The organism is Rathayibacter sp. AY1C7 (assembly GCF_002931865.1).
Taxonomy (GTDB): Bacteria; Actinomycetota; Actinomycetes; order Actinomycetales; family Microbacteriaceae; genus Rathayibacter.
In genome coordinates this window covers 54,380-110,364 of the sequence record NZ_PSWB01000002.1, presented here as the reverse complement: position 1 = coordinate 110,364, position 55,985 = coordinate 54,380, and the positions used below count along the sequence as shown (strand labels likewise).

The following is a 55,985-nucleotide window of genomic DNA, read 5'->3' as shown; positions in this document are numbered from 1 at the left end:
GCGCCTGGCCGTCTCGGTCGTGCTGTGGGGCGCGACGACGGTCGCCGTGTCGTCCGTCCTGATCCTGCACATCACCAAGGCCTCGCTCGACCACGTGCTCTTCGACGTGATCTCGGCCTTCGCGACCTCCGGGCTCTCGACGGGGCTCACCGCGGAGCTGCCGCCGTCCGGGGTCTACATCCTCGCGCTGACGATGTTCATGGGCCGCGTTGGTACCGTGACTCTCGCCGCCGCGCTCGCCGCGAGCCAGCGGAGGCAGTTGTTCAGACGACCGGAAGAGAGGCCCATCGTTGGTTGACCGCATCAGGTACGACGCCCCGGTGCTGGTGATCGGCCTCGGGCGCTTCGGAGCCGCCACGGCCGGCCAGCTCGACCGCCTAGACCGCGAGGTCCTCGCCATCGACGCCGACGCCGGTCTCGTGCAGAAGTGGTCGGAGCGGGTCACCCACGCGGTGCAGGCCGACGCCCGCTCGCTCGACGCCCTCGCGCAGATCGGCGCGCAGGACTTCCAGGTCGCCGTCGTCGCGGTCGGCTCCTCCATCGAGGCGTCCGTGCTGATCACTGCGAACCTCGTCGACCTCAAGATCCCTCAGATCTGGGCGAAGGCGATCTCGCGCTCGCACGGCAAGATCCTCGAGCGGATCGGCGCGAACCACGTGATCTACCCCGAGGCGGAGGCGGGCGAGCGCGTCGCGCACCTGGTCTCGGGCCGCATGCTCGACTTCATCGAGTTCGACGACGACTTCGTGCTCGCGAAGATGTACCCGCCCAAGCCGATCCGGGGGCTGACGCTCACGGAGTCGGGCGTGCGCCGCAAGCACCGCGTGACCGTCGTCGGCGTCAAGAGCCCGGGCAAGCCCTTCACCTACGCGACCGAGCAGACCGTCGTCTCGAACCACGACCTCATCGTGGTCAGCGGCACCCCCAGCGACATCGAGCGCTTCGCGGCCCTCGGCTCCTGACCCGCGCCCCCTCCCTCCTCCTCCTCTGCGGGATGCCGCTCCGGTACGCCCGCTCCGGGTGTCGCGTACCCGAGCGGCATCTCGCGGAGAGAAGGGCGGAGTCAGGAGGCGGCGAGCTCGCGGGCGCGGGCCAGCGCGGCGTCGGTCGCCCGCGTGAAGAGGGCGGCGAGGTCGGCCTCCTGCAGGACCGCGACGGCCCGCTCGGTGGTGCCCTTCGGGCTCGTGACCCGCCGGCGCAGCTCCGCCGGCTCCTCGCCGGAGTCCGCGAGCAGCTCGGCCGCGCCGCGGAACGTGCCGACCACCATCGTCGACGCCTGCTCCGGAGTGAAGCCCTTCGCGACAGCGGCCGCGACGAGCTCCTCGATCAGCAGGAACACGTAGGCGGGACCCGAGCCGGAGATCGTCGAGAGCGCGTCGAGCTGCGACTCCGGCACCTCGACCACCTCGCCGACCGTCTCGAACAGGCGGCGCACGAGCGCCAGGTCCTCGTCGCCGGACCGCGTGCCCGCGCTGAGGCCGGTGACGGCGCGGCCCACGACCGCGGGAGTGTTCGGCATCGAGCGGAGCACGGCGACGGACGCGGGCAGGTGCCGCTCGAACGTGGCCGCGGTCACACCGGCGGCGACGGAGACGACGACCGCGCCCGGGGCGAGCGCGTCGGCGATCTCGTCGAGCAGGTCCGGCACCATGTGCGGCTTGACGGCCACGAGCACGATCGCCGCGCCCTCGACCGCACGCCGGTTGGCCTCCGAGTCGTCAGCGGTGGCGAAGGCGGTGACCACCGGGTGGCCGTCCCACGCGGCGGCCTTCGCGGAGTCGCGGTTGGTCACCCGCACGCCCCCCTCGACGCGCACGCCGGGAGCCAGCAGGCCCTGGAGGATCGCGCCCCCCATCGAGCCGAGGCCGAGGACGGCGATGGACGGGAGCAGGACGGGCGCATCGGTCACGCCGCTCATCCTACGAAGAGCCCGCGGCAAGGGGGTCCGGGTGCGGTCCGGCGCCTCGTAGGATGGCCCGACCATCCAGCGGCGAGCCCGAGGAGACCACGTGAGCGCATCCGGAGGCGGCACCGCGATCATCGCGGCGCTCGCGGCCAACCTCGGCATCGCCCTGACGAAGTTCGTCGCCTGGTTCTTCTCCGGATCCGCCTCCATGCTCGCCGAGGGCGTGCACTCGCTCGCCGACTCCGGCAATCAGCTGCTCCTGCTGCTCGGCGGCCGCAAGTCGCGGAAGGCCGCCGACGAGGAGCACCCGTTCGGCTACGGACGGGAGCGCTACGTCTACGCCTTCGTGGTGTCGATCATCCTGTTCTCCGTCGGCGGCGTCTTCTCGCTCTACGAGGGCATCGAGAAGATCGCCGAGCCGCACGAGCTCGAGAATTCCTGGCTGCCGATCCTGGTCCTCGTGATCTCGATCTGCCTCGAGGGCTACTCGCTGCGCACCGGAGTGAAGGAGTCGAACCGGGTCCGCGGCTCGCAGTCCTGGTTGCAGTTCATCCGCCGGGCGAAGGCGCCGGAGCTGCCGGTCGTGCTCCTCGAGGACGTCGCCGCGCTCACCGGTCTGACGTTCGCGCTGCTCGGAGTCGGGCTGACCGTGATCACCGGCGACTCGGTCTACGACGCGATCGGAACGATCATGATCGGCACCCTGCTGATCGTGGTGGCGATCGTGCTGGGCGTCGAGACGAAGAGCCTGCTGGTCGGAGAGGGGGCGACTCCCGCCGACGCCGCCTCGATCCGCGCCGCGCTCGAGGCCGGGCGCGACGTCGAGCGCGTCATCCACATGCGCACGCTCTACCTCGGACCGGACGAGATCCTCGTGGCCGCGAAGCTCGCCTTCCCGGCCGCCGAGACCCTCGAGCACGTGGCCGCCGGGATCGACGCCGCCGAGAAGCGGATCCGCGAGGCCGTTCCCGCCGCCACCACGATCTACCTCGAGCCCGACGTCGACCGCGGACGCGCGGGACCGCCGGCGGCCCGTCCGGCCGTGACGGAGGCGGAAGGGACGGCCGCCGCGGCCGCTCCGGCCGCCGCCGCTCCGCCCGCCGCCTCCCCGCCGGCCGCGCCGCACGGGAGCGCCTGAGATGCGCCGGGCCCTGGCGATCGTCAACGAGCGCGGTGCCGGGCTCGGCGCGCTCGAGCCGATGCTGACCGAGCGGGGGTTCGCCGTCGACGCCGTCGCAGGGACGGACCTCGACGCGATCGACATCCTCGCCCCCGACCTCGTCGTCACGCTCGGCTCCAGCGCCGGCGTCTACGAGACCTCGCGGCACCCCTTCATCAGCCCCGAGATCGCGCTCCTGCAGGACCGGATGCACCACCGCCGTCCCACGCTCGGCGTCTGCTTCGGAGCGCAGCTGATCGCGACCGCCCTGGGCGAGTCCGTCCATCCCGGATCGGCCCGCGAGGTCGGCTTCCGCCCGGTCGTGCTCACGGAGGAGGGCGCCGGCTCCCCGCTCCGGCACCTCGCCGGCGTCGACGTGATGCAGTGGCACGGCGACACCTTCGCGCTGCCGAGCGGAGCGGCGCTGCTGGCGTCGTCGACGACCGGCGAGGTGCAGGCGTTCGCCGTGGAGGACTGGCTCCTCGGCGTGCAGTTCCACCCCGAGCTGACCGGCACGATGGCCGCGCAGTGGCTCGAGGGCGACGGGGAGTGGGCAGGAGCGGCGGGCTACGACGCCGCCGCGCTCGCCGACGACGTCGCGGCGGAGCGCTTCGAGCGGATGCACGCGGCGACGCGGCTCGCGCTGACGGAGTGGCTGGGCGCTCCGAGCTGAGGGGTTCGGCGGCGCTCGGCGTCAGCGGCGGTCGGCGTCAGCGGCGGTCGGCGAAGAAGTCGAGCAGGAGCCGCGAGCACTCCGCGGCGCGGACCCCGGGGTACACCTCGACCACGTGGTTGTGCCGGCGGTCGCGGAGGAGGTCGTGCACGGATCCGGAGGCGCCCGCCTTCTCGTCCCACGCACCGAAGACGACGCGGTCGATCCGCGCCGCCAGGATCGCTCCGGCGCAGAGCACGCACGGCTCGAGCGTGACCACCAGCGTGCAGCCCTCGAGATGCCAGTCGCCGCGGGCCTCGGCCGCCACGCGGATCGCGACCACCTCGGCGTGCGCCGTCGGATCCCGCCGCAGCTCGCGCTCGTTGCGCCCGAGCCCGAGCACCGCACCCTCCGAGTCGAGGACCACCGCGCCCACGGGGACGTCGCCCCAGCCCGCGGCCCGCCGCGCCTCGTCGAGCGCCAGGCCCATCCACTCCTCGGAGCGGCGGGGGACGCGGAGATCGCTGTCGCGCATCGCTCCCCCTCCTGCGGCGGCCCGCTGCGGCCGGTGGGGCGCCGCTCCGGCCAGTAGATTGAGCTTATGCGCGTCCACGTAGCCGACCACCCGCTGATCACCCACAAGCTCACCGTGCTGCGTGACAAGCGCACCCCCTCCCCCACCTTCCGGCAGCTCGCCGAGGAGCTGATGACGCTCCTCGCCTACGAGGCCACCCGCGGCGTCCGCACCCGCACCGTCACCATCGAGACCCCCGTGACGCAGACCACCGGCCTCGCGCTCAGCGACCCGCAGCCGCTGGTCGTCCCGATCCTCCGGGCCGGCCTCGGGATGCTCGAGGGCATGGTCAAGCTCATCCCGACCGCCGAGGTCGGCTTCCTGGGCATGGCGCGCAACGAGGAGACGCTCGAGCCGACCACGTACGCGGAGCGCCTGCCCGACGACCTGTCGAACCGCCAGTGCTTCGTCCTCGACCCGATGCTCGCGACCGGCGGCTCGCTCGTCGCGGCCATCCAGTTCCTCTTCGACCGGGGAGCGGTCGACGTCACCGCCGTCTGCCTGCTCGCCGCCCCCGAGGGCCTGGCCGCCGTCGAGAAGGCCTTCGGCGACCGCGACGTGACCATCGTCCTCGGCTCCCTCGACGAGAAGCTCAACGAGCTCGGCTACATCGTCCCCGGCCTCGGCGACGCGGGCGACCGCCTCTACGGCCTCGCGGGCTGAGCCCGCCGGCCCCCGGACGAGCGGGCCTTCCGTCGCGCCCCGGAACAGGGAGCCCCGCTGAGCCGTGCCGGTCGGCCGGCGCAGCGAGGGTCTCGACACCCCACCGCGACCGTCCGGCACCGCTCGTCCTGTTGATCGAGCAGCCCGCGCAGCGGGCGCAGCGGGATCCCCCGTCACGGCGCGCGCCTCCTCCCGAGCACCGGAACCACCCCCGACGCGCCGTCCATCCCCACGGAAGTGTTGACGCCGTGCACCGGCCTCCGCTTTACTGACGGACATGACTGACACCCTGCACGCCCTGACCTCCCTCGAGGCCGTCGGGAATGCCGGCATGATGATGGCCGGTGGCCCCGTCATGTGCTGTCGAATGTGTGCATGAGGAACTGACCTCGCCGGATCCCCGCACCGCCTCCGCCCGCTGATCGTCACGATCGGCTGAGCGTCCGAGGCGCGGACGATCCCCTGGATGCCCCGCATCCGTCTCTGCCGCCACCGCGCACCGCGGGACGGCTCGATCGCGCACACCCGGATCCGCTCCCTCGGACACTCGTCCCGGATCCGACCAGCCAAGGACTCGTCATGACCCTCCTCCACACCCGCACCATCACCGCCGCCACCTCCACCGAGGCGCCCCGCCTCCAGCCGGTCGCCGACGCCGCGCCCGCAGCACCCCGCCTCCGCGCCGTCCCCCAGGGCACCGAGGCACGCGGCTTCGCCCTCTACGTCGGCATCGACGAGGCCAAGGCCCGCGCCGCCGGAGTCGACCTCGGCCGCCTGGTCGAGGAGCTCAAGCGCGTCACGGCGCAGCTCGCCCCCGACGCCGAGACCTACGCCTCCGTCGCCCTCGCCCCGCAGGGCGCCGGCGGCCGCGACGTGGACGTGGTCCGCCTCGCGCTGCAGGACCCGGCCGCGGTCGCCAAGCGCCGCTCCGACGCCGAGCCCGACCCCGACCGTGCACCCGGCGGCGTCGTCATCGACATCTCCCGCAAGCGCGTCATCCTCGACGAGGAGACCACCCCCCTCACCTACAAGGAGTTCGAGCTCCTCCAGTACCTCGTGCTCCGCGAGGGCCGCACCATCGAGCGCGCCGAGCTCATCGCCTCACTCTGGGGCGCCGCGGACGACGACGCGCCGAACGAGCGCACCATCGACGTCCACGTCCGCCGCCTCCGCGCCAAGCTCGGCCGCTACGAGGAGATCGTGCGCACCGTCCGCGGAGTCGGCTACCGCTTCGACCGCCACGCCGACGTCGCCATCCGCTACGCGTCGACGCCGTCGCCGGATCTGTTCTGAATTGTAAGGAGAGCGCTTGCGCTCTCCTTACCGCGGTCGGCCTCACCGGTGGTCGCGATTCGGAGAGCGGGTCGCGACCGGCTAGCGGGAAACGCTGACACGCGTTTCCCGCGTTCGCCTGGAGGGCGGGACGTCCTCTCGACCTCGACGGATGTGCGCGACCGCTCCTCAGACGTGGAGGGCTGCTCGACGGCCCGCTGCGTGGTCGAAGGCGGGTCGGGTCGGGGCGCGCCCGCGGGGCTGGATGATCGGGCCCGGGCCGCGTCGGCGGGGGACGAGGGCAGGGGGTGCTCGTCGTGTCCGTCAACGGTCAGGGATGGGCTGCGGTTCGGTGCGGACGTCGGAGGCAGCAGACGGGGCGTCCTGGGTCAGGAGAGAGTCGTGCGGAGCGCGGACGGGCGCGGCGACGGGCGGGGCGGGGCGGCTCAGGGAGGATTCAGGAAAGAGAGGGTTGCGTCGTTACCGGGTCGTTATATAGTTCAAGTGCGTCGACCGTTTGCTGTGGCGGGAAGCGCGAGAAGTGATTGCAGGACACTCTTGGTGCAAGGGAATGAAGGCCGGCCGCTCGCCTCAGCGGCCGGCCTTCTGTCGTTCCCCCGGCCCCGTTCCTCCGACTCCCCTCCTCTCAGCACCCCGGCGTAGGCTGTACGGCGTCTGGATGTGAGGGAACCCTTTCCTGAGCGCCGAGAAGGAGGACCAGTGGGGTCGAGAGAGGCCGTCGCCGCCTGGGAGTCGCTGTTCCGCGCCCAGGTCCAGGTGATGCGCACCCTGAGCACCGAGTTCCCCTCGCGGGAGATCTCGATGAACGAGTACGACGTGCTCTTCAACCTCACCCGGCAGCCCGGTCGGCGCGCGCGGCTGCGCGACCTGAACCGGCACGTCCTCCTGACGCAGCCCAGCGTCAGCAGGCTGATCGACCGGCTCGCCGCCCGCGGCTGCGTCGAGAAGAGCGAGGATCCGGCGGACGCCCGCGGCACGATCATCGCGATCACCGACGAGGGCTATGCGCTCTTCCGCCGCGTCGCGCTCACCCACATGAGGACCATCTCGGAGCAGGTCGGCGGCGTCCTCGACGAAAACGAGCTGAAGCAGCTGACCGCGCTCTGCGACAAGCTCCGCGACGGCATCGCCTCCGCCTGATCCGTCCCCGCTAGCACGGGCCGCAGCGACCGGCCAGGTCTTCGCCGCGGCGCGGGACTCGCGGATCATGGGGGTCACCATGAGTGACACCTCCCCCACCCTCGTCTGGCTCCGCGACGATCTGCGCCTGGCCGACAACCCCGCCCTGCGCGCCGCGATCGACCGTGGCGGCCCCGTCGCGGTCTGCTACGTGCTCGACGAGGAGTCGGCGGGCATCCGTCCGCTCGGGGGCGCCTCCCGCTGGTGGCTGCACGGCAGCCTCGTAGCCCTCGCCGCCGACCTGCGCGAGCACGGCGCCCCGCTGATCCTGCGCCGCGGGCCGGCCGAGGCCGTCGTCCTCCAGCTCGCCGAGGAGATCGGCGCCGGAGCCGTGCACTGGAACCGCCGCTACGGGAGGGCCGAGCGCACCGTCGACGCGGCGGTGAAGGAATCGCTCCGGAACGGCGGCCTCGAGGCCGAGAGCCACCAGGGCTCGCTGATGTTCGAGCCGTGGACCGTGCAGACCGGCGCCGGCGGCCCCTACTCCGTCTACACGCCCTTCGCCCGCGCCTGCCGCGCCAAGCCGACGCCGCGCGCGCCGCTCCCCCGCCCCCGCTCGCTCGACGGCGTCACGGGAGAGATCGCCTCCGACTCCCTCGATGACTGGGAGCTGCTGCCCACGCGTCCCGACTGGGCGGGAGGGCTGCGCGAGCGCTGGGTCCCCGGCGAGAAGGCGGCGGCCGACCGGCTGCGCGCGTTCCTCGCGGAGCAGCTCGACGACTACGCCGACGGCCGCGACCGGCCGGCGGAGGACGCCACCTCGAACCTCTCCCCGCACCTGAGGTGGGGCGAGATCAGCCCCTTCCAGGTGTGGCACGCCCTGGAGGAGGCGCACGCGAAGGGCCTGCACCGCGGCGACGGCAGCGACCGGTTCCTCTCCGAGGTGCTCTGGCGCGAGTTCTGCTACCACCTGCTGTTCCACTGGCCGGATCTGGCGACCGCGAACTTCGACACCCGGTTCGACTCCTTCCCGTGGGGACGCCCCGGCCAGGAGGCGATCGACGCCTGGCACCAGGGGCGCACCGGCTACCCCCTGGTGGACGCCGGCATGCGCGAGCTCTGGAGCACCGGCTACATGCACAACCGGGTCCGGATGGTGACCGCGTCGTTCCTGATCAAGAACCTGCTGGTCGACTGGCGGGTGGGCGAGGAGTGGTTCTGGGACACCCTGGTCGACGCGGACCCGGCGAGCAACGCCGCGAACTGGCAGTGGGTCGCGGGCTCGGGAGCCGATGCGTCGCCGTTCTTCCGGGTCTTCAACCCGGTCACGCAGTCGAGGAAGTTCGACCCGGCCGGCGAGTACATCCGCCACAACGTGCCGGAGCTGGGCGGAGTCGAGGGCGCCGCCGTGCACGAGCCGTGGACGCTCGAGGACACGCTGACCGGAGGCGCGGACGGCTACCCGGCGCCCCTCGTCGACCTCAAGGAGACGCGGGCGCACGCGCTGGACGCCTTCGCGCAGATCAAGAGCGCCCCGCGCGACATCTCGCCGCGGGGCGACGACTGAGCGTCGCCGGCTAGACGCGTCCCGCCGGTCCGGTGGAGCGGCCGGACCCGGCGAGCGGGTCCTCCTCCCCGCCCTGATCGCGCAGATCGCGGGCCGGGATGCCGACGAGCACCGCCCCGTCGGGCGCGTCCTTCACCACGACGGCGTTCGCGCCCACGCTGACGTCGGATCCGAGCACGAGCGGGCCCAGGACGACCGCGCCGGCGCCGATGACCACCCGGTCGCCGAGCGTGGGGTGCCGACGCTCGCGCCGGGCCGACCTCCCGCCCAGCGTGACGGAGTGGTAGAGCATGCAGTCGTCGCCGATCCGCGCGGTCTCGCCGATGACGACGCCCATGCCGTGGTCGATGAACAGGCGCCGGCCGATGGTCGCACCGGGGTGGATCTCCACTCCGGTCGCCGCGCGCGCCGCCTGGCTGAGCAGCCGGGCGGGCAGGCGGAGGCCCCGCCGCCACCAGGCGTGCGCGACGCGGTGCACCCAGACCGCGTGCACTCCCGGGTAGGAGAGGACGACCTCCACCGCGCTCCGGGCGGCGGGGTCGCGCTCCCGGGCGGTGCGGACGTCCTCGCGGAGCAGGGCGAGGAGCCCGGGACGCTCCGGTCCGGACGGGACGCGGCGCTCCGGCCGACCGTCGCGTCCGGAGCGGGGCGTCCCGCCTCGTCTCGAGGGGCTCAGCTGCGGAGGTCCTCGTACAGGACGGTCGAGATGTACCGCTCGCCGAAGTCGCAGACGATGGCGACGATGGTCTTCCCCGCGTTCTCGGGGCGCTTCGCGACCTCGAGCGCGGCCCACATGATCGAGCCGGAGGAGATGCCGCCGAGGATCCCCTCCTGCGCGGCCATCTCGCGGGCCACCTGCACGGAGTCGTCGAGCGTCACGTCGATGATCTCGTCGTAGACCTCGCGGTCGAGGATCGCGGGGACGAAGTTGGCGCCGATGCCCTGGATCTTGTGCGGCCCGGCGGTGCCCTGGGTGAGGAGCGGGGAGTCGATCGGCTCCACTCCGATGATCTGCACGCCGGGCTTGCGCTCCTTGAGCACCTGGCCGACTCCGGTGATGGTGCCGCCGGTGCCGATGCCGGCCACGAAGACGTCGACCGCGCCGTCGGTGTCCTCCCAGACCTCCTCCGCGGTGGTGCGGCGGTGCACCTCGGGGTTGGCGGCGTTCTCGAACTGGCGGGCGAGGATCGCGCCGGGGGTCTCGTCGACGATCGCGCGGGCGCGCTCGACCGCTCCGCGCATGCCCTCGCTGCCGGGGGTGAGCACGATCTCGGCTCCGTAGGCGCGGAGGAGGACCCGGCGCTCGACGGACATCGTCTCGGGCATCGTGAGGACGACCTTGTAGCCGCGGGCGGCGCCCACCATCGCGAGCGCGATGCCGGTGTTGCCGCTCGTGCCCTCGACGATCGTCCCGCCGGGGTGCAGCTCGCCGGAGGCCTCGGCCGCATCGATGATGGCGACGCCGATGCGGTCCTTCACGCTGTTCGCAGGATTGTAGAACTCGAGCTTGGCGAGGACCGTCGCCTGGTCGGCGCCCTCCAGCCGGTTGATGCGGACGAGAGGGGTCCTGCCGACGAGCTGGGTCACGTCGTCGTGGATGCGTGCCATGGTGTGCGCTTTCTGCCGGGGCCGGCCGCCCGGGGCCCCGGAGCGGTGGGTGGAACGGGTGCTGCAGCGCCCCTCGGAGCGGCGCTCCCCCCCCACGATACGGATGCATCGACCCGAGGTCAGCACTCCGGACGCGCCCGCTCCTGCGCATCACCCGCCAGCTCCTCATCTCCACCGGGAGGAGGACGCCCCGCGGGCGCACCCGTCACGTACCATGAACCCGGGGGATCGCGCGACTGCTCGCGAGGCTTCTCGCCACCCTCCCTCACATCTCCGCGGCCCCGCGCCGCGTCGAAAGGACGACCGCTCCATGGCACTTCCCACTGCATCCCGCCGCTCCGTCCGGCCGCTCGGGATGTCGCTGCGGGCGGTCATGGGGTTCATCGGGATGAGCGCCGTGGCGGGCGTCCTGATCACCGTCGGCGTCACGCCGGCTCTCGCGCTGACGGGCCTGGCGACGAGCAACACGATCGGCATGTTCCAGAACCTGCCGGGCTACCTCGACGTGGGCCAGCTGATGCAGCGCACCAACGTCTACGCGAGCGACGGGACGACCCTCCTCGCCTCCGTCTACGACCAGAACCGCGTGGAGGTCGGCTGGGACGACGTCGCGCAGTCCGCGAAGGACGCCGCCGTCGCCGGCGAGGACCCGCGCTTCTACGAGCACGGCGGCATCGACCTCCAGGGCACGCTCCGGGCCATCGCCGTCACGCTGACGGGCGACGACCTGCAGGGCGGGTCGTCGATCACGCAGCAGTACGTCAAGAACGTCCTGGTGCAGAAGGCGGAGTCGATCACCGACGAGGCCGCGCGCGACAAGGCCTACCAGGAGGCGACGGACCCGACCCCCGAGCGCAAGCTCAAGGAGATGCGCCTCGCGATCGGCCTCGAGAAGGAGGCGTCGAAGGACGACATCCTGCTCGGCTACCTCAACATCGCCCTCTTCGGGGGCACCGTCTACGGCATCGAGGCCGCGGCGAACTACTACTACGGCATCCCCGCGAGCCAGCTCTCGACCTCGCAGGCGGCCGCGCTGCTGGCGATCGTGAACAACCCGGCGAAGTTCCGCTTCGACAACCCGGGCGACGAGGCGAACGGCGCCGCCAACGGCTACGCCGCCACCAAGGAGCGCCGCGACTACATCCTCTCGGAGGAGCTCAAGCACGGCCGGATCGACCAGGCCGCGCACGACGCCGCCGTCGCCGAGCCGATCACCCCGAACATCACGGAGCCCTCGACCGGCTGCACCACCGCCGGCAACGCCGCGTACTTCTGCGACTACGTGCTGAACGTCCTCCGCAACGACTCCGTCTTCGGGGCGACCGACGACGAGCGCTACCAGCGCATCCGCCAGGGCGGCTTCGACGTCGTGACGACCCTCGACCTCGACATCCAGCAGGTCTCGCAGGCGGCGCTCAACGCCTACATCCCCTCCGTCGACCCGCGCTTCCAGGTCGGCGCGACGGCCGCCTCCGTCGAGGCGAAGACGGGCCGCGTGCTCTCCATGGTGCAGAACACGCAGTACAGCCAGGACGAGCAGTTCCTCGCCGCGAACCCCGGCTACAGCGCGATCAACCTCAACGTCGACCTCAGCATGGGCGGCGGCTCCGGCGTGCAGACCGGATCGACCTACAAGGTGTTCACGCTGGCGCAGTGGCTGAAGGCGGGGCACACCGTCAACGAGTCGTTCGCCTCCCCCACCTCCGGCTTCAGCTCCTACCCCCAGAAGTGCAACGTCGAGGGCGACGGCGGCTACTACGGCAAGTTCTCGCCTCGCAACGACGACCCGTCGGAGGACGCGAGCTCGATGAGCGCGCTCGGCGCGACCACGAACTCGATCAACACCGGCTTCATGGGAATGGCGCAGCAGCTCGACCTCTGCGACATCCGCACCACCGCCGAGTCGTTCGGGATGCACCGCGCCGACGGCCGCGAGCTCGCCAACGGGCCGGCCTCGGTCCTCGGGACGAACGAGATCGCGCCCCTGACGGTGGCCAACGCCTACGCCGGGATCGCGAACGACGGCACGACCTGCTCGGCGATCGTCATCGATCGGATCACCGACAGCGAGGGCAACGCCGTCGCCGCCCCGGCATCGGCGTGCACGCCCTCCGTGTCGCCCGAGGTCGCCCGAGGGATGCAGTACGCGATGCAGCGGGTGATGACCTCCGGAACGGCCTACGCCTCGAACCCCTTCGACGGGATCGAGCACATCGGCAAGACGGGCACCACCGACGAGGCCGCCGACGTATGGACGGCGGGCGCCAGCAAGGCCGCCTCCCTGGCGGTCTGGGTCGGCAGCATCAACGGCTTCGCCGACAACACCAAGCAGAACCTGCGCTTCATCAGCCTGACGGGCGAGAAGGGCACCATCCGCGCCTCCAACGCCCGGCACGCCATCTGGAAGCCGATCATGACGGCGCTCGACGAGAAGTACGGCGGCGACGACTTCACGGCACCGCCGGCCTCGATGCTCGCGTACTCGCCGCGATCGGCGGCGAACTCCGAGGTCCCCGACGTCACGGGCGAGACGGTCGAGAGCGCCACGGCGATCCTCACCGCCGCCGGTTTCGTCGTCGGGATGCACGAGTCGGTCGACTCCGCGACGATCCCTGAGGGCTCCGTCGTGTCGACGACGCCGAGCGCGGAGGAGACGGCGGTCGCCGGCGGGGTGATCCCCCTCCAGGTGAGCACGGGCAAGGCTCCGGCCAATCCGAACGACATCTCGGACCTGAACGGCGACCTGATCGAGTAGAGACGTCGCCCGTCCCGCGAGGGGGCCGATCCCTCCGGGGGTCGGCCCCCTCTGCTGTCGTGGCGCCGAGCCTGCGCGGGCGCCGTCGCGCCGACTCCGGGCGGACGGGCGTCCGGCGCGGCCGTGGCGCGCCTCGTCGGGGATGTCGCAGGCCTCGCCTAGGGTGCTGGTGCAGCGAGAGGATCCATCCTGAAGCGACCGAACGTCCCCGTCTTCCAGCCCCGTCGAACCGTCCACGGGGCTCTCGGCGCGCTGTTCGGATTCGTGATCGTCAGCGTCCTGGCGGGTCTGCTCGCCTCGCTCGTGGTCGCCCCCGCCGCCGCGCTCACCGGCGCGGCGACCTCCGGCACCATCTCGGCGTTCCAGTCCCTCCCGAGCTACCTCGAAGTCGGGCGCCTGATGCAGAAGAGCGACGTCTACGCGGGCGACCCGGACGATCCGACACTGCTGGCCTCCTTCTACGACCAGAACCGGATCGAGGTGCCGGCCGACCGGATCGCCGACTCCGTGAAGGACGCGCTCGTCGCGAGCGAGGACCCACGCTTCTACGACCACGGCGGGATCGACCTGCAGGGCACCCTCCGCGCCATCGCCAGCACCTACCTCCTCGACGGCGACACCCAGGGCGGCTCGTCGATCACGCAGCAGTACGTGAAGAACGTGCTGGTGCAGAAGGCCGAATCGATCCCGGACGAGGCGGACCGCGACCGCGCGTACGCGGAGGCGACGGCGACCACGGCCGAGCGCAAGCTCAAGGAGATGCGGCTCGCGATCGGGCTCGAGAAGGTGTCCTCGAAGGACGACATCCTCCTCGGCTACCTCAACATCGCGCTGTTCGGAGGCACCGTCTACGGCATCGAGGCCGCGGCGGAGTACTACTACGGCATCCCGGCGGCCGACCTCTCCCTCGCGCAGTCCGCCTCGCTCCTGGCCATCGTGAACAACCCCGAGAAGTTCCGCTTCGACCGTCCGGACGACACGGCCAACGGCGAAGCGAACGGCTACGCGCAGACCCGGGAGCGGCGCGACTACATCCTCGACCGGATGCTCGAGACGGGGAGCATCGACCAGGCCGCGCACGACGCCGCGGCCGCCGAGGCGATCACCCCCGACATCACCCCGCCGTCCACCGGCTGCCAGACGGCCGGCAGCGCGGCCTACTTCTGCGACTACGTGACCCACGTCCTCCGAGACGACCCGGCGCTCGGAGCGACCGACGACGAGCGCTACGCGGCGATCAAGCAGGGCGGGATCAAGGTCTACACGACGATCGATCTCGATCTGCAGAGGACCGCGCAGGAGCTGATGGACGAGCAGGTCCCCTCCTCCGATCCGCGCTTCGACGTCGGGGCGACGGCGGTCGCCGTCCAGAACGGCACCGGGCGCATCCTCACGATGGTGCAGAACAAGCGCTACAGCCAGGACCCGGACGTGATCGCGAGCGGGCCGGAGTTCTCGGCGATCAACCTCAACGTCGACGCGTCCGCGGGCGGCGGCAACGGCTTTCAGACCGGCTCCGCCTACAAGGTGTTCACGCTCGCCGAGTGGCTCGACCGCGGGCACACCCTGCTCGAGCAGTTCGACTCGAAGCAGAAGAACTGGACCGGCTTCGCCGACAGCTGCGAGGGCACCTGGGACTACGACTCCTACAACCCCAAGAACGCCGGCGACGGCGGCTACACCGACACCCAGACGGCGCTGTACTCGACGATCTACTCGCTGAACACGGGCTTCACCGGGATGTCGCACCTGCTCGACCAGTGCGAGATCCGCAAGCAGGCCGAGGCCTTCGGAGTGCACCGCGCGGACGGGACCGCGCTCGTGCAGTCGCCGGGAGCGGTCCTCGGCACCAACGAGATCGCACCGCTCACCATGGCGACCGCCTACTCCGGCATCGCCGCGAACGGCACGACCTGCACCCCCGTCGCGATCACGGCGATCGTCGGAGCGGACAGCCGCGAGATCGAGCCGGTGGAGACGACCTGCAGCCGGGCGGTGTCGTCGAGGGTCGCCTCGGCGATGCAGTACACGATGCTCAAGGTGACCGCCGAGGGCACGGGTGTCGAGGACGATCCGAAGAACGGCATCCAGCACATCACCAAGACGGGCACCACCGACAACTCCGCCGACACCTGGGCCATCGGCGCCTCGACCGAGACCTCCCTCGCGGTCTGGGTCGGCAGCATCTCGGCACGCGCGGACGGCTCGAGGGTGAACCTCGACTCGATCGACTTCGACAGCGGCTGGGCGCCCTCGGCCCGCCACCGGATCTGGAAGCCGTTGATGACGGCGATCGACTCCCGCTACGGCGGCTCCGACTTCCCGCAGGCCGACCAGTCGCTCATCGCGGCGCCGCAGGTCACCGTGCCGGACCTGTCGGGCCGGACCAGCGACTCCGCCGCGCAGGCGCTGATCGCCGCAGGGCTCACACCCGGAGCGACGTCGCAGGTCGACTCCACGCAGCCGATGAACACCGTGGCCGGCACCGGTCCGGCCGCGGGCACCCGCGTGGACAAGGGCTCGGTGGTGGGCGTGCAGCTGAGCACGGGGAAGGCGCCGCCCGCTCCCGCTCCGGGCGGCTGACACCGCAGGTCAGGGACGTCGCCGGTCGGCGAGGATCTGCGACGGGAACGGGTCAGGGGGAACGGGTCAGGGAAGCCGGCTCAGGGCTCGACGGCTCCGGCGGGGAGCAGCCCGAACTCGACGAGCTCGTCGTCGGTCAGCAGTCGGCTGCGGATCATGAAGCGCTTGCCCTCGGGTGCTTCGACGCTGAATCCGCTGCCCCGCCCGTCGACGAGGTCGACGGTGAGGTGGGTGTGCTTCCAGTACTCGAACTGGGAGCGGGACATCCAGAAGTCGATCGGGTCCAAGCCGTCGAGCCGGAGCGATTCGACGAGCACGTCCGAGGCGCCGGTGCGGAACATCCCGGTGGGGAAGCACATCGGGGAGCTGCCGTCGCAGCATCCGCCCGACTGGTGGAACATGAGCGGCCCGTGCAGCGCCGTCATCCGGCGGAGCATGCCGGCCGCCTCCGCAGTGACGTCGACCCTCGTGGAGGTCATGAGTGGTGCTCCTTCGCTCGTGGTGGGAATGTCTGTGTGCGCCCGACCGCTGACGGCGGACGCTCCTGCGGGCGGCGTCTCGATACGCCGCTGCGCGGACTACTCGATCAACATGAGGGGGCGCCCCCTCGTCCGATGCCTCGCCCGAAGGGCCGAGCACCGTCCTTCCGCGCGCCGCCAGGTGCCTCTCCCGCAGGGCCGAGCACCGTCCTCCCACGCGCCGCCAGGTGCCTCTCCCGCAGGGCCGAGCACCGTCCTTCCACGCGTCGCCAGGTGCCTCGCCCGAAAGGGCCGAGCACCGTTCTCCCGCGCGTCGTCAGGTGCCTCGCCCGCAGGGCCGAGCACCGTCCTTCCGCGCGCCGTCAGGTGCCTCGCCCGAAGGGCCGAGCACCGAACGGCGGATCCGCGTGCCAGCGGATCCGTCTCGGTGCGAACGCTCCCCGCTCCTCCCCACCCGGCCACGTCGGCGAGCCGACCGCGGCACGGGCGACGAGGAACGAGGAGCCCGTGCGAACCAGCTCAGAAGAAGCCCATCGGTCCTTCCGCGTAGGAGACGAGGAGGTTCTTCGTCTGCTGGTAGTGGTCGAGCATCACCTTGTGGTTCTCGCGTCCGATGCCCGACTGCTTGTAGCCGCCGAACGCCGCGTGCGCGGGGTACTGGTGGTAGGTGTTCGACCAGACGCGGCCGGCTTCGATGGCCCGGCCGGCGCGGTAGAGCTGGGCGCCGTTGCGGCTCCACACTCCGGCGCCGAGGCCGTAGAGGGTGTCGTTGGCGATGCCGATCGCGTCGTCGAAGTCGTCGAAGGAGGTGAGGGCGAGGACGGGTCCGAAGATCTCCTCCTGGAAGATGCGCATCGAGTTGCGGCCCTCGAACACGGTCGGGTTGACGTAGTAGCCGCCGCTGAGCTCGCCGCCGAGGTCGGCGCGGTCGCCGCCGATGAGCAGCTTCGCTCCCTCCTGCTTGCCGATGTCCATGTAGGAGAGGATCTTCTCGAGCTGGTCGTTCGAGGCCTGGGCGCCGATCATCGTGGCGGTGTCGAGCGGGTTGCCCTGTTTGATCCGCTTGACCCGCTCGAGGCCGTCTCCGACGAAGTCGTCGTAGATCGAGCGCTGCACGAGCGCCCGCGACGGGCAGGTGCAGACCTCGCCCTGGTTGAGGGCGAAGAACGAGAAGCCCTCGAGCGCCTTGTCGTAGAAGGAGTCGCGTTCCGCGGCGACGTCGGCGAAGAACACGTTGGGGCTCTTGCCGCCCAGCTCCAGCGTCACCGGGATGAGGTTCTCGCTGGCGTACTGCATGATCAGGCGGCCGGTGGTCGTCTCGCCGGTGAAGGCGATCTTGCGGATGCGCGGGTGGGAGGCGAGCGGTGCGCCCGCTTCGAACCCGAATCCGTTGACGACGTTGAGCACGCCGGCGGGGATGAGGTCGCCGATCAGGTCGAGCAGCACGTGGATGGACGCCGGCGTCTGCTCGGCCGGCTTCAGCACCACGCAGTTGCCCGCGGCGAGCGCCGGCGCGAGCTTCCACACGGCCATCAGGATCGGGAAGTTCCAGGGGATGATCTGCCCGACCACGCCCAGCGGCTCGTGGAAGTGGTACGCGATCGTGTCGTGGTCGATCTCGGAGACGCCTCCCTCCTGCGCGCGGATCGCTCCGGCGAAGTAGCGGAAGTGGTCGATCGCGAGGGGGATGTCGGCGGCGAGGGTCTCGCGCACGGGCTTGCCGTTCTCCCACGTCTCGGCGACGGCGAGCAGCTCGAGGTTCGCCTCCATGCGGTCGGCGATCTTCAGGAGCATGTTCGAGCGCTCGGCGGGGCTGGTCTTCCCCCAACTCGCGAACGCCTTCCAGCCCGCCTCGACGGCGCGGTTGACGTCGGCGGCGGTGCCGCGGGCGATCTCGCAGAAGGGCTTCCCGGTGATCGGGGTGATGTTCTCGAAGTACTGGCCGCTCGCGGGGGCGACGTGCTCGCCTCCGATGTAGTGGTCGTAGCGCGAGCGGAAGGAGGCGACGGATCCCTCCGTGCCTGGATTCGCGTAGACCGTGGAACCCGGCTCCTGCGGTGCCTGCTCGGCGACCTGGTCGGCGTACAGCGTCATGTGGACCTCCATCGACGTCGTTGTCGTGGGCGCGGGGTGGGCGCCCGGTCCTGACGCTACGTCGCGGGGGGTTGCACGACGTTGCACGGGTCGACGCACCGGCGGGAGCGGCGAGGACGGAGACCGGACCGGCCGGGCGGAGACGCGGCCGCCCGAGGAGGAGGGCCCCGCGGCCCGGACCTCATACGCTCGCGAGCAGGCGCTGGGCGATCCGGCTCATGTAGACGCCGTAGGTCACCGTGGCCGCTGCGGCCCCCGCGCCGACCCAGGACCACACCTGCGGCCAGGCGGAGCCGTCGACGAGGACCACGACGACTCCGATCGCTCCGACCAGCGTCGTCCAGGTGGCGAGCCAGAGGTCGAGGGTCCGGCCGAAGATCCTCGCCATCGGATAGAAGTGCAGGCCCACGATCACGGCGATGGCCGGCACGAGGAACCGGTCGAGCCCGGTGCCGGTGAGGACGCCCACCGCGACACCGATCAGCACGCCCTCCGCGGCGAAGACCGCCCCGAACAGCAGACCGTTCGGCTTCGCCACGCGGTCGGCGTCGGTGAGCTCCACCGCCATCCTCCGCCGGGCGACGAGGAGGCGGACGGCCTGCACGGCGAAGACCACGGCCGCGAGCGCGCAGACGGTCACGGCGGTCGTCGCCGCCGGAGCCGGCCAGCCGACCGTGGTGTCGCTCGCCCACCACATCGTGAAGACCGCCATCAGGAGCAGGCCCCCCGCGACTCCGCTCGCGAGGGCCCGGGGAGGTGGTGCGAGGGTGCTCATGCGTCGAGGCTAGCGAGGCGGCTCCGCGGCCGGACGGCTCCGGCGGGAGTCGCGGAAGCGGACGGGACGGCTCAGCGCTGCTCCGCCTCGATCGTCTCGAGGTGCGCGGCGACACCGGCACGCCGGGGCGAGCGGGGCGGGAGGACGCGCAGGAGCTCCCGCCACACCTCCGCGTCGTCGCGGCCGTCCGGGCCCTCCGCCCAGGCGAGGAGGGTCGCGGGCGCCGCATCGGCGAGGACGCTCGCCCGCACCCGCAGGCGCAGCTCGCCGGCGATCGCCCGGATCCCCGGCGCCTCGGACGAGGGCAGCGGCGCGCCCCGGTAGGCGTCCAGGGCGAGGCGGTGGGAGCCGCGGTCGAGCAGGCCCAGCACCTGGCGGGCGTCGAGGTCGACCGGGCTCGCCAGGCGGTAGGGGCGCGAGAGGGGCACCAGGCGCGGGAGGGTCGGCTCGAGCGCGCGGCGCAGCCGCACCATCTCGGCGCGGACGGTGACCACCGCGTCGTCCCGGCCGTGGAGCAGGAGGGCGAGCTGCTCGGCCGAGAGCCCGGCCCGGTGCCAGGCGAGCAGGGTCAGGATCTCGGCGTGCCGGCTGCTGAGCTCGAGCGTCGCTCCGGCGGCCGTCACCAGGCCCGTCTCGCGCCCGAGGACCCGCAGGCTCGGCGCCCGGGCCGCCGCCGTGCTCCGTGCAGCGGGCCGCCGCGGGCGGAGGAGCCGCTGCACCATCAGCTCGCTCTCGACGGCGGCGGCGGTCGCCTCCATCAGCGGGAGGGTCTGCGGGGCGACGACGTCGGCGCCGCCGGTGATGTCGATCACTCCGAGGATCTCGTGCGTCTCGGGGTCGTGCACGGGGACTGCGGTGCAGCTCCACGGGTGCACGAGCGAGGCGAAGTGCTCGGCGCCGTGGATCTGCACGCCGTGATCGAGCACGAGGGCCGTCCCCGGCGCGGACGTCCCGACGTCGGGCTCGGCCCACGCCGCGCCCTCGACGAACGACATCCCCTCGGCGAGGCTCTTGAGGTGCTGGTCCCCGTCGATCCAGAGCAGCCGCCCGAGCGCGTCGCCCACCGCGACGAGCACGCCGCTGTCCTCGTCGGCGTCGCGCACCAACAGGCGGCGGATGACAGGGAGGACCGAGGCGAGCGGATGCCCGGTGCGGTACTCGCGGAGGTCGTCTCCCGAGAACGAGAGCGGTGCCGTCAGCCGGTCCGGATCGAGGCGCCGCCGCCGTGCGCGCTCCCACGACTCCTCGACCAGCGCGCGCCGCCGACCGCTGCCAGGGCGGGCCAGCCACGGGTTGGTCATGCGCTCCGCCTCGTCGTCGGGTCGGTGGGAGTCGACGCTACTCCGCGGAGCGCGGCGGCGCCTCTGTCCGCGCACCGGAACGGCGGCGCCCCCGCACCGCCAGCAGCAGCACCGCCGCCACCAGCACCGCGACGCCCAGGACGGCTCCCGCGGTGAGCCGCTCCCCCAGCACCGCCACTCCGAGGAGAGTCGCGGTCGCCGGCTCCAGGAGGGTGAGCGTCGAGACGGTCGCCGCGGGAAGCACTCGCAGGCCGCGCGCGAAGAAGGTGTAGGCCACGGCGACCGTCACCACTCCGAGCCAGAGCGCGGCCGGGATCGAGCCGGAGAGCCGCGACGGATCGCCCAGCAGCAGGAACGGGACCGCCAGCAGCGCCGCGGCTCCGAACTGGGCTCCCATGGCGGCGACGGGGCTGAGCCCCCGCTCGAGCAGCAGCTTGCCGCAGACGGCGTAGAGCGCGTAGGAGGCGCCGGCGGCGGCCGACGCGGCGAGGCCGGGGAGCGTCACGCCGCCGGATCCGCCGCCGCCGAGGAGCACCACGCCGACCGCGGCGAGCGCGGTCGAGGCGAACCAGCGCGGGCTCGGCGTCGTCCGCAGGACGAGCCACTCCAGCAGGCCGGTGAAGGCGGGAGCGGAGCCGAGGGCGACGATCGTGCCGACCGCGACTCCGTTCTGCGCGGTGCCGGTGAAGAAGGCGGGCTGGTACGCGGCGACACCGACCGCTCCGAGCACGACGAGCAGCACGACGGCCCGGGTCGAGCGGGAGCGGCTCCGCCGGCGCAGAGCCTCCACGCCGAGGAGAGCGGCCAGCATGGCGCCGCCGAGGACGATGCGCGCCGCCCCGAGGAGGAGCGGATCCACGCCCGCCGCTCCGAGGGCCTGGGCGGTCCCCGTCGTGCCGAAGCAGACGGCGGCGAGGAGGACGGCGCCGATCGCCGAGGTCCGGGCCCCGCTCATCCCGCCCCGCTCCCCCGGCCGCCTGATGACCGGCTCCCAGTGTCCCAGGGATGGGCGCGTGCTCTTCCGCCTCTCGCACCGGGGGCCCAGGATGGAGGGACCGGACTAGCGGAGGAGCACGACGTGGGCATCGCGGAACCGTTCGACCTCGAGGACCACCACCGCAGCGCGCACGGCGCCCTGCGCGAGCACTTCTCGGTGCGCGAGTTCGAGGAGGTGCCGCTGGACCGCGAGGCCATCGTCGCCACCGCGTACCTGCGGGCCATCGAGCACGCCACCGTGGCCCGGGTGCTCCCCCTCGCGCGCGCCCACCCCGACGAGCAGGTCCGCGCGTTCGCGTCCGTCTGGGCCGCCGAGCGGCACCGGATCGCCGACGCCCTGGGCGACGTGCTCGCGGCCTCGCCGCAGATCCGCGGCATCGACATCCGCCCGCCGGAGCCGACGGTGAGGTCGCGCCCGCTCCTCGACCGCGCCGCGGCCTCCCTCGCCGGCCCCGTCGCGCTGGCCCTCGCGGTGGACGCCCGGGTCGCGGTGCACGGCTACCGCCGGCTCGCCCGGCTCTCGCTGCACCCCGAGATGGAGCGCCTCGCCGAGACGGTCACGGGCATCCTTGAGCGGCAGGCCGACTTCTTCACGGTGCACGCGGCGGGACGCCTCGGACGCCCGCTGCCGCGCCGGGTGCAGGCGGCCGGCCTGCTCGCCGTGCTGCGCCTCCCGATCGGCGAGGCCGACCTGCCGGAGGCTCTCGCCCGCGAGGGTCGGGAGCTCGTCTTCGGCCGGGACGACGGCGGACTCGACGGGATCGACGCGGGCGTCGTCGCGGCGTTCGCGCTGCCCTGCACGGCGGCCCGGCGGCTCGTGCACCCGTACCGGCCGGTATCGATCCGTGCCGCGCACCGCCTCGGACGACTCGCCGCCGACACCCGCGCCGCCGTCACGACCCTGCTGGAGCAGGTGCGCGAGTAGCGGCGGCGCTCAGCCCAGCAGCTCGCGCACGTCCTCGGCGGTGATCCCGCCGGTGGCCGCCGCGCCGTCGTCCGACATGACCGCGGCGAAGAGCGCGGCCTTCGCCTCCTTGAGGGCCATCACCTTCTCCTCGATCGTGTCCTTCGCGACCAGGCGGTAGACCATGACCGAGCGGGTCTGGCCGATGCGGTGCGCGCGGTCGACCGCCTGCGACTCGGTGGCGGGGTTCCACCACGGGTCGAGCAGGATGCAGTAGTCGGCCTCGGTGAGGTTGAGCCCGAAGCCGCCGGCCTTGAGCGAGATCAGGAACACGCCCGCCGCGCCCGAGCGGAACCGCTCGATGACCTCGTCGCGCTTCTTCGTCGCTCCGTCGAGGTAGGCGTACTCGATGCCCGCCGCGTCCAGCCGCCCGCGGACCCGGCCGAGGAACCGCGTGAACTGGCTGAACACCAGCACGCGGTGCCCCTCGCCGAGGGCGTCGCCCAGCAGCTCGTCGAGCAGGTCGAGCTTGGTCGAGGGCACGCTCTCGTGCGCCTCGTCGACCAGTGCCGCGTCGAGCGCGACCTGGCGCAGCACGGTCAGCGCGCGGAAGATCGCGAAGCGGTTCTTCTCGAAGTCGCCGATCAGGCCCAGCACGCGCTGCCGCTCCCGCGCCAGGTACGTGTCGTAGACCTTCCGCTGCTTCGGGCCGAGCTCGACCTCGAGGGTCTGCTCCTGCTTGGGCGGCAGCTCCTTGGCGACGAGCTCCTTGGTGCGCCGCAGCATCAGCGGGCGGATGCGCCGCCGCAGCTGCGAGAGCTTCTCGCTGTCGGCCTCGCGCTCGATCGGCTTCTGGTAGAACTCGACGAACCCGGCGGGCGAGGGGAACAGGCCCGGAGCGACGATCGACAGCAGCGACCAGAGCTCCATCACGTTGTTCTCCATCGGCGTTCCCGTGATGGCGAGCTTGAAGGGCACGTCGAGCCGGCGCGCGAGCTGGTGCGTCGCCGACTGGCGGTTCTTGACGAACTGCGCCTCGTCGAGGAGGAGCCCCGACCACTGGATGCCCGAGTACGACTCGTAGTCGAGCCGGAACAGGGCGTAGGAGGTGACGACCAGCTCGGCCTCGCCGATGACGCTCGAGAGCGCCTTCCGCTTCTTCTTCGACGTCTCGTCGATCCCGACGACGCGGAGGTCCGGGGCGAAGCGCTTGGCCTCGCCGACCCAGTTGGGCACCACGCTGGTGGGAGCGACGACGAGGAACGGGCGCGGCGAGGTGCCCGCCTCCGCGGCCGCGGCGCGCTGCTCCTGCATCACCCGGGTGACCAGGGCGAGGGACTGCACGGTCTTGCCCAGGCCCATGTCGTCGGCGAGCACGCCGCCGAGCTGGTTGTCGTAGAGGAACGAGAGCCAGTCGTAGCCGAGCTGCTGGTAGGGCCGCAGCTCCACGGCGAAGCCCTCGGGCAGGACCCGCGACTCCAGCGCACCGGTCGCGGTGAAGCCGGAGAGCCCCTCCACGGAGCGGCGCCACGCGGCGGCCTGCGCCTCCACGACGCCCAGCTCGACCAGCTCGTCCCAGAGGGAGGACTGGAACCGGCTGATCCGCAGGGTCTCGCCGGGGTCGTCCGAGAGCTCGCGGGCCTCGGCGATCAGCTCGCGGAGGCGGCCGAACCGCTCGTCGTCGAGGGCGAAGTAGACGCCGCTGGGCAGCACCATGTACTCGTCGCCGCGGGCGAGCGCGAGGAAGATCTCGGCCAGCGGGACCGCCTCGTCGTTGACGGTGACGGAGATCTCGAGGTTGAACCAGTCGCGGCTGTCGGGCTGGGCGACGGTCTGCACGGCGACCACGGGCGCGGTCTGCGCCTCGCGGTACTCGACGCGCTCGCCGATCTCCTCGATCTCGACGGTGCCCAGCTCGCGGAGCCGCTCGACCTCGCCGGTGAGGAAGCCGACGGTCTGCATGCCGCGCAGGTCGAAGGTGGGGCGCAGGCGCCTGCTCGACGGGGACACCAGGGCGGGCGTCGACTCCGGGTCGAGACCCGCTCCGACGAGGGAGTCGAGGATCCGCTGCTCGGCCTCGGGGTCGCGGTAGCCCGCGTCCTCGCCGACCCGCAGCGGGAGCCGCTCGGCGTCCACGCCGCCGCGCGCCCCCTCCACTCCGTAGCGCCACCACCACGAGCCGCGCAGGCCCGCGCCGTCGGTGTGCTCGAGGGTGAGGCCGAGGCGCGGCTCGGGCACCGCGGGCGCCTCGAAGGAGCCGTCGCGGGAGACGATGTCGAACAGCCGGTGCAGCCGCTGGTAGTGCTCGGTGAGGAACGCCGACTCCTCGGCCACCGGGATGCGGATGGCCTCGCGGCTCCAGAGGAACGTGCGCGCGGAGGACAGCAGCGGCGCGGCGAACGGGATGAGCGTGACCGGGCGGGCGCGCATCTCGTCGCCGCCCTCCCACGTGTAGAGGCCGACGGCCGGGTCGCCGATGAAGCCGAACTCCTCGGGCGCCGGGTGGTCGCCGATCGCGACGAGCGAGCGCAGCTCGAGGCCGGCGGCGGTGCGCGTGACGTCGATGGAGGCGGTGGCCGTCGTGTCGAGGATCTTCAGCGGCGTCTGGTCGCGGTCGCCCATCACCAGGCCGATGCCCGCGCGGACGGCGCCGTGCAGTGCCGCCCAGATCGCCTCGCTCCGGCACTGGTCGAGGTAGAGCCAGGTGTCGGGCGAGTAGTAGCTGGAGGCGCTGTGCCCGGACAGCAGGCCCTGCATCTCGCGGATCACGTCGATCTGGCGCTCGTCGTAGTCGTGGCTGTAGTGCAGGTAGCCGAGGTCGCGCCAGCTGGTGCCGGTGCGGACCCAGCGATCGCGGTCGCCCATCCGCACCGGGCGCACGCCCAGGCGCGGGCGCGGCTCGGGCGGCGGCCGGTAGGAGTTGTAGCGGCCGGGCGGGCGACGCACGGGCTCGCCGGGCAGCAGCTCGAACTGCAGGCCGAGCGGGATGCCGGTGTGCGAGCGCTCCGCGCCGGCGAGGAGCGGGGCGAGCGCGCTGCGCCACTCGGGGACGGCGTCGACTGCGGCCTCGCCCGGGAAGGGACCGGCCACTCCGCCCTCGCGCTCGCGGCGCAGGGCCTCGATCAGGACGGCGGCGACGTGCTTGCACTCGTGCTTGACCGGGCAGCTGCAGGCGCCGCCGAGGAGGGTCCAGTGCTCGCCCTCGTCGCGGAGCTGCACGCTCACGGCGTACGGCGAGCGCCCGGATCCGCGGACCTGGCCGAAGAGGCGGGTGCGGCCGCCGAACCACTGCAGCTCGCGCACGCGGCCCTCGTCCGCGTACGCGGTGCCCTTCTCGACGGCGGCGGTTCCGACGAGGGCGCGGATGTCCTGCTCGGAGAAGGGCTCGTGGCCGGCGGTCACCGGCCCGGGTGCGGCCGACGGCAGCACCTCACCGGGGGGACTCTGGCGGGCCATGGACCTCACGCTCTCCGCGCTCGAACGAGCGCATCCGTCTATTCAACCCGATTCCGGAGGCGCTGCGAGCCGCGGACCGGGATCCGTGGAGGACGCACGGCCGTCCCTACGATGGAGGGATGCCCCGTCTGGCCGTCGTCTCGGCGCACACCTCCCCGCTCGAGCAGCCGTCGACGGGCGACGCGGGCGGGATGAACGTGTACCTCGCGGCGGTGCTCCCGGAGCTGGCTGCGCTCGGCTGGGAGATCGAGGTGCTGACCCGCGGCGAGGGCGTCCGGATGCTCGCGCCGGGTGTGCGGGTGGTCGGCGTGCCGGTGCCGGCGGGCGACAAGTACGCGCTGGCAGCCGCGGCGCCGGAGTTCGCGCGCGCCGCGGAGGGGGCCGACGTCGTGCACTCGCACTACTGGGTGTCGGGCCTCGCGGGGGCGCTCACCGGCAGGCCGCACGTGCACTCGATGCACTCGGGCTCGCTCGCGAAGAACGCCCGGCTCGCCCCGGGCGACGTCGCGGAGCCGCAGCAGCGGATCGACGCGGAGCGCGCCGTGCTCGCCTCCGCCGACGCGATCGTGGTGGCGGGCGCCTCGGAGCAGGAGGACGTCGTCAGCGGGTACGGCGCGGATCCGGACCGGGTCGTCGTGGTGCCGCCCGGAGTCGACGCGCGGTTCCGCCCGGGCGGCGGCGAGCGCTCCGGAGTCGTCCTGGTCGGCCGGGTGCAGCCGCTCAAGGGCCAGCTGCTGGCGGTCGAGGCGCTCGCGAGAATCGCGCCGGCGGAGCGGCCGGTGCTGCGGCTGGTGGGCGGGGCGGCACCGGGCCGGGAGTCGTACCTCGACGCGGTGCGCGCCGTGGCGGCTCCGCTGGGAGACCGCGTGCTGATCGAGGGGGCCGCCGACCGCGACCGGGTGGCGGAGCGGCTCCGGAGCGCTCAGCTGGCGCTCGTGCCCTCGGCGGCCGAGACCTTCGGGCTGATCGCGCTCGAGGCGGCCGGCAGCGGCACTCCCGTGCTCGCGCGCAGGACGACCGGCCTGGTGGACGCGGTGCGCGACGGCGGGAGCGGCGTGCTGCTCGACTCCGACTCCCCCGCGGCGTGGGCCGAGGCGATCCTGACCCTGCTGGGCTCGCCCGGTGAGCTGGCGCGTCTCGGCCGCGGCGGCGTCGACTGGGCGGCCGCCCACTCCTGGCCGGCCGCCGCCGCCCGGCTGGACGCCGTCTACCGCGGCCTGTCGGCCCGCTGAGGGAACCCCGGACCGTCGAGGGACCCCGCTCCGCCGGGTCACCTCGACGGGTCGGGGCTCCCTCGGTGCAGGGAGGGGTCAGTCGGCGATGGCGGGCGCCCCGGGGTCGAGGCGGGCGCCGCGGGTGGAGCGGTACCAGGGCGCGAGGCGGTCGGGCGAGACGGCGACCATCGCGGCGCCCGTGAATCCGGCGTCGTTGCCGAAGCGGGCGGGGACGATCTCGGTGCCGATGTCGAGGAAGCGGGCGAACTCGTCGAAGACGTGCGCCGCCGCGCCGCCGATCACGAACAGCTGCGGCGAGAGCAGCATCTCGAGGTGCCGGTAGTAGACGCTGAGGCGACCCGCCCACTCCTCGAGGGTGATGCCCTCGCGGCGGACGGCCGAGAAGCCGACCTTCGGCTCGAAGTCGGGACCGTCGATGTGCAGGTGACCGAGCTCGGAGTTGGGGATCACCACGCCCTCGTGGACGAGCGCCGTCCCGATGCCGGTGCCGAGGGTGGTCAGCAGGAGGAGGCCCTCGCGTCCGCGCATGGCCCCGAACTCGCGCTCGGCGACTCCTGCCGCGTCCGCGTCGTTGACGACGACGACGTCGACCCCGGTCGCCTCCGAGAGGAGGGCCTGCGCGTCGAGCCCGACCCAGCGCTGCGAGACGTGGGTGGTCTGGCGGACGACGCCGCCGCGGACGATCCCGGGGAAGCCGACGCCCACGGGCGTGCCCGCGATCGGCGAGACGTCCCGGACGATTCCGGCGATCGCCTCGGCGAAGTCCTCGGGCTCCTTGCCCAGCGGGTTCGCGACCGCGAAGCGCCGAGCCGCCCGCTCGCCGGTGGTGACGTCGACGAGGGACGCCTTGATCGACGTCCCCCCGATGTCGACGCCGACGGCGAAGCGCGGGAGGAGGCCGTCGTGGGGCTGGGTCACGGATGCTCCGTCTGCAGTGGTGGGCGAGTGCGGGGACTCGCGAAAACGGTCGGCCCGTCGGATCCGGGATCGCGACGAGCCGAAGGCGATTCTACGAGCCGTCAGGTGCGCGCGGGCTCCGAGAGGGCGCGGAGGACGAAGTCGATCACCGGCTCGTAGAGGTGGACGGCCAGCCCGTCGTCGATCGGGACGACCACCTCGATCGAGCCCTGCGCCTCGGCGACGAACACCGCCGGGTCGTTGCAGTCGGCGATCGCGATGACCGGCAGCCCCCGCCGGCCGGCCGCGCCCGCGAAGCCGTGGTCGGCGACGACCAGGTCGGGGCGGACGCCGAGCTCGTCGAGGCGGTCGAGCAGCGCGTCCATCGGCTCCGGCGAGTGCGTGTGCTGCAGCCCTCCCCCGCGGTAGACGCAGGTGACCCCGCCGGTGCACCACAGGGCCTGGTGCTCGTCCGCGAGAGGAACGCGGATGCCGTCGGGGGCGGCGAACGGGAGCGCGTTCACGTCGATCACGCGAGCGCCCCGTTCCGTCGCGGCAGCAGCGAAGCGGCGGTAGACGTCCATCAGGGTCGCGGGGTGCGCTGTGGCGAACAGGAGGAGCGCCCCCTCGCGGACAGCGGCGGCGAACCGGTCGCGGTAGCGGGCGAGACCCGCGACCGTCAGGCGGGCGTCGATCCGGTCCTGCCCGCTCTCGAAGGAGGGGTCGGTGCTGATCCCCACGCGCTCCCCCATCAGGGCGAGCAGGCTCTCGAGCGTCCAGTGCTCGGCCACGTCCACCCCGTAGAGGTGCGCGGGCTCGCGGGCGGCGAGCCGGCGGAGGTTGCCGAGGTTGCTCGCGCGGCCGGTGAGGACGTCCCCGGCGAGGAGGGAGGAGTCGAGGTACGCCTCGAGCTCGGAGTCGGGACGCGGCATGCGGGACCTCTCGATCGACGGGGAGCTCCCAGGCTACGGGCAGTTCAGGTGTTGACATCCGATCCATCACCGATATATCGTTACTGCATCGCCGACAGATCGGAAGCAGCCGCTCCCGACGGGCGACCGGATCCGATCGAAAGGGATCCCCTCACGACAGAGAGCAGCACACCCATGAACTCCAGGACCTTCTTCTCCGACGACCGCCGCGACTCCTGCGACGGCGACCACTCCTCCCGCCACGAGCACCCCGGCCGCGGACAGCGCCGCGGACCCGGCGGTCACGGCCGCGGCTTCGGCCCCGGCTTCGGCGGCCCCTTCGGCCGCGGCGGAGGACGCGCCCGACGCGGTGACGTCCGCGCGGCCCTCCTCTCCCTCCTCTCCGAGAAGTCCTCGAACGGCTACGGCCTGATCAAGGCCATCGCCGAGAAGACGAACGGATCGTGGCGTCCCAGCCCCGGCTCCGTCTACCCCACTCTCCAGCAGCTCGTCGACGAGGGCCTCATCACGGCCGTCGGCGAGGGCCGCGGCACCGAGTACCAGCTCACGGACGCGGGCGGCACCTACGTGCGCGAGCACGCCGACGAGCTCGACGCGGCCTGGGAGGCCACTCCCGGCGCGAGCGACGCCGATCGCGCCTTCATGGAGAACGTCGGCAAGCTGATGGGCGTCGTGCAGCAGTTCCGCGGAGCGACCGAGGCGCAGCGCGCCGCCGCCTCCGCCAAGCTCGACGAGACCCGTCGCGCACTGTACCTCATCCTCGCCGACTGACCTCGGCTCCCCTCCCGCGATCCGTCGCGGGAGCCCCCGGACGGACGGGACCCCCTCGCCTCGGCGACGGAGTCCCGTCCGTTCCTCCGTCTCGGGAGCCGGCGCCTCAGCGCGCGGCGGACAGACGGGCCAGGCCCTCGTCGAGGGTGACCGACGGGCTCCACTGCAGATCGGCGCGAGTGCGGCGCTGGTCGAACCAGTGCGCGGTCGAGAGCTGCTCGGCGAGGAAGCGGGTCATCGGCGGCTCGTCGGCGCCGGGCCGCACGGCCCACACGCGCTCGACGAGCGAGCCCGCGGCGCGGGCGACGGAGGCGGGGACGGACCAGCGCGGCGGCTCGACGCCCGAGGCGCGGCAGATCCCGGCGAGCAGCTCGGCGACCGGGCGCGGCTCGCCGTTGGTGACGACGTAGGAGCGGCCGTGCACCTCCTCCGCCCGCCCGAGAGCGGCGACGATCGCCGAGGCGGCGTTGTCGATGTAGGTGGAGTCGATCAGCGCCTGGCCGTGCCCGAGGAGCGGCAGCCGGCCGGCGCGCGCCCGCTCGACGATGCGGGCGACGAGCTGGGTGTCGCCCGGACCCCAGACCAGGTGCGGGCGCACGGCGACCACCGCGAAGCCGGGGGCGTCGGCCGCCAGAGCCAGGAGCTCGGCCCGGGCCTTGGTGCGCGCGTAGTCGCCGCGGGCCCGGTCCGGATCGGCGGGCTCGGCGTCGTCGCCGGTGATCGAGGAGCCGGAGTGGGCGACGGAGGGCGACGAGATCTGGACGAAGCGGCTCACGCCGGCGCGGGCGGCGGCGGCGAGCAGACGCCGGGTGCCGTCGATGTTCACGCGGTCGAAGTCGCCAGGATCGCCGGCGAGCGAGACCTTCGCGGCGAGGTGCACGACGCCCTCGGCCGCGTCGACGGCCTCCTCGACCGCGCGCGGATCGGTCAGGGAGCCCCGCGCCTCCTCGACGCCCGCGACCCCGGCGGGCCGGCGCTGGAAGGTGCGGACCTCGTGCCCCTGGGCGACGAGGCCCGCGGCCACCGCACCGCCGAGCAGGCCGCTCGCGCCGGTGACCAGGACCCTCACGGAGCCACCATCCGGCCGCCGGCGAGCACGCCCTCGGCCCAGCGCGAGAGCGCGGCCCGGTCGATCTTCGAGTTGTGGCGGATGTCGGTGGGCAGCGCCGGGACGACGAGCACCGCGGCGACGGGCCGGCCGACGGCCGCGCGCACCTCGGCGGCGAGGGCCTCCTCGGCCAGCACCACGCGGCGCACGCCCGAGCGCAACTCGACGACGGCGACCAGCTGCGCGACTCCGCGCGGGCCGGCTCCGGCGATCGCGGCGCGGGCGACCGACGCCACGCGCGCCTCGATCCGCTGCTCCGGTCCGACCGGCGTGACCACGCCGTCGGGAGTGACGACGACGTGCGGCATGCGGCCCTCGACCCAGAGGCGGCCGGCGGAGTCGATCCGCCCGACGTCCCCGGTGCGGTGCCAGCGCTCGCCCGGGACGGCGCCGATGCGGGCGGCGCGGTCGGTGAGCCAGAGGCGCTCGTAGTGGTCCTCGACGTGACCTGCCGAGACGACGATCTCGCCGGTCGTGCCGGTGATCTCCTCCGGCTCGTCCGCGGCGCGGCCGTCGACGTCGAGCGGGGCGATCCGCAGCCGGACGCCCGCGGCGGGCACGCCGACGCAGACGCCTCCGCGCGGATCGTCGTCGGCGGCGGCCTCGCGGATGCCCTCCAGCGACGCGTCGGTGAGCAGCAGCCCCTCGGTCATGCCGTAGGGAGTGCGGGCGGAGGCGTTCGGCATGAGCGCCTGCGCCTCGCCGAGCAGTCCCGCCGAGACGGGGGCGCCGGCCGAGAGGAAGGTGCGCACGCCGGCGAGGGCCCGGTGGTCGTCGGCGTCGAGCGCACCGGCGGTGGCCACGACGTTGGCCAGTGCGGCCGGCGAGAGGAACAGCACGGTCGCGTCGACCCGTGCGGCGGCCGAGGCGACGGCGGCCGCGGTGAGCGTCCGGGGCGCGGTGACGTCCATGTCCGGAGTGGCGGAGCGCGTGCCCAGCGCGGGACCGAGCAGGGCGAACGGCGCGAAGCCCGCGACGAGGCCGGTGCCCGGTCCGATCCCGTACTGGCGGGCGAGCGCGTCGCGGACGCCGGCGAGCTGGCGGTGCGTGTAGACGACGCCCTTGGCGGGGCCGGTCGAGCCGGAGGTGAACAGGATCGCGGCCACGGCGTCGGCGGCGGGCGCCTCGCCCAGCGCCTCCGGGTCGGCGGCCAGCTCGGCGCGGCCGAGCTCGATCAGCTGCCCGAGCGAGGTGTCGACCCCGAGGGCCGAGGCGGAGGCGCGGGGCAGGGTCTGCGTCGAGACCCGGCCGCCGGGCCAGCGGAGGGCCCGCGCGACGGTGAGGCCGGGCAGGGCGCCGACCACCAGATCCGGCCAGGCACCGCGGACCGCGCGGGTGAGACCGCGCAGGCCCAGGCCCGCGTCGGCGACGACCACGACGGCTCCGATGCGCAGGCACGCGTAGAGCAGCGCCGTCAGGTCGGCACCGGGCGGCACGAGGAGCGAGACGCGGTCGCCCGGGGAGACGCCGGAGGCGCGGAGCCCGGCGGCGAGCTCGCGGACCCGCTGCGAGAGCAGGCGCCACGAGACCGAGCGGGGCCCGCCGCCTCCGGGAGGCGCCATCTCGACCAGGGCGAGCGAGTCGTCCTGCGCGCTGCGGTCGAGGTGCGCCCAGAGCGGCTCGACCGGCGCGGTCGGGCGGCGGACGTCGGCGGCGGGGTCGCCGCCGAACGGCTCCTCGCCGTCGGAGAGGTCGCCCAGCCAGGTGAGGACGGCGGACGAGTAGTCGACGTCCTCGGCCACCAGGTGGCCCGCTCCCTCGTAGCGGTGGACCTGCGCGTGCGGGAGGCGGTCGACGAGGTCGTCGAGGTAGCGGTCGGAGAAGATCGGGTCCAGCGGGCCCCAGAGCATCAGGGCCGGCGTCGTCAGGGCGCTGACGCCCTCGGCGATGCGCTGCAGCTCCGGGTCGCTCGGGTGCGCGGAGTCGACCGGGATGTCGGCGACGAAGCCGCCCACTCCGCCGCGGCGCGAGGCGGACCGGTAGGGCGCGCGGTACCCCTCCTTCACCGCGGAGGGCAGCGCCGGGTGCCCCAGCGCGAGGGTCGTCTCGAGGAAGGCCGGCGTGCCGACCGTCGAGGCGCCGAGCACGCCCGACGCGAGCGCGAGCCGGAGCGGGGCCGGGATCGGCTCGTCGGCGCTCTGGTGGATCGCGGTGTTCAGGAGCATCGTGGCGCGCAGCTGCTCCGGGTGGTCGACCGCCCAGCCCAGCGAGACGACTCCACCCCAGTCGTGGCCGAGGGTGACCACGTCGTCGAGGCCGAGCACGTCGGTGAGGTCGGAGAGCTCGCGCACGCGGTCGGCGAGCGTGTGCAGGGCGCCGGTCCGCTCGGAGAAGCCCATCTCGAGCTGGTCGACAGCGACCACCCGCCAGGCGGGGCCTCCCCGGCGGGCCGACTCGAGCGTGGCGGCCGCGAGGCGGCGCCAGAGGTAGGACCAGGTGGGGTTGCCGTGCACGCAGAGGACGGTGCCGACGGGCTCCGTGCCGAGGGCCTCACCCGTGTCGAGCAGGTGCCAGCGGCGCGGCACGCCCTGGGCGTCCGGAGCGTCGACGAGGCGCGACCACGCGGGATCGAGCCCGTCGAGCCCGGCCGGGGGCAGCTGCGCCGCGGCCGTGGAGCCGAGCGCTCCGCGGATCCGCTCGGCCGGGTGGGGCGCGCTCACCAGGCGATCTCGAGCATCGCGGTGTTGATGCCCGAGCCCACTCCGATGAGCAGCACCCGGTTGCCCGGCTGCAGGGTCTCGGCCTCCTGGGCCAGGGTGATCGGGATCGACGCCGGGCCGACGTTGCCGAGGGTGGGGTAGGTCGTGGGGACGCGGCTGCGGTCGATGCCGACGGCCTTCACCAGGGCGTCGGTGTGGACGTCCGACACCTGGTGCGTGATGTAGCGGTCCATCCCGCTCCAGTTCCAGTCGCGGGTGGCCTCCTTCCACGCCGAGAGGACGAGCTCCATGCCGCCCTTGAGCAGCGCCTTCGCGTCCGTGAACATGCCGTCGACGCTGCCGACGCAGAGCTCGTTGAACTGCGTGGCCGCGCGGGTGATGCCGCCGAGGATGCGGTGGCCCTTGGGGTGCTCGTCGGCCGGGCCGAGGACGGCCGCGGCCGCGCCGGAGCCGAGAGTCAGGCTCGCGAACTCGCTCATGAAGTCCTTGCGCTTGACGCCCTCGCGGCTCAGGCGCTCGATGGTGTTGACCTGGATCTCGTCGGCGTCCTCGCCGTCGATGATGAGCGCGTAGCGGATCTGGCCGGAGTCGATCAGCTGCGCGGCGAGGGTCATGCCGTTGACGAAGCCGAGGCACGCGTTCGCGATGTCGAAGTTGATGGCCGACGAGGGCAGGCCGAGCCCGTGGTGCAGGCGCACGGCTACCGAGGGCTCGAGGTGCTTGCGGGTCACCGACGTGTTGATGATCAGGCCGATCTGGTCGGCGCGGACGCCGGCCTCGGCGAGAGCGCGCTTGCCCGCGTCGATCGCCGCTCCGTCGAAGCCCTGCTCGGAGCCCCAGTTGCGGCGCTCGTGCACTCCGGCGACGCGCTGGAGGAGCCCGGTGGGGAGCCGCAGGCGCTTGAGCGCCGGAGCGAGCCGCGCCTCGATCTCGGCCGAGGTGGTCACGCGCGGAGCCAGCGTGGTCGCGACGGACAGCAATGCGACGTTGCGGTGCGTGGTCGTTGCGTTTCCGTCCAACGGAACTCCCTGTCGAGTTGTCGATCCTGGCATGTGCCTCCGTGATTTTACGCTGTCGTTCAGGCTGCGCTTCCTGGACGCCCGCTGGGCGGTCGCGGAACGCATCCTCGGCGGCCCGGCGGAGGCTCCTCCCCCGGAACGACGGGCGAGGAGCCGCCGAGGCCACACGCGACGCGCGGTGTCAACCCACCCGCCGGGGCGTCAGGTCCCCATCGCCCACGGCTCGCGATCGCCGCGGAGGCGGGCGGCGAGCGCCATCGCCTGCTCATCGGTCAGGGTCGCGACGTAGTCGACCACACCGCGTCCCCGGCCGAGCCGCTGCAGCGCGGCCGGGTCGGAGGTCGGCCGGCCGCGCTCGTCCGCCGGGAGCCAGTCGGGGTGGTCGGCGCGCAGGCGGAAGTAGCCGTCGGTCGCGAGCTCGATCAGGTCGAGCAGCTTCTGCGGAGCCCGCGAGCCGTCGCGCGGATCCTCCAGCCAGGCGTCGAGGTGGGTCACCAGCGTCTCGAGCACCTGCGACTGGCCGCGCTGGTAGGTGGCGAAGTCCGGCCGGTCGATCACGAAGCGGGTGTGCACGAACTTCAGCACGGCCACGTCGTGCCAGGCGTCGGGGAGGAGGGAGAGGTGGCCCGAGCGGACGTTCGGCTCGGCGAGCACCACCACGGAGCGCTGCAGACGGCCGATCCAGGAGGAGACGAACGCCTCGATCGCGCGCTCGGTGCGCGTCGATCCGTCGAACGGGAGCGCGAGGAGCCCCTCGACCAGCTCGGTCGACACCCGCTCCACGGAGGCGCGGAAGTGCTCGTCGCTCGCGATCCACGGGTCGCGGGCCACGAGCCTCCGGCGGAGCATCTCGAGCGAGTGCCCGGGGGCGCGCGCCCACAGCTCCTCGGCGTCGAGGGCGGCGAGCGCGTTCTGCTCGCGGAGGAACGCGCGGAACTCCACGGCGACGGCCGCCTGCTGCAGCACTCCCGCGCGGTAGAAGTCGTCGAGGTCGTGCAGCGAGTAGGCGATGTCGTCGGCGACGTCCATCACCGAGCACTCGAGGGTCTGCTGCCAGGGGGCGATCGCGGCGAAGCCGGAGCGGGCGTCGAGCAGGTCGTCGAGGTCGAGCGTGTACGCCGAGAACTTCGGCGGTGCGGTCTCCCACCGGCTGGCGGTCGAGCCGCGGGGCAGCTCGGTCGGGTCGGCGGAGTCGATGCCGGGGCGGTGGACCGTCCGCCCCCACGGGTACTTGAGCACGGCGGCTCGGGAGGCGGCGGTGAGGTTCAGCCCCACCTCCACCGTCTCGCAGACGTCGAGCTCGGAGAGGATCCGGAACGACTGCGCGTTGCCCTCGAAGCCCTCCGCGAGCCCCAGCCGCTCGCGCGCGAGGCGGTCGAGCGCCTGCTCGCCGAGGTGGCCGAACGGAGGGTGGCCGAGGTCGTGCGCGCTGGCCGCGGCCTGCACGACCACCGGGTCGCAGCCGCCGAGCCGCTCGACCAGCTCGCGCTGGGCGGGATCGGTGGTGGTCAGCTGCATCGCGATCGCGCGGGCGACCGCGGTGACCTTGATCGAGTGCGTGAGCCGGTTGTGCACGACCTGGCCGACGCCGGAGGGCGAGATGACCTGGGTCACCGCGGAGAGTCGGGCGAAGTAGGGCGAGAAGCGGATCCGCTCCAGGTCGACGCGGTACTCGGGGTACTCCTCGCCGGTGGCGAACCGGTCGACCGGCTCGGGGATGCGCCGGTCGCGGCGGTGGTCGTGCGGGGCCGAGGCCCGCGGGGCCGTCGTCTCGGGGAGTGCCGGCTCGCTCATGGCTTCACCCTAATCAGGGGCGCGGGGGCGGAGGGACCGCGCCGCTCCGGCGGTCGGCGTCGCTCCTCCGGTCGGCGTCGCTCCTCCGGTCGGCGTCGCTCCTCCGGTCGGCGTCGCTCCTGCGGCGAGACACCGCGTCCGCCGGCGAGGCACCGCGGGGACGGCGGCGCCTCGGGGAGCGCACGAACACCTCGGCGGTCCGGTGGGCGAGGCCGGCGCCTCGGCGGACGCCGGGACGCCCCGCGGCAGCCCGGCCGACGGGCGAACAGGAGACGCCGGGCGCGGACTCCCGTCACGCGGACTGCTCGCGCGGGGCGACGGCGAGGTGCACGGCCGCGGCGACGACCGCGCCGAGGACGTAGGCCGCGATGTCGAGCCAGGAGAAGGTGGTGCCGACGACGAGGCGGAGCGGCGCCCACAGCTCGACCAGGCGCCCCGCGACTCCGATCGCCTGCAGCTGCTCCATCGCGATCGACCAGGCCAGCGCGATCCCGGCAGCCGTCACGCCCGGGATGCGCGGCAGGAGCACCGCGATCAGCAGCGCCACCAGGACGACGTAGGCCACTCCGCCGGCGAGATCGGCGAGCAGCCCCGTGAGCACGAACCGCAGCGCCAGGCCCGGGCCGAGCACGGCGACGGCCGCGAGGGCGAAGCGGAACCGCGCCCTCACCGGGCACGCTCCTCGAGGGCGCGCTGGAGGCGGTCGAGAGCGAGGAGGAACGTGCGGTCGTCGGCCACGCGCCAGCCGAGGGCGGCCGGGGCGGCGACGACCAGGGGCACGAGGACGGTGCGCGGGCGCCGCCTCGCCGCACGCAGGACGGCGGAGGCGGGCGGCGGGGCGAGGACCGCCAGGACCAGCGCGCGGACCCGGTGGGCACCCGAGGGCGAGGTGCCGACTCCCACCGACACGATCCGATCCCACTCGGCGATGCGCAGGGCGTCTGCGCGCTCGGCGGCGAGCTCGAGTCCGTCGCGGCCGACGGCCAGCACTGCGGCGGCGGCGGCCGGAGCGGCGGAGGCGGGTGCCGCGATCCGGCGCAGCGCCCGGGCGAGCTCGGGAGTGCGCAGGACGGTGAACCCCTCGGTGACCGCGGCGAGCGCCGCCAGCCGGCGCTGCCGCTCCGGGGCGGCCTGGCGGACCCGGGCCCGGACGGCGGCTGGGGCGGGCAGGGGCGCGGCGAGCAGCGCCGTCGGCTCGAACCGCGTGCGCGGGGGCAGCGGGACCGCCGGCGGCGTGCGCGGCGGGGGCTCGCCCCAGTGCGGCGTCGATGCGGGATCCATGCGCCCCTCCCTCCTCGCGCGGCTCCGAGCCGCCCCTGAGATCATCCCTCCTCCGCCCTCCCGCCTTGCCGAGAGGGCTCGGCGGGCTTACCATGGAGTACCCCCCGGGGGTATGCCGCGACCGGCGTGCCGACCGGACGCCCACCGGGCCGATCGACCGGATCGGACCGGACGCATCACACAGGAGGACCCATGAGCACCAGGATCGACCTCGGCCTGACCGCGAGCGGATCAACGGGAGGCTGCGGCTGCGGCGGAGGCGGCGCCTGCGCGTGCGGCGACCACGGCGGCGCCGGCCGCTCCGACGCCGGCCACGCGGCGCAGGGCTCCCTGTCCGCCGCGTCCGTGCAGAGCTTCGGCGTCGCGGGCATGACCTGCGAGCATTGCGTCCGCAGCGTCACCGAGGAGCTCGCCGCCTACCCCGAGGTCTCGGCTGTCGACGTGTCCCTCGCCCCCGACGGGGTCTCGACCGTCACGGTCGGCTCCTCCCGGCCGCTCGGCCGCGAGGAGATCGCCGCCGCCGTCGCCGACGCGGGCTACCGCCTCGCTCCCCTGAGCTGACGTGACCGAGACCACCGGCACCCCGCTCGAGCTCGCCATCGGAGGGATGACCTGCGCCTCCTGCGTCGCGCGGGTCGAGAAGCGCCTCGACGCGCTCCCCGGAGTCCACGCGACCGTCAACCTCGCCCTCGAGCGCGCGACGCTGACCCTCCCGCCCGGCACGACTCCCGCCGACGCGATCGCCGCCGTCGAGGCCGCGGGCTACAGCGCGACGGTCCCCTCCATCGGCGAGGCGGCTCCCGCGGAGGAGCAGGAGGAGCAGAGCGACGACGACCGGGAGCGGCGCGCCCTGCGCACCCGGCTCCGCGTCTCCGCCCTGCTCGCCGTGCCGGTGGTCCTGCTCTCGATGATCCCGCCGCTGCAGTTCGCGAACTGGCAGTGGCTGTGCCTCGCCCTCGCCTCACCGGTCGCGGTCTGGGGCGCGCTGCCCTTCCACCGCAACGCCTGGCGGGCGCTGCGGCACGGCTCCACCACCATGGACACCCTGATCAGCCTCGGGGTCAGCGCCTCCTTCGCCTGGTCGGTCTGGGCTCTGTTCCTCGGCGACGCCGGCCGGCCCGGCATGAGCATGCCGTTCGAGCTGCTGGGCAGCCGGTCCGGCCACGACGAGATCTACCTCGAGGTCGCCGCCGCCGTCCCTGTCCTCGTGCTGGCCGGCCGCTACCTGGAGGCGCGGTCGAAGCGCGACGCCGGTGCGGCGCTCCGGGCGCTCCTCCGCCTCGGCGCGAAGGACGCCGTGCGCGTCGCCGCCGACGGGCAGGAGGAGCGCGTGCCCGCGTCCTCGCTCGCCGTCGGCGACCTCCTCCGCGTGCGCCCCGGCGAGACCGTCGCCGCCGACGGCACCGTGCTCGAGGGCTCGAGCGCGATCGACGCGAGCATGCTCACCGGCGAGAGCGTGCCGGTCGAGGTCGGCCCGGGCTCGACCGTGACCGGCGGAGTGCTCAACGCCCACGGCCTGCTCACCGTCCGCGTCGACCGCGTCGGCTCCGAGACCACGCTCGCGCGGATGGGCCGCCTCGTCTCGGACGCGCAGGCCGGCAAGGCGCGCGTCCAGCGGCTCGCCGACCGCGTCTCCTCCGTCTTCGTGCCGGTCGTGGTGGTGCTCGCCCTGGCCACCCTCGCCGGCTGGCTGATCGCCGGCGCCGACCTCGCCGCCGCCGTCTCTCCCGCCGTCGCCGTCCTCGTCGTCGCCTGCCCGTGCGCGCTGGGCCTGGCCACCCCGACCGCCGTCCTCGTCGGCACCGGCCGCGGCTCCCAGCTCGGGATCCTCCTCCGCGGGCCGGAGGTGCTCGAGGCCGGGCGCCGGATCGACACGGTCGTGCTCGACAAGACCGGCACGCTCACCACCGGCGCCTTCCAGGTCGTCGAGTCCAGCGACGACGAGAGCCTGCGGTTGCTCGCCGCCGTCGAGCGCGGGTCGGAGCATCCGCTCGCCGCGGCGATCGTGGCCGGGGCCGCGCACCTCGACGTCCCCGAGGCGACCGGATTCCGCTCCAGCACCGGGTTCGGCGTGCGTGCCCGGGTCGAGGGCCGCCTGGTCGTCGCCGGCCGGCTGCGCTGGCTGGAGGAGCAGTGGGGCTTCGCGCCGGGCGGTCTCGCCGAGCGCGCCGAGCGAGCGACCGCCGAGGGCGGCACCGTCGTCGGCGTCGGCTGGGAGGGGGCGCTGCGCGGCTTCGCGGTCCTCCGCGACGAGCCGAGGCCGGAGGCGTCCCGCACCGTCCGCGCCCTGCGCGAGCGGGGCCTGCGGGTGATGGTGCTGACCGGCGACAACCCGCGGGCGGCGCAGGCCGTCGCCTCGGCCGTCGGCATCGACGAGGTCGTCGCCGAGGTGCTGCCGGAGGACAAGCTCGCGGTGATCGAGCGCCTCCGTGCGGAGGGCCGCCACGTCGCCTTCGTCGGCGACGGTGTGAACGACGCCGCCGCGCTGGCCGCCGCGGACGTGGGGATCGCGATGGGCGCCGGATCGGACGCGGCGATCGAGGCGAGCGACATCACCCTCGTCGGCGACGACCTCGGCCGGGTGCCCGACGCCCTGCGCCTCGGGCGCCGCACCCTTGCGGTCATCCGGGGCAACCTCTTCTGGGCCTTCGCCTACAACGTGGCCGCGATCCCGCTCGCGATGGCCGGACTCCTGGGGCCGCTCGTGGCCGGCGCCGCGATGGCGTTCTCGAGCGTCTTCGTCGTGCTGAACAGCCTGCGGCTGCGGTCGTTCCGCTGAGTCCCGGCGGGCCGTCCGGAGTTCCCTCGCGGAGCTCTTGACGGCCCGCCCGCGGATGGCGAGGGTGAGCGCATGAGCCTCTTCATCACCTGCCCGGTCGACGACGTCGAGCGCGCCACCGCCTTCTACACCGCGCTCGGCTGGACCCTGAACACCGAGATGTCCCGCGAGGACGTCTCCTGCTTCGCGATCGGTCCCGACACGTCCGTCATGCTGGCTAGCCGCGCGATGTACGAGAGCGTCGGCGCCACCGAGGAGCTGATCGGCGCCCCCGGCACCCCCTCGAAGGTGACCGTCTCGTTCGACCTCGACAGCCGCGAGGCCGTTGACGAGCTCGTCGAGCGGGCCGCTGCCGCGGGAGGCCGGATCGGCGACACCGACGACTACCCCTTCATGTACCAGCGCCAGTTCGACGACCTCGACGGCTACCACTACTCCCCGTTCTGGATGAAGCCGGGCGGCGACGCGGCGGAGTGACGGGGCGGCGCGGACTCACTCCGCGTGCCGCAGGCGGTGCCGCCGGACCGCGGCCCGGTTCGCGCAGCGGACGGAGCAGTACCGCTGCCGGCCGTTCCGCGTCACGTCGACGACGACGTTCCGGCAGTGGTCGCCCGGCGCCCGACCGGCCTCGCACCGCAGGAGGCGGCCCATCCCCCGGGTCGTCAGGTGCAGCGCCGTGCCCACCGCGATGACGGCGTGGAGGACGTGCGCCAGGGACTGGTCCCGGTCGCGGTAGTGCAGGTGCCAGCCCTCGTCGTCGTGGTCGGTCAGGCGCGGATACGCGGCGATCGCGGCCATCTGGCGGTTCAGCGACGTCGCCCGGTCGCTCGGAGTCGGCGCGTCGACCACTTCCAGCCACTCGTCGATCACGTCGCGCGTCCGGGCGTGGTCGTCCGGGCCGGACTCGAAGGCCATCGTCATGCCGTATTCGCGCGTTCGAGCCTCGATGCCCTCGCGGTCGGACGGCCAGTCGTTCGCGAGGGAGGCGGCGAGCAGGACCGCGTACTCGCCGTAAGGGTTGAGCTGCATAAGACCATGACAGCACAGTGGCTCCCATGCGCACCTCCACACCCTCCCCGCACCCCTCCGAGCCGCTCGCCCCCGCCGTCGATCCGCACGAGCACGGCTGGACGACCGAGTCGGCCCACCGGACCAGCGAGGGCGTCGTCGTGTACGTCCGCTGCGCCGGCTGCGGCACGCGGCGCGTGGACGTGCGGACCGGGCACCAGGATCCCCCTGCCGCTCTCAGCCGCGTCCTGCCCGCCTCCGACGACCGCTCCCGCCGTGGAGCAGAGGGAGGATGAGCGCATGATCGCCGACCTGACCCTCCCCCGCGACGCCGGCCCCGGGGAGAGGAGCCTCCTCCTCCGCCGCGCGGTGCTCCACGACCTCCCCGCGCTCGTCCGGCTCCTCTCCGACGACCCGATCAGCGCCGGGCGCGGAGACGTCGCCGCCGAGGAGGACGGGGCCGCCTACGAGGCCGCCTTCCGGAGCATCGCGCAGGACCCGGGCAACGATCTCGTGGTCGCGGTGGACGGCGCCGGAGCCGTGGTCGGCACGCTGCAGCTGACCGTGATCCCCGGGATGGCGCGCCGCGGCAGCTCCCGCCTGCTCGTCGAAGCGGTCCGGGTGGCGAGCGCCGAGCGGTCGGCCGGGATCGGCACGGCCCTGATGCGCTGGGTGCTGGACGTCGCTGCGATCGAGCTCCGCACGCCGCTCGTCCAGCTGACCTCGGACGCCGCCCGCACCGACGCCCACCGCTTCTACCTGCGCCTGGGCTTCGTCGACTCGCACGTGGGCTTCAAGCGCCGCGTCGAGCTGCCGGGCTCATAGCGGCGGTGCGGGCAGCCCGTCCGGACGCCTGATCGGCGTGTCCCCGCAAGCACGACCGGCGCAGGAGGGGACGCCCCGAGCGGAGGCCCGGACGGCACTGCTCGCCTCTCCCCGGCCGACGTGATTGGCTGGCCCGATGAGAACCGAGACCCGCCAGGGCGTCCCCCTCCTGCTCGTCGACGACGACGGAGGCGCGCTCTCGACCCCGGACGACGCGATCGCGCTGATCGGCGAGACCTACGGCGGCGACGTCGAGACGATCGTGGTGCCCGTCGGCCGGCTCGACCCCGAGTTCCTCCACCTGCGCTCCGGCATCGCCGGCGAGTTCGTGCAGAAGTTCGTCTCGTACGGCAAGCGGCTGGTGATCCTCGGCGACGTCAGCGGGCCGGTGGCGGAGTCGAGCGCGCTGCAGGCCTTCGTCGTCGAGTCGAACCGCGGCGACCACCTCTGGTTCGCCGCCGACCTCGAGGCGCTCGACGCCCGCCTCCGCAGGTCCGGGACCGCGAACGAGCCCGGCGCCGACGGCGGAGTGGAGCCGACGCCCGGCCCCGCCCGCTGATGCCCCTGCTCCAGCCCGGCCCCGACGGCTCTCCACCCGAGGTCGACGGTCCGGTCCGCCTCCTCCTGCTCGCCGACACGCACCTCCCGAAGCGGGCGAAGGCCCTCCCGGACGAGGTGTGGCGCGCGGTCGACGAGGCAGACCTGGTCGTGCACGCGGGCGACTGGGTCGACGAGGCGACGCTGGACGCGCTGGAGGAGCGGGCGGCGCTCCTGCTGGCCGTGTGGGGCAACAACGATCCGGAGCCGCTGCGCGCCCGCCTGCCCGAGGTCGCGCGCGCCCGCATCGCCGGCCTCGACGTCCGCGTGGTGCACGAGACCGGAGCGGCGACCGGCCGCGAGACCCGCGCCGACGCCGCCCATCCGGGTGCCGACGTGCTCGTCTTCGGGCACAGCCACATCCCCTGGGACACCGTCTCCCCGGCGGGTCTCCGCCTGCTCAATCCGGGCTCCCCGACGGATCGGAGGCGCCAGCCGGCCTGCACCTTCCTGACCGCAGTCGCCGACGACGGAGTGCTCCGCGACGTGCACCTGACCGCCCTGCCGCTCCGGGCACGAACCATTCCCGGCGGCGGCGCAAGGGGGTCACAGAGCATTTAGGTCGGCCTAAGCTCACCTGGATGAGCAGCTCACACGACCACCCCGACTCCGCGCACCTGCGCCCGGAGGGTCTCGACGACGCCACCGTGGCGGCGCTCGGGAAGCTCTCGGAGGCGCTCGAGACGGTCGAGCACGCCCGCGGTCTGCTCTACGGCTTCCACCGGCTCACCGGCGCGGCCGACCTCGCTCTGGGCGAGGCCGTCGACGAGTTGCGCGAGGCCGGCCACGCCGCGACCGCCGAGCGGATCGAGGCCGAGCTCGTCGGCCGCAACGTCATCGAGGGGCGCTGGACCTTCCAGATCGTCGAGGACTACGACGACACCTACTACGCCGCGTTCCGGGAGCAGGAGCGCGCCGCGCGCGACGAGCTCGCCGGCGGACGCCGCCACCTCTTCGAGTCCGAGATGAAGGAGGACCGCCGCTCCGGCGGCCGCCGCCACCACGAGTCGCGCCCGGAGGCGGGCTCGTGAACGCCGTCATCCGGATGCACGCCTCGTCGCTGCGGGTCAAGGCGGTCACGCCCGGCCGCGGTGGACGCGGCACGCCTCCCGAGCCCGAGGCGACGATGCGGCGCACCACGCTCAGTATCGACGGCCGTCGCTTCCTCCTCGCCGTCTCCCTCGACACCGAGGAGCTCGAGAAGCGCCTGGTCGAGGCCGTGCGCAACCGCGGCGACATGGTGAGCTTCACGGTCGCCGGCGAGCGCGAGGTCTGCGTGCTGGTCTCCCCGGGCGTCGCGGTCATCCTCGAGCACGAGGACGTCCCGGTCGAGGATCCGGACGCCGAGGACGCGCCGATCCTGTATGACGACGTCGAGTACCTGACCTGATCCGTCGGCGGCCGGTCCCGGCCGCCGGTCCGGGCGCGGCTCTCGACTCGGGTCGTCCGCCCGCTCAGACCGCTCCGGTGCTCGCCCACAGGTGGAACGCCGCGTGCGCCCGGTGCGGCCGCCACGCCTGCGACGCCGCCTCCGCCTCCGCCGTGCTCACCCGGCCGAGCGCCTTCCGCAGCACCAGGTCGCCGGCGGGGAAGGCGTCCGGATCGCCGAGGAACCGGAGCGCGAGGTAGTCGGCCGTCCACGGCCCGATGCCCGGAATCGCGAGGAGCGCGCGCCGCTGCTCCGGCAGGTCGCCCGCGCGGTCGAGCACGGGTCCGGCGGCGAAGGCCTCGGCGACGGCCCGGACCGTCCGCGCCCGGGCGTTGGTGATCCCGATCGCCGAGCGCAGCGCCTCGAACTCCGGCGCGAGCAGGGCGGCGGGTGCGGGGAACGCCAGCAGACCGCGCTCCCCCGGGGCGCCGAAGGCCGCGGCGGTCCGTCCGCCGAAGGTCCGGGCCGCGGCGACGGACACCTGCTGGCCGAGGACCGCCACCACCGCCGCCTCGAACGCCTCCGGGTACTGCGTCGCGCGCAGCCCCGGTCGGGCCGCGACGGAGCGGGCGAGCAGCGGGTCCCGCGAGAGCTCGGCGCCGATCGCCACGACGTCGGAGTCGAGGTCGAACCAGGCACGGACGACCGCGGCCGCCGGCGTCAGCACGTCCGGCTCCGCCTCCACCCGCAGCCCGGTCTCCGTCACCTCGAGCACGATCGGCCGCGGCGCCCCGTCGAGGGTGAGCAGGCGCTCCAGGCGTCGGCCGTCGGCCGAGACCCGCTCCACTCCGGGGAGGGCGTGGTTGCGGAGGAGGCTCGCGGCGCCGGCTGAGTCGAAGGGCCCGAGGGCCGGCAGGTCGAGGGAGGACGTCTCGTTCAGGGGAGCAGGACCGTCTTGCCGCGCGCGCGGCCCGACTCGACGAGGGCGAGCGCGGCGGCCGCCTCGGTCAGCGGGAAGGAGGGCCCGAGCACGACCTCGAGCTCCCCGCGACCGGCGCGGTCGAGCAGGCCCGGCCGGGCGGCGTCGCGGAGGGCGGTGCCGGGATCGGCTCCCGGTCCGCCGCCGAGCATCAGGATCCCGCCGAGGCGGGCGGCGTGCTCGAAGCCGGCCACAGTGGCGATGCGCGAGCGGTCGGCGACCAGAGCCACCGAGGCGTCCAGCGCCTCGTCGGTGCCCGCCGTGTCCAGCGCGACGTCGACGCCGCCGGGGGCCAGGGCGCGCACGCGCTCCTCCAGCCCGGCGCCGTAGCGGACCGGCTCCGCGCCGAAGCGGCGGACGACCTCCTCGCCGCGCTCGCTCGTGGTGCCCAGCACCCGTGCTCCGCGGGCGACCGCGAGCTGCACCGCGAGCGAGCCGACGGCCCCGCTCGCCCCGTGCACCAGGACGGTGTCCCCGGAGGAGACGCGGGTCGCCTCGACGAGGTGCTCGGCGGTCGTCCCGGCCAGCAGCAGGCCCGCGGCCGCCGCCCAGCCGAGCCCGGCGGGCTTGGGCAGGACCGCGCTCGCGGGCGCGACCAGCTCGGCGGAGTAGCCGCCGGAGACCCGGAACGCCACGACCTCGTCGCCCACGCGGATCTGGCCGAGCGGCCCCTCGGCCCCCTCGCCGACCGCGGTCACGACTCCGGAGATCTCGCTGCCCGGCCGGACCGGCACCCGCCCGCGCCCGAACATCCCGCGCAGGAGCTTCGCGTCGGCCGGGTTCACGCCCGCGGCGCGCACCGCGATCCGCACCCTGCCGGGCGTCGGCTCCCCCGGATCGACCTCGACGGCGCGCAGCGCCTCCGGCCCGTCGAATCCCTCGGCCTGCATCGCGACGACCATGCGTCCGCCTCCCGTCCCCGGGCGCCTGCCCACCCGAGCGCGACGCTAGCAGCAGCGTCCGACCCCCGGACCCCCTGCGGCGAGCGCGGCAGCCGACCGAGAACGCCCGTTCTGGTACCGCCTACCATGGAGGGATGTCCCCGATCCTCGACGAGCGCCCTCCCCGCGAGGCGATCCTCGCGGCCGCCGACCGGCTCTACTACGAGCGCGGCATCCAGTCCGTCGGGATGGACGAGCTCCGCACGGCCGCGGGCGTCTCGCTGAAGCGCCTCTACTCGGAGTTCCCGAGCAAGGAGTCGGTGGTGGTCGCCGTCCTGCACGGCCGGCACGAGCAGTGGACCCTCGGCGTGACCACCCGGGTCGCCGCGGCGGACGGACCTCGCGGCAAGCTGCTCGCGATCTACGACTTCCTCTTCGACTGGTTCTCCGAGGACTCGTTCCGCGGCTGCGGCTTCATCAACGCCTTCGGGGAGCTCGGCTCGTCGAACCCGATGGTCGCCGAGATGGCGCGCGACCACAAGGAGACGTTCCAGCGCTTCCTCGCGACCCTCGCTGAGGAGGCGGGAGGCGGCGCCGAGCTCGCCGCGCAGCTCGCAATCCTCGCCGAGGGCGCCCAGACCACCGCGGCCATCGCCGGAACCCCGGAGGCCGCCCTGCACGCACGCCGCGCCGCCGAGATCCTCATCGACGCGGAGACGCGCCCCGTCTGAGGCGCGCCGCGCGCGGGATCAGGCCTCGCCGCCCCCGGGCGGGCCGACCACGAGCAGCGCCGCGAAGACCACGGCGACCAGAGCCAGGACCAGCGCCCCGGCGAGCACGGGCCGCGCGAGCGCCCAGCGGAGGAGTCTGCTCGTCACGCGCCGGTCGCGCGGGTCGTCCGTCGCGTGCGTCCGCCACGGGCCCTCCAGCAGGCCGCGGCGCTCGAAGCCGCGCTCCAGCGGGACCGTCGCATAGGGCACGACCGCGCTGACGACCGCGAGCGCCGTCGCGCCCGCCGACCACCGCTGGTTCACCGCGAGCACCAGGGCCGCGGCTCCGTAGGCGAGGAACGCGAACCCGTGGATCGGCCCGGCGACGCTCACCGGCCAGTCGCCGGCTCCGGCCGCGTACTTCAGCAGCATCCCGACGATCAGGAGAGTCCAGGTCACCGCCTCGACGATCGACAGCAGGCGGAAGAGGCGGCGCGGGCTCATGGGATCGGCTCCGTTCGGTCCGCGGCGACGCGGCTCGGGGTCGGTCGAGGGTCGCCCGGACCCTACGGGAGCACGCTCGCGAGGAACCTGAGCGGACGAGGACCGCTCGGGGCGCTCAGCCCAGCCAGCCCGTGAGCGAGAGGGCCGTCACCGCGCCGACCAGGCCCGCGGCGACGAGGGCGACCGTGCCCGTGACTCCGCTGCGGGAGGGGGCTGCGGCGGGGCCGCCGGCCAGGCGCGCCCAGAGCCGGCGTGCCACCTCCTCGGCGGAGGGGCGGTCGGCCGGATCGAGAGCGGTCATCCCGGTCAGCAGCTCGCGCCACTCCGCCGGGACCGACTCCGGGACGACGGGCGCGTGGTGGAGGCGCTGGATCGAGATCTCGAGCGTCGTGCCGGTGTAGGCCCTGCGGCCCGAGACGGCCTCGAGCAGGACCAGCCCGAGCGAGTAGACGTCGGACGCCGGTCCGACCGGGCCGGAGCCGAGGCTCTCGGGGCTGAGGTACGCGGCGGTGCCCACCAGCACGTCGGAGCGGGTGAGCCGGGCGTCGTCGACCGAGCGGGCGATCCCGAAGTCGCTGAGCTTGGCCTCGTGCGCGGAGAAGCCGGATGCGGTGGCGCGCGAGCGGACGAGGACGTTCTCGGGCTTCACGTCGCGGTGGAGGACGCCCTGCGCGTGCAGGTGCGCGAGAGCATCGGCCACCTGGGCGCCGACCTCCGCGATGAGCCGCTGGTCGCCGGAGGCGAACCAGTCGGCCGCCGGGTCGCTGCGGTCGAAGTACTCGAGGACGAGGAACGCGAGGTCGCCCTCCTCGCCGGGGATCTCGCCCTGGTCGAGGACGTCCACCACGGAGGCGTGACGCGAGTCGATCAGGAAGCGGATCTCGCGCTCGCGACGCGCCCGCTCGTTGGGGGTGTCCGGGACGCCGCGGTGGACCTTGACCGCGACCTGGCGGGCGAGGCGGAGGTCGCGGGCGCGGTAGACGACGGCGCTGCCGCCCTCCCCCACCCGCTCGAGCACGAGGTAGCGACCGGCCAGGGTGGAGCCGACCAGCGGATCCACGACGTCGGCGGGGAGCGGCTGCAGGCGGTCGAGTTCGTCCAGCACGGGCAGCTCCCTTCGCGAATGAGTCACTAGCTCGTCTAACTAGTAGTCCCTTCGTAGTGGTCGCCGCCCTTCCAGGCAAGCACTTCGGGGGAGGTTGGCTTGTCTAGATCTTCTTGCTACGAGACTGTCTAGACTGTTCGGCATGGATGAGGTCACGCTGAAGCGACCCGGGGCCTTCTGGTTCTCGGGTGAGGCGACCGAGCCCGGAGCGGTGGAGGTCCTCGCCGCGATGCGCGCCTTCCGCACGGCGGAGGCCGCGATGCGCCGACGGACCCGCGGATCCATGGGCATGGGCGAGAACGACCTGCTGGCCGTGCAGTTCCTCATGCGCCGCCAGCAGAAGGGCGTGCACGTCAGCCCGAAGGACCTGGCCTCCTACCTCGGCATCTCCTCCGCCTCCACGACCGTGCTGATCGACCGGCTGGTCAAGAGCGGGCACGTGGTCAGGGAGCCGCACCCGAGCGACCGCCGGGCCATCCGCATCGTCGCCACCCCCACCTCCCACCGCGAGGTGCGCGAGACGCTCGACGAGATGCACCGCCGCATGCTCGAGGCGGCCGAGACGCTCAACCCCTCCGAGGCCGGGACCGTCATCCGCTTCCTGCAGACGATGCGCGACATCGTCGAGCGCCCGGCCGACTCCGAGACGGTCGACGCCGCCCAGGAGCTCGCGGGCGAGGAGATCGGCGAGTACGCCGACGGCGTGCTGGAGCAGCGCCGCGCCTGACCGGCGTCCCCGCGGCCGTGGCCGCGCGTCCCCAGGAGTTCACTCCGAGGGACTTCTGCCGCGCCCCGGGTCCGTCGGAGAATCGAGGCGACCGGCGGCGATGGACAGAAAACGCAGTCCGCGACGTAAGTAGCTAGCTCAACTAGTAGAAAGTCTTTCTAGCGATATAGAGTGACGGACGTCAGCCACTCGCACGTCAGATCGGAGCACACCATGGGCAACATCCTGTACGGCACTCCCCCCGCCGCCATCGAGGTCGAGGACCGCGCCCTCGCCCACCTCCAGATCGTCATCATCAACAAGTTCCGCCGCGACGAGCGCTTCCTGCTCACCCTCGACGCGAGCCCCCAGGCCGGCACCGGCCGCCGCGGCGTGTGGATGCACCCGACCATCCCGATCCAGTTCGAGTTCAAGGGCAGCCGTCAGCCCACGATCAACCCGGAGTGGGTCGAGGCCCTCATGGAGCGCGCCAACAGCGGCGCCGGCCTCCGCATCGTGCCCGAGCCGACGAGCAACGCCGCCGTCCCGCTGCGCCGCGCCGAGCCCGCCGCCTGACCCTCCGCGCCGGAGCCGCTCCCGATCAGGCGCCGCCGCCGCACACCGACACGACCCGCCTTCCCGCCCGGGAGGCGGGTTCCGTCGTCTTCGGGCCTGAGAACCCCGGGAGCGCGGTCGCAAGTGGTTGACATTCCGCGCCACGGTCAGGGTCGCAGTCTTACACTGCTCCTGCGGCACGGGGTCGTTCCGGCGGGCTCGTCCCTGCTGTCGCACGCATGACCGGCCGCCGGCCGCTCGGGCCCCCCTCTCGAGCGACCGGCGGACGGCTGCGCGGCGCACCCGAAGCGCCGTCCGCGAGGTCCGCCGGAACCAGGAGCGGCCAGATGACCCACGGAACGAACAGCCTCACCACCACCGTCGACGAGGTGCGCCCGGGCGACCTCTTCTGCGCCGTCGTCGCCCACGAGACCGAGCAGTGGCGCGTCGTCGCCGTCCTCGGCATCCGCGTCCTCGCCGAGCGGGTCTCCGGAGGAGACCGCCGCAGCTTCACGCTCCGCTTCGTGCGCCACCAGCTCTCGCCGGACGTGCTCATCGCGAGGGGTGCCGCAGCGACGGCCTCTCCGGACTCCCGCCGCTAGAGCGCCGCCGTCGCCACGGCGGGCCGCGCCAGGCGGGCGAAGAGGCGGTCGAACACGACCCGCCGATCGAACTGCAGGGCGTACTCCCGGGCGGCCGCCGCTCGGCGTGCGCGATCGTCGGCGCTGAGCTCGAGGACGGCGTGGTCGAGGAGCGCGGCGATCGTGTCCGGGCTGTCGACCGGGGTCACGAAGGCGTGCTCGCCGATCGCCTCGCCGATGCCGCCGGTCAGCGTGGTGATGATCGGGCCGCCCCCGGCGAGCATCTTCTCGGCCAGCGCGATGCCGAAGGTCTCGACGAACTCGGGCCGCGGCTTGCTCGGGAGCACGAACGCCTCGCAGCCCGCCATCAGGAAGGGCTTCTCCGCGTCGCCGACGTCGTCGAGGAAGCGGATGCGGTGCGCCAGCGGTGACGCCGCCGCGATCCGGCGCAGCTCCGCCTCCTGCGGACCGCGACCCGCGATGACGAGCTCGTGGCGCTCGTGGACGGCACTGCGCTCGTAGCCGGTGATGAGATCCTCCACGCCCTTCGCCTCGGTCAGGCGCGAGAGGAAGAGGACGTAGCCGTCGGTCCGGAGTCCGCGGGCCCGCACGACCTCCTCGACGACGCCGGGGTCGAGGTCGAGGTAGGCGTCCGCGTCGATCGCCGGGTAGGACACGGCGATGCGCTCCCGGCACTGCGGAGCGAAGCGCGTCCCGTGCGCGGCGTCGACGCGCTCCGCCTCCTCGATGATCAGGTCGCGCGTGTACTCCGACACCGCGACGCAGTGGTCCTGCGAGAGGTAGGAGGAGAGGATGTGGGCGGCGGCGCCCAGCCGGCCCTCCTCCACCGCCCGGCGGACCACGTTCGTGACGTCGGAGCCGACGGCCTCGGCGATCGTGGTCACCTCGACGGGCAGTCCGGTGCTCCAGGCGGCGCGGAGGGCGTCGGCCACGACGAGCGTGTGCGGGCTCAGGTAGAGCGAGAGGCAGACGGTCGGGACGCCGTCGGTGAACAGCTCGATCAGGCGCCCGGTCATCCCGGCCAGCCAGCGGCCGTCCGGGACCTTGTAGTCGCCCACGGGTCCCGGCCGCTCCACGACGATGCCGTCGCTGTAGGGCAGCACGGCGTCGAGCGGCTTGAGCGGGAGGCCCGCGGCCTCGAGCCGGTCGATCGGCCAGGTGACGATCCGGACCTCGTCGAATCCGCGCTCCCGGGCGGTCTCGGCGATATTGCGCGCTTCGACGGAGTGCCCGCAGATCACCGGATCGGCGCGGACGACGATGACGAGTCTGTCCTGCACAGTGTTCGCGTGCGTGCTCTGGTCCATGGGTCTCCTTCAGGGGTCGTCGGTCGGGTGCGGCGGCGGAGGCCGGACGCGCGGGGTCGGTGGTGGCGGGGGTGACGGCGAGCGGGGGTCAGTGCCGGCGCGCCGGCCACGAGGGCGGCCGATGCTCGGGCAGGGTCCCCCAGTCGGAGGGCTCCGGACCGAGGTGCAGGAGCAGCTCGCCGCCGCGATGGAGGGCGGCCGCGGTCAGGACGCTCGTCAGGAGGGGCGCGCCGTCGAACTCGGCCGACTGCACGTACTGGACCGGCCCACCCGGCTCGGGCTCGACGAAGCCGGTGGTCCGGATCTCGAGGTCGGCCCCTCCGATCGCCACCGACGCGCGCGCGAAGCTCGGCGCGTTGACCAGCACCAGGCCCTGCCCGGCGACGGGGAACAGCCCGAGGCTCGCCCACACGTACCAGGAGCTGAGGCCGCCGGAGTCGTCGTTCCCCGGCAGGCCTCCCCGGCCCGCTCCGAACCGCTGGTGCAGCACGCCGTGCACGATCTCGGCGGTCCGGTCGGGCCGTCCCGCGTAGTGGTACGCCCACGGCGAGTCCATGTCGGGCTCGTTGTTGAGCCCCTCGAAGCGTCCGAGCTCGGCTCCCGCGAGCATCTCGCTCCGCTCGGGGCGCAGCCCGGGCTGGACGACCGGCTCGGCTCCGTAGCCGAAGAACTCGTCCAGCTGGGCGACGAAGCCCTCGTCCCCTCCGCTGAGGGCGATGCGCCCGGCCATGTCGTGCAGCAGGCGGAACGAGTAGTTGTGGCGGGTGCCCTCGTAGTACGTCGAGTCCTTGAGCAGGCCGGAGCGGAGGTCGAACGCGTTCACCCACTGCGCGGCGCGCTCCTCGAGCTGCTCGGCGAGCTCGAGATCGCCGACGTGGCGGGCCACGACCGCTGTGCACCAGTAGCCGTGCGCCAGGTCGAGCGTGTGGCTGATCGGGTGAGCCTCCCCCGCGGCGAGGAACTCCTCGCCGTACATCCGCTTGAGGTCCTCGCTCATGTGCACGAGAGCGGCGTCCCAGTCGACCCCGGGCAGCCCCAGCCGGCAGAGGTCGGCGAGGAAGGTGTGCGCGAGGGCACTGCCTTGGCGCGAGAACCGGTCGCTGCCCTTGGCCATCCGGTAGCCGATCGGGAAGTTGCCCTCCTCCTCGCAGATGGTGAGGAGCGCAGCCGCGATCTCGACCGCCCGCTCGGGCAGCAGCATCGTGAGCAGCGGGAGCTGAGTGCGGTAGATGTCCCACATCGTGCTGATGTCGAAGACGAAGGGTCCGTCCGTCGGCCAGAACGGGCTCTCGGAGGGAGCGAGGCACGGCTTGATCAGCGAGTGGTAGAGCGCGGTCGAGAAGACCGTCTCGCGCTCGGCGGACGGGGTGTCGACGGCGATCGTGCGCAGGCGCTTCCGCCACGTCTTGCGGGTGCGATCACGGCGCTGGTCGAACCCGGTGCCCGCAGGAGGGACGTCGCGATGCAGGTTCTCGCGGGCGCGGTCGGTGCCCCGCAGCGAGAAGCCCATCCGGAGCTCGACGGTCTGCCCGGCCGTGCTGGGTCCCGCCCACATCAGCCCGAAGGGGCGCAGCGTGGTGGGACGGATGTGGTCGAAGTCGAGCCGGGTCCCGCCGGGCATCAGCCGGCGGTCGTACCAGAGCATCTGCCGCCACTGCAGGGCGTCGCACTCCAGGTGCACCGCGAGCGGCGCCCCCTCCATCACGACCTCGCCGGCCGCGACTCCGGGCGAGATCGAGTGCAGCTGCGCGCGCAGCGGCACCGTCGCTCCGCTCGGGATCGCCAGACCCCCGAGGGAGAGGTCGACCACCACGCGTGCGCTGCGGTGCTCGGGGAAGGTGTAGCGGTGCACCACGGAGGCGGGCCCGACGGTGAGCTCGGCCCGCACGCCGGAGGAGAGGGTCGCCGCGTAGTAGCCGGGCTCCGCCACCTCGTCCTCGAGGGCCCAGCTGCGCCCGAGCTCGTCGAGCGGCTCGAGCATCGGCGTGACCCGCAGGTAGTTGTAGTACTTGCGGATCGCGCCGGTGCCCGACTGCTGGAAGTGGGTGAATCCGCTCGCCTCGAGGCCGTCGTGGAGCGTCGGCGGGACCCCCTCGAGCGCGAGGTCGTAGCGGCCGTAGCCCGTCGGATAGGCGCCGGAGTAGGAGCACGCGGACACCATGCCGAGGGGGTAGGTGGCTCCGGGGTGCGTGTTGCCGATCTGCGGCTTCGGCGACCACCACGTCGCTGCGACCCCGGTCGGCTCCGGGAGCGCGGTCGCCTCCGTGCCCAGGAACGGGTCCACCCGCTCGATCATCCGCTCGCCGCCATGCCGTGACGCTAGGCACGGCGGGGAGACGAGGGGTGTCGACGGGGTGTCCGGCGGACGACGGAGCGGCGACGGATGAGGGCCGGCGGGCTAGGGGATCAGGTGCTCCGCGCGGTAGCGGTCGAAGAGCGCCGTGAACGAGTCGACCGTCCGGTGGAACGCTGTGAAGCCGGCGAGGCGGGACTTGCCGATGTCGGTGACGACCTCGAGGTTCCGGCCGAGGTCGGCGTCGGTGTGCCACCAGGAGGCGACGCGGGAGAGGTCGGGCTCGATCAGCCCGTGCTCGTCGACGAGGCGCCGCCAGACGGGCTCGGCATCGGCCATCTGCTGCTCGAGCGGCTGCGGCTCCTCCCCCGGGCCGACCGGCTCGACGCCGAAGTGCTCCGCGATCCGGGTCCACATCCAGCGCCAGCGGAAGACGTCGCCGTTGACCACGTTGAAGGCATGGTCGCGGCCCGCCTCCGACGTCGACGCCCAGAGCATCTGCTCGGCGAGGATCGTCGCGTCGGTCATGTCGGTGAGTCCGTTCCACTGCGTGAGCGAGCCGGGGAACACGAACGGGGTGCCCTCGGCACGGTGGATCGACGCCGCGACCGCGAGGGTCAGCCCCATGTTCATCGCGTTGCCGACGGCGTGCCCGATGACCGTGTGCGAGCGGTGCACCGACCAGGTGAACCCGGCGCGCCCGGCCGCGGCGAAGAGCTCGTCCTCCTGCGCGTAGTAGAAGTTCGGGGCGTCGAGGCGCTCCTCCTCCTCGTGGAACGGGGTGTCGGGCATCGCGCCCTGCCCGTACGCCTCGAACGGGCCCAGGTAGTGCTTGAGGCCGGTCACCAGCGCGACGTGCTCGACGGGAGCGTGCGCGAGCGCGGCGAGGAGGTCGCGGACCATGCCGCCGTTGACCGCGATGTTCTCCTCCTCCGTCGCCTGGCGCGACCAGGCGGTGAAGAAGACGTGCGTGGGGCGCTGGTCGGCGAGCACGCGGGCCAGGTCCTCGGCGGAGCGAAGGTCGGCGGCGAGCGGAGTGACGCCGGGGCGCGCGTCGATCGGGCGGCGCGAGAGGGCGGTCACCGGCCAGCCCTGCTCGGTGAGCAGGTCGACGAGGGCGGAGCCGCCGATGCCGGTCGCACCGACGACGAGGGCGCTGCGGGGGTCGGACGGGGGGACGGGAGTGGTGGAGGACATCCCCTGGGCCAACAGCCCCGGGGGCGAGGCATTCCCCGATCCGGGCGTCACGGAGGGACACCGGAGGTCACGGAGGGACACCGGGCGTCACGGAGGGACACCGGGCGTCACGGGCGGACCGCGGACCGGGCTCCTCCCCTACCGTCGAGCACGAGCCGCCCGGGGTGGGCGCAGCGGAACAGGAGCCGACGATGACCGCGACCGACGTGCGGGCCGTGCCCGAGGTGGACTACGAGGAACTGGCGGGGCGGTTCCGGCCGCTGTTCGCCGAGATCGCGGCGGGGGCGGCGGCGCGGGAGAGCGCGCGCGAGCTGCCGGTCGCGCAGATCCGAGCGCTGGCGGACGCCGGGTTCGGCGCGGTGCGCGTGCCACTGGAGTCCGGCGGGGCCGGCGCGAGCCTCCCCCAGCTGTTCCGCCTGCTGACGGAGCTGGCCGCCGCCGACTCCAACCTCCCCCAGGCGCTCCGCGGCCACTTCGCCCTGGTCGAGGACCGGCTGCTCGCGACCGACGGGACCCGCGAGCGCTGGCTCCGGCGCTTCGCCGACGGCGAGCTCGGCGGCAACGCCTGGACCGAGGTCGGCACGGTCGCGATCGGCGACGTGCAGACGAAGGTCGCTCCGGTCGAGGGCGACCCGACGCGGTTCACGGTGACCGGCACGAAGTACTACTCCACCGGCAGCGTCTTCGCCGACTGGATCGACACCTTCGCCCAGCGCACCGACACCGGGCAGAAGGTGATCGCGATCGTCGACGCTCGCCAGGCGGGCGTCGAGCACGCCGACGACTGGGACGGCTTCGGCCAGCGCACCACGGGCTCGGGGACGAGCACCTTCACGGAGGCGGTGGTCGCGGCCGAGGACGTGATCGACTTCGAGACCCGGTTCCGCTACCAGACCGCGTTCTACCAGGCGGTGCTGCTGGCCGTGCTGGCGGGCTCGATCGCTGGGGCCGAGCGCGAGATCGCGGCCGAAGTGCGGGCGCGGACCC

The 55,985-nt window shown here is 73.6% G+C and carries 53 protein-coding genes (2 of these 53 running past the window's edge); 27 read left to right on the top strand and 26 right to left on the bottom strand.

What is annotated here, in order from left to right; translation table 11 throughout:
• Both C5C69_RS01490 and C5C69_RS01485 read left to right on the top strand, forming a co-directional pair.
• Nucleotides 1-298, top strand: the final stretch of a protein-coding gene (locus C5C69_RS01490; RefSeq protein WP_244229642.1) for a TrkH family potassium uptake protein. 1,073 nt of this gene lie to the left of the window's left edge; the window shows 298 of its 1,371 coding nt (coding positions 1,074-1,371); its start codon lies beyond the left edge, outside the window; its stop codon occupies nt 296-298.
• Nucleotides 291-962, top strand: a complete 672-nt coding sequence (locus tag C5C69_RS01485; protein WP_068255410.1) for a TrkA family potassium uptake protein — start codon at nt 291-293, stop codon at nt 960-962. The genes C5C69_RS01490 and C5C69_RS01485 overlap by 8 nt, the downstream gene beginning before the upstream one ends.
• A 101-nt stretch (nt 963-1,063) precedes the next feature.
• On the opposite strand, the gene proC is transcribed toward C5C69_RS01485, so the two are convergent.
• Nucleotides 1,064-1,918, bottom strand: coding sequence for a pyrroline-5-carboxylate reductase (gene proC / locus C5C69_RS01480; RefSeq protein WP_104257151.1), 855 nt, complete (start codon nt 1,916-1,918; stop codon nt 1,064-1,066).
• Nucleotides 1,919-2,009: 91 nt separating this feature from the next.
• Between proC and C5C69_RS01475 the strand changes: the two genes are divergently transcribed.
• Entirely contained in the window at nt 2,010-3,044 is a 1,035-nt protein-coding gene (locus C5C69_RS01475; RefSeq protein ID WP_104257150.1) for a cation diffusion facilitator family transporter, read from the top strand.
• Between the two features lies 1 nt (nt 3,045).
• Nucleotides 3,046-3,738, top strand: a complete 693-nt coding sequence (locus C5C69_RS01470; RefSeq protein ID WP_104257149.1) for a gamma-glutamyl-gamma-aminobutyrate hydrolase family protein — start codon at nt 3,046-3,048, stop codon at nt 3,736-3,738.
• 37 nt (nt 3,739-3,775) lie between these two features.
• On the opposite strand, the gene C5C69_RS01465 is transcribed toward C5C69_RS01470, so the two are convergent.
• The gene (locus C5C69_RS01465) at nt 3,776-4,252 is read right to left on the bottom strand and encodes a nucleoside deaminase (protein ID WP_219812330.1); all 477 of its coding nucleotides are present in this window, start codon (nt 4,250-4,252) and stop codon (nt 3,776-3,778) included.
• Nucleotides 4,253-4,318: 66 nt separating this feature from the next.
• Between C5C69_RS01465 and upp the strand changes: the two genes are divergently transcribed.
• From upp to C5C69_RS01445, 4 genes are all read left to right on the top strand, one after another.
• The gene (gene upp, locus C5C69_RS01460; protein ID WP_104224850.1) at nt 4,319-4,954 is read left to right on the top strand and encodes a uracil phosphoribosyltransferase; all 636 of its coding nucleotides are present in this window, start codon (nt 4,319-4,321) and stop codon (nt 4,952-4,954) included.
• A gap of 579 nt (nt 4,955-5,533) precedes the next feature.
• Complete coding sequence (locus C5C69_RS01455) at nt 5,534-6,247, top strand: winged helix-turn-helix domain-containing protein (protein WP_104257148.1); 714 nt, start codon at nt 5,534-5,536, stop codon at nt 6,245-6,247.
• Between the two features lie 759 nt (nt 6,248-7,006).
• Nucleotides 7,007-7,387 (top strand): MarR family winged helix-turn-helix transcriptional regulator, encoded by a 381-nt coding sequence (locus tag C5C69_RS01450; protein WP_104257198.1) that lies wholly within the window; start codon nt 7,007-7,009, stop codon nt 7,385-7,387.
• Nucleotides 7,388-7,466: 79 nt separating this feature from the next.
• Nucleotides 7,467-8,933: a deoxyribodipyrimidine photo-lyase gene (locus C5C69_RS01445; RefSeq protein ID WP_104257197.1), complete on the top strand. Its 1,467-nt coding sequence runs from the start codon at nt 7,467-7,469 to the stop codon at nt 8,931-8,933.
• A gap of 10 nt (nt 8,934-8,943) precedes the next feature.
• Here the strand turns inward: C5C69_RS01445 and epsC are convergent, their stop codons facing one another.
• Together epsC and cysK are read right to left on the bottom strand one after the other, a co-directional pair.
• Nucleotides 8,944-9,510: a serine O-acetyltransferase EpsC gene (gene epsC / locus C5C69_RS01440; RefSeq protein WP_104257196.1), complete on the bottom strand. Its 567-nt coding sequence runs from the start codon at nt 9,508-9,510 to the stop codon at nt 8,944-8,946.
• A gap of 95 nt (nt 9,511-9,605) precedes the next feature.
• Nucleotides 9,606-10,541, bottom strand: a complete 936-nt coding sequence (gene cysK, locus C5C69_RS01435; protein ID WP_104257195.1) for a cysteine synthase A — start codon at nt 10,539-10,541, stop codon at nt 9,606-9,608.
• A 310-nt stretch (nt 10,542-10,851) separates the two neighbouring features.
• Here cysK and C5C69_RS01430 point away from each other — a divergent pair, with 310 nt between their 5' ends.
• Both C5C69_RS01430 and C5C69_RS01425 read left to right on the top strand, forming a co-directional pair.
• Nucleotides 10,852-13,296 (top strand): penicillin-binding protein, encoded by a 2,445-nt coding sequence (locus C5C69_RS01430; RefSeq protein ID WP_159939720.1) that lies wholly within the window; start codon nt 10,852-10,854, stop codon nt 13,294-13,296.
• A 264-nt stretch (nt 13,297-13,560) separates the two neighbouring features.
• Nucleotides 13,561-15,879, top strand: coding sequence for a transglycosylase domain-containing protein (locus tag C5C69_RS01425; RefSeq protein WP_104257146.1), 2,319 nt, complete (start codon nt 13,561-13,563; stop codon nt 15,877-15,879).
• An 80-nt stretch (nt 15,880-15,959) separates the two neighbouring features.
• On the opposite strand, the gene C5C69_RS01420 is transcribed toward C5C69_RS01425, so the two are convergent.
• The 5 genes from C5C69_RS01420 to C5C69_RS01400 form a co-directional block, all read right to left on the bottom strand.
• The gene (locus C5C69_RS01420) at nt 15,960-16,358 is read right to left on the bottom strand and encodes a DUF779 domain-containing protein (protein WP_104225930.1); all 399 of its coding nucleotides are present in this window, start codon (nt 16,356-16,358) and stop codon (nt 15,960-15,962) included.
• Nucleotides 16,359-16,877: 519 nt separating this feature from the next.
• Nucleotides 16,878-18,452, bottom strand: coding sequence for an aldehyde dehydrogenase family protein (locus C5C69_RS01415; RefSeq protein ID WP_104257145.1), 1,575 nt, complete (start codon nt 18,450-18,452; stop codon nt 16,878-16,880).
• A gap of 181 nt (nt 18,453-18,633) precedes the next feature.
• Nucleotides 18,634-19,227 (bottom strand): hypothetical protein, encoded by a 594-nt coding sequence (locus C5C69_RS01410; RefSeq protein WP_104257144.1) that lies wholly within the window; start codon nt 19,225-19,227, stop codon nt 18,634-18,636.
• 71 nt (nt 19,228-19,298) lie between these two features.
• Entirely contained in the window at nt 19,299-20,528 is a 1,230-nt protein-coding gene (locus C5C69_RS01405) for a GAF domain-containing protein (protein WP_104233439.1), read from the bottom strand.
• A 37-nt stretch (nt 20,529-20,565) separates the two neighbouring features.
• Complete coding sequence (locus C5C69_RS01400) at nt 20,566-21,483, bottom strand: DMT family transporter (protein ID WP_104257143.1); 918 nt, start codon at nt 21,481-21,483, stop codon at nt 20,566-20,568.
• Between the two features lie 123 nt (nt 21,484-21,606).
• On the opposite strand from C5C69_RS01400, the gene C5C69_RS01395 reads away from it, so the two are divergent.
• Entirely contained in the window at nt 21,607-22,449 is an 843-nt protein-coding gene (locus tag C5C69_RS01395) for a hypothetical protein (protein WP_104225933.1), read from the top strand.
• A gap of 9 nt (nt 22,450-22,458) precedes the next feature.
• Here C5C69_RS01395 and C5C69_RS01390 read toward each other — a convergent pair whose 3' ends face one another.
• On the bottom strand, nt 22,459-25,884 hold the full coding sequence (locus C5C69_RS01390) for a DEAD/DEAH box helicase (protein WP_104224188.1): 3,426 nt from the start codon (nt 25,882-25,884) through the stop codon (nt 22,459-22,461).
• Between the two features lie 119 nt (nt 25,885-26,003).
• Here C5C69_RS01390 and C5C69_RS01385 point away from each other — a divergent pair, with 119 nt between their 5' ends.
• Nucleotides 26,004-27,116, top strand: coding sequence for a glycosyltransferase (locus tag C5C69_RS01385; RefSeq protein ID WP_104257142.1), 1,113 nt, complete (start codon nt 26,004-26,006; stop codon nt 27,114-27,116).
• A gap of 78 nt (nt 27,117-27,194) precedes the next feature.
• Here the strand turns inward: C5C69_RS01385 and C5C69_RS01380 are convergent, their stop codons facing one another.
• Nucleotides 27,195-28,037 (bottom strand): ROK family protein, encoded by an 843-nt coding sequence (locus tag C5C69_RS01380; protein WP_258061252.1) that lies wholly within the window; start codon nt 28,035-28,037, stop codon nt 27,195-27,197.
• A 101-nt stretch (nt 28,038-28,138) separates the two neighbouring features.
• Nucleotides 28,139-28,948 carry a phosphatase gene (locus tag C5C69_RS01375; RefSeq protein WP_104257141.1) on the bottom strand — a complete coding sequence of 270 codons (810 nt, stop codon included), beginning with the start codon at nt 28,946-28,948 and terminating at the stop codon, nt 28,139-28,141.
• A gap of 174 nt (nt 28,949-29,122) precedes the next feature.
• Between C5C69_RS01375 and C5C69_RS01370 the strand changes: the two genes are divergently transcribed.
• Nucleotides 29,123-29,719, top strand: coding sequence for a PadR family transcriptional regulator (locus C5C69_RS01370; protein ID WP_104257140.1), 597 nt, complete (start codon nt 29,123-29,125; stop codon nt 29,717-29,719).
• Between the two features lie 106 nt (nt 29,720-29,825).
• On the opposite strand, the gene C5C69_RS01365 is transcribed toward C5C69_RS01370, so the two are convergent.
• The 6 genes from C5C69_RS01365 to C5C69_RS16815 all read right to left on the bottom strand — a co-directional run bounded on the left by C5C69_RS01365 (nt 29,826) and on the right by C5C69_RS16815 (nt 37,581).
• On the bottom strand, nt 29,826-30,788 hold the full coding sequence (locus tag C5C69_RS01365; RefSeq protein ID WP_104257139.1) for an NAD(P)-dependent oxidoreductase: 963 nt from the start codon (nt 30,786-30,788) through the stop codon (nt 29,826-29,828).
• Nucleotides 30,785-33,487 (bottom strand): alpha/beta fold hydrolase, encoded by a 2,703-nt coding sequence (locus C5C69_RS01360; protein WP_258067481.1) that lies wholly within the window; start codon nt 33,485-33,487, stop codon nt 30,785-30,787. Before C5C69_RS01360 ends, C5C69_RS01365 begins: the two co-directional genes overlap by 4 nt.
• Complete coding sequence (locus C5C69_RS01355) at nt 33,484-34,539, bottom strand: 3-oxoacyl-ACP synthase III (RefSeq protein WP_104224183.1); 1,056 nt, start codon at nt 34,537-34,539, stop codon at nt 33,484-33,486. Before C5C69_RS01355 ends, C5C69_RS01360 begins: the two co-directional genes overlap by 4 nt.
• A 168-nt stretch (nt 34,540-34,707) precedes the next feature.
• On the bottom strand, nt 34,708-36,300 hold the full coding sequence (locus C5C69_RS01350; protein ID WP_104233447.1) for a deoxyguanosinetriphosphate triphosphohydrolase family protein: 1,593 nt from the start codon (nt 36,298-36,300) through the stop codon (nt 34,708-34,710).
• A 292-nt stretch (nt 36,301-36,592) separates the two neighbouring features.
• On the bottom strand, nt 36,593-36,970 hold the full coding sequence (locus tag C5C69_RS16820; protein ID WP_181126998.1) for a DUF2809 domain-containing protein: 378 nt from the start codon (nt 36,968-36,970) through the stop codon (nt 36,593-36,595).
• Nucleotides 36,967-37,581, bottom strand: coding sequence for a hypothetical protein (locus C5C69_RS16815; protein ID WP_181126997.1), 615 nt, complete (start codon nt 37,579-37,581; stop codon nt 36,967-36,969). Before C5C69_RS16815 ends, C5C69_RS16820 begins: the two co-directional genes overlap by 4 nt.
• A gap of 192 nt (nt 37,582-37,773) precedes the next feature.
• On the opposite strand from C5C69_RS16815, the gene C5C69_RS17165 reads away from it, so the two are divergent.
• From C5C69_RS17165 to C5C69_RS01330, 3 genes are all read left to right on the top strand, one after another.
• On the top strand, nt 37,774-38,142 hold the full coding sequence (locus tag C5C69_RS17165; RefSeq protein WP_104257137.1) for a heavy-metal-associated domain-containing protein: 369 nt from the start codon (nt 37,774-37,776) through the stop codon (nt 38,140-38,142).
• Nucleotide 38,143: 1 nt separating this feature from the next.
• On the top strand, nt 38,144-40,360 hold the full coding sequence (locus tag C5C69_RS01335) for a cation-translocating P-type ATPase (RefSeq protein WP_258067480.1): 2,217 nt from the start codon (nt 38,144-38,146) through the stop codon (nt 40,358-40,360).
• Between the two features lie 72 nt (nt 40,361-40,432).
• Nucleotides 40,433-40,837, top strand: coding sequence for a VOC family protein (locus C5C69_RS01330; RefSeq protein ID WP_104257136.1), 405 nt, complete (start codon nt 40,433-40,435; stop codon nt 40,835-40,837).
• A 15-nt stretch (nt 40,838-40,852) separates the two neighbouring features.
• On the opposite strand, the gene C5C69_RS01325 is transcribed toward C5C69_RS01330, so the two are convergent.
• A complete protein-coding gene (locus tag C5C69_RS01325; protein WP_104257135.1) occupies nt 40,853-41,389 on the bottom strand; it encodes a CGNR zinc finger domain-containing protein in 537 nt (178 codons plus the stop codon).
• A gap of 26 nt (nt 41,390-41,415) precedes the next feature.
• Here C5C69_RS01325 and C5C69_RS01320 point away from each other — a divergent pair, with 26 nt between their 5' ends.
• The 6 genes from C5C69_RS01320 (at nt 41,416) to C5C69_RS01295 (ending at nt 44,180) form a co-directional block, all read left to right on the top strand.
• Nucleotides 41,416-41,664, top strand: coding sequence for a hypothetical protein (locus C5C69_RS01320; RefSeq protein ID WP_104224177.1), 249 nt, complete (start codon nt 41,416-41,418; stop codon nt 41,662-41,664).
• 4 nt (nt 41,665-41,668) lie between these two features.
• Nucleotides 41,669-42,193 (top strand): GNAT family N-acetyltransferase, encoded by a 525-nt coding sequence (locus C5C69_RS01315; RefSeq protein ID WP_104257134.1) that lies wholly within the window; start codon nt 41,669-41,671, stop codon nt 42,191-42,193.
• A 136-nt stretch (nt 42,194-42,329) separates the two neighbouring features.
• On the top strand, nt 42,330-42,752 hold the full coding sequence (locus C5C69_RS01310; protein ID WP_104257133.1) for a DUF4180 domain-containing protein: 423 nt from the start codon (nt 42,330-42,332) through the stop codon (nt 42,750-42,752).
• Nucleotides 42,752-43,351 (top strand): metallophosphoesterase, encoded by a 600-nt coding sequence (locus C5C69_RS01305; RefSeq protein ID WP_104257132.1) that lies wholly within the window; start codon nt 42,752-42,754, stop codon nt 43,349-43,351. The genes C5C69_RS01310 and C5C69_RS01305 overlap by 1 nt, the downstream gene beginning before the upstream one ends.
• Nucleotides 43,352-43,371: 20 nt before the next feature.
• Entirely contained in the window at nt 43,372-43,821 is a 450-nt protein-coding gene (locus C5C69_RS01300; RefSeq protein ID WP_104257131.1) for a hypothetical protein, read from the top strand.
• Nucleotides 43,818-44,180 (top strand): hypothetical protein, encoded by a 363-nt coding sequence (locus C5C69_RS01295; protein WP_104224172.1) that lies wholly within the window; start codon nt 43,818-43,820, stop codon nt 44,178-44,180. Before C5C69_RS01300 ends, C5C69_RS01295 begins: the two co-directional genes overlap by 4 nt.
• Before the next feature lie 64 nt (nt 44,181-44,244).
• Here the strand turns inward: C5C69_RS01295 and C5C69_RS01290 are convergent, their stop codons facing one another.
• Complete coding sequence (locus tag C5C69_RS01290) at nt 44,245-45,075, bottom strand: DNA-3-methyladenine glycosylase (RefSeq protein WP_258065180.1); 831 nt, start codon at nt 45,073-45,075, stop codon at nt 44,245-44,247.
• Nucleotides 45,076-45,095: 20 nt separating this feature from the next.
• A complete protein-coding gene (locus C5C69_RS01285; protein ID WP_258065177.1) occupies nt 45,096-46,040 on the bottom strand; it encodes an NADP-dependent oxidoreductase in 945 nt (314 codons plus the stop codon).
• A gap of 134 nt (nt 46,041-46,174) precedes the next feature.
• Between C5C69_RS01285 and C5C69_RS01280 the strand changes: the two genes are divergently transcribed.
• The gene (locus C5C69_RS01280) at nt 46,175-46,750 is read left to right on the top strand and encodes a TetR/AcrR family transcriptional regulator (RefSeq protein ID WP_104224170.1); all 576 of its coding nucleotides are present in this window, start codon (nt 46,175-46,177) and stop codon (nt 46,748-46,750) included.
• A gap of 18 nt (nt 46,751-46,768) precedes the next feature.
• Here C5C69_RS01280 and C5C69_RS01275 read toward each other — a convergent pair whose 3' ends face one another.
• Nucleotides 46,769-47,233, bottom strand: a complete 465-nt coding sequence (locus tag C5C69_RS01275; RefSeq protein ID WP_104225947.1) for a DUF3817 domain-containing protein — start codon at nt 47,231-47,233, stop codon at nt 46,769-46,771.
• A 115-nt stretch (nt 47,234-47,348) separates the two neighbouring features.
• Nucleotides 47,349-48,338, bottom strand: coding sequence for a serine/threonine-protein kinase (locus tag C5C69_RS01270; protein WP_181126996.1), 990 nt, complete (start codon nt 48,336-48,338; stop codon nt 47,349-47,351).
• A 142-nt stretch (nt 48,339-48,480) separates the two neighbouring features.
• On the opposite strand from C5C69_RS01270, the gene C5C69_RS01265 reads away from it, so the two are divergent.
• The 3 genes from C5C69_RS01265 (at nt 48,481) to C5C69_RS01255 (ending at nt 50,201) form a co-directional block, all read left to right on the top strand.
• A complete protein-coding gene (locus C5C69_RS01265) occupies nt 48,481-49,065 on the top strand; it encodes a MarR family winged helix-turn-helix transcriptional regulator (RefSeq protein WP_104257128.1) in 585 nt (194 codons plus the stop codon).
• Between the two features lie 213 nt (nt 49,066-49,278).
• Nucleotides 49,279-49,620: an ATP-dependent DNA ligase gene (locus C5C69_RS01260; protein WP_104224199.1), complete on the top strand. Its 342-nt coding sequence runs from the start codon at nt 49,279-49,281 to the stop codon at nt 49,618-49,620.
• 326 nt (nt 49,621-49,946) lie between these two features.
• A complete protein-coding gene (locus tag C5C69_RS01255) occupies nt 49,947-50,201 on the top strand; it encodes a hypothetical protein (protein ID WP_104246999.1) in 255 nt (84 codons plus the stop codon).
• Here C5C69_RS01255 and C5C69_RS01250 read toward each other — a convergent pair.
• The 3 genes from C5C69_RS01250 to C5C69_RS01240 form a co-directional block, all read right to left on the bottom strand.
• Entirely contained in the window at nt 50,198-51,508 is a 1,311-nt protein-coding gene (locus tag C5C69_RS01250) for a glycosyltransferase (protein ID WP_104257127.1), read from the bottom strand. The two genes, C5C69_RS01255 and C5C69_RS01250, sit on opposite strands and share 4 nt — an antisense overlap.
• An 88-nt stretch (nt 51,509-51,596) precedes the next feature.
• Nucleotides 51,597-53,792: a glycoside hydrolase domain-containing protein gene (locus C5C69_RS01245; protein ID WP_258063184.1), complete on the bottom strand. Its 2,196-nt coding sequence runs from the start codon at nt 53,790-53,792 to the stop codon at nt 51,597-51,599.
• A gap of 114 nt (nt 53,793-53,906) precedes the next feature.
• Nucleotides 53,907-54,998, bottom strand: coding sequence for an SDR family oxidoreductase (locus C5C69_RS01240; RefSeq protein WP_104257125.1), 1,092 nt, complete (start codon nt 54,996-54,998; stop codon nt 53,907-53,909).
• A 191-nt stretch (nt 54,999-55,189) separates the two neighbouring features.
• On the opposite strand from C5C69_RS01240, the gene C5C69_RS01235 reads away from it, so the two are divergent.
• Nucleotides 55,190-55,985 carry the 5' portion of an acyl-CoA dehydrogenase family protein gene (locus tag C5C69_RS01235; protein ID WP_104233459.1) on the top strand. Its footprint extends 440 nt past the window's final position, so only the first 796 of its 1,236 coding nucleotides appear in the window; it begins with the start codon at nt 55,190-55,192; its stop codon lies beyond the right edge, outside the window.

Bases quoted from the DNA above. Each gene is read 5' to 3' on its own strand.
- proC (WP_104257151.1), bottom strand. From the start codon at position 1,918: ATGAGCGGCGTGACCGATGCGCCCGTCCTGCTCCCGTCCATCGCCGTC.
- C5C69_RS01470 (WP_104257149.1), top strand. From the start codon at position 3,046: ATGCGCCGGGCCCTGGCGATCGTCAACGAGCGCGGTGCCGGGCTCGGC.
- C5C69_RS01465 (WP_219812330.1), bottom strand. From the start codon at position 4,252: ATGCGCGACAGCGATCTCCGCGTCCCCCGCCGCTCCGAGGAGTGGATG.
- upp (WP_104224850.1), top strand. From the start codon at position 4,319: ATGCGCGTCCACGTAGCCGACCACCCGCTGATCACCCACAAGCTCACC.
- C5C69_RS01455 (WP_104257148.1), top strand. From the start codon at position 5,534: ATGACCCTCCTCCACACCCGCACCATCACCGCCGCCACCTCCACCGAG.
- C5C69_RS01450 (WP_104257198.1), top strand. From the start codon at position 7,007: ATGCGCACCCTGAGCACCGAGTTCCCCTCGCGGGAGATCTCGATGAAC.
- C5C69_RS01445 (WP_104257197.1), top strand. From the start codon at position 7,467: ATGAGTGACACCTCCCCCACCCTCGTCTGGCTCCGCGACGATCTGCGC.
- cysK (WP_104257195.1), bottom strand. From the start codon at position 10,541: ATGGCACGCATCCACGACGACGTGACCCAGCTCGTCGGCAGGACCCCT.
- C5C69_RS01430 (WP_159939720.1), top strand. From the start codon at position 10,852: ATGGCACTTCCCACTGCATCCCGCCGCTCCGTCCGGCCGCTCGGGATG.
- C5C69_RS01420 (WP_104225930.1), bottom strand. From the start codon at position 16,358: ATGACCTCCACGAGGGTCGACGTCACTGCGGAGGCGGCCGGCATGCTC.
- C5C69_RS01415 (WP_104257145.1), bottom strand. From the start codon at position 18,452: ATGACGCTGTACGCCGACCAGGTCGCCGAGCAGGCACCGCAGGAGCCG.
- C5C69_RS01410 (WP_104257144.1), bottom strand. From the start codon at position 19,227: ATGAGCACCCTCGCACCACCTCCCCGGGCCCTCGCGAGCGGAGTCGCG.
- C5C69_RS01405 (WP_104233439.1), bottom strand. From the start codon at position 20,528: ATGACCAACCCGTGGCTGGCCCGCCCTGGCAGCGGTCGGCGGCGCGCG.
- C5C69_RS01400 (WP_104257143.1), bottom strand. From the start codon at position 21,483: ATGAGCGGGGCCCGGACCTCGGCGATCGGCGCCGTCCTCCTCGCCGCC.
- C5C69_RS01390 (WP_104224188.1), bottom strand. From the start codon at position 25,884: ATGGCCCGCCAGAGTCCCCCCGGTGAGGTGCTGCCGTCGGCCGCACCC.
- C5C69_RS01385 (WP_104257142.1), top strand. From the start codon at position 26,004: ATGCCCCGTCTGGCCGTCGTCTCGGCGCACACCTCCCCGCTCGAGCAG.
- C5C69_RS01375 (WP_104257141.1), bottom strand. From the start codon at position 28,948: ATGCCGCGTCCCGACTCCGAGCTCGAGGCGTACCTCGACTCCTCCCTC.
- C5C69_RS01370 (WP_104257140.1), top strand. From the start codon at position 29,123: ATGAACTCCAGGACCTTCTTCTCCGACGACCGCCGCGACTCCTGCGAC.
- C5C69_RS01355 (WP_104224183.1), bottom strand. From the start codon at position 34,539: ATGCCAGGATCGACAACTCGACAGGGAGTTCCGTTGGACGGAAACGCA.
- C5C69_RS01350 (WP_104233447.1), bottom strand. From the start codon at position 36,300: ATGAGCGAGCCGGCACTCCCCGAGACGACGGCCCCGCGGGCCTCGGCC.
- C5C69_RS16815 (WP_181126997.1), bottom strand. From the start codon at position 37,581: ATGGATCCCGCATCGACGCCGCACTGGGGCGAGCCCCCGCCGCGCACG.
- C5C69_RS17165 (WP_104257137.1), top strand. From the start codon at position 37,774: ATGAGCACCAGGATCGACCTCGGCCTGACCGCGAGCGGATCAACGGGA.
- C5C69_RS01330 (WP_104257136.1), top strand. From the start codon at position 40,433: ATGAGCCTCTTCATCACCTGCCCGGTCGACGACGTCGAGCGCGCCACC.
- C5C69_RS01325 (WP_104257135.1), bottom strand. From the start codon at position 41,389: ATGCAGCTCAACCCTTACGGCGAGTACGCGGTCCTGCTCGCCGCCTCC.
- C5C69_RS01320 (WP_104224177.1), top strand. From the start codon at position 41,416: ATGCGCACCTCCACACCCTCCCCGCACCCCTCCGAGCCGCTCGCCCCC.
- C5C69_RS01315 (WP_104257134.1), top strand. From the start codon at position 41,669: ATGATCGCCGACCTGACCCTCCCCCGCGACGCCGGCCCCGGGGAGAGG.
- C5C69_RS01310 (WP_104257133.1), top strand. From the start codon at position 42,330: ATGAGAACCGAGACCCGCCAGGGCGTCCCCCTCCTGCTCGTCGACGAC.
- C5C69_RS01305 (WP_104257132.1), top strand. From the start codon at position 42,752: ATGCCCCTGCTCCAGCCCGGCCCCGACGGCTCTCCACCCGAGGTCGAC.
- C5C69_RS01300 (WP_104257131.1), top strand. From the start codon at position 43,372: ATGAGCAGCTCACACGACCACCCCGACTCCGCGCACCTGCGCCCGGAG.
- C5C69_RS01285 (WP_258065177.1), bottom strand. From the start codon at position 46,040: ATGGTCGTCGCGATGCAGGCCGAGGGATTCGACGGGCCGGAGGCGCTG.
- C5C69_RS01280 (WP_104224170.1), top strand. From the start codon at position 46,175: ATGTCCCCGATCCTCGACGAGCGCCCTCCCCGCGAGGCGATCCTCGCG.
- C5C69_RS01275 (WP_104225947.1), bottom strand. From the start codon at position 47,233: ATGAGCCCGCGCCGCCTCTTCCGCCTGCTGTCGATCGTCGAGGCGGTG.
- C5C69_RS01265 (WP_104257128.1), top strand. From the start codon at position 48,481: ATGGATGAGGTCACGCTGAAGCGACCCGGGGCCTTCTGGTTCTCGGGT.
- C5C69_RS01260 (WP_104224199.1), top strand. From the start codon at position 49,279: ATGGGCAACATCCTGTACGGCACTCCCCCCGCCGCCATCGAGGTCGAG.
- C5C69_RS01255 (WP_104246999.1), top strand. From the start codon at position 49,947: ATGACCCACGGAACGAACAGCCTCACCACCACCGTCGACGAGGTGCGC.
- C5C69_RS01250 (WP_104257127.1), bottom strand. From the start codon at position 51,508: ATGGACCAGAGCACGCACGCGAACACTGTGCAGGACAGACTCGTCATC.
- C5C69_RS01240 (WP_104257125.1), bottom strand. From the start codon at position 54,998: ATGTCCTCCACCACTCCCGTCCCCCCGTCCGACCCCCGCAGCGCCCTC.